This is a genomic window from Anaerosinus sp. (genome assembly GCF_965318445.1).
In genome coordinates this window covers 1-57,671 of sequence record NZ_CBDNNH010000001.1, presented here as the reverse complement: position 1 = coordinate 57,671, position 57,671 = coordinate 1, and the positions used below count along the sequence as shown (strand labels likewise).

The following is a 57,671-nucleotide window of genomic DNA, read 5'->3' as shown; positions in this document are numbered from 1 at the left end:
GGCTCGACCCATACCTTTGCTCTTTTCGCCCAAGATCAATACACTTTGTCTGAGCAGTGGAAAGTATATACGGGCGTGCGTTTTGATCAATATAAAAAAGAAGGGGGCTACTCTTATCTTGCTTCAGGCAATAGCAGGCAGGATTTCCCTAGTAAATCATTTAGTGAAGTAAGTCCAAAAATTGCTTTTGAATACACGGCTGACGATAGAACCACTTATTTCACAAGCTATGGACATTCCTTCAACCCACCAAGCATTTACAAACTATATCGCCGTGCCGGCACTTCAATGTCAAGCGTACAAGCAAACCCAGATTTAGAGCCAGAAACTTCAAATACATTTGAACTTGGCATGAAACGAGACTTAGACGATAATACTTCCTTGGGAGTTACACTCTTCCATGTAAAAACTAAAGATAAAATTGCCTTAGCTACAAAAAATGGTGTCAAGGCTTATTATAATCTTGATAACGCCACAGCTAAAGGTGTTGAACTTGAATTAAAACACAAACTAAATGACAATTGGTCTTCTTATTTTAATTACACTTACGAACGCGGCGAAAACGAATCAAACGACCAAACCACCCGCAATTGGGATATTCCAAGACATTTATTACATGCGGGAGTAGATTATACCTACGGTAAAGCGAATTGGGGACTTGACGCGCAATATGTCAGTGAAAGACAAAGCCCCGATGCTGATACAGGGGAATATGGTTCAGAAGATGCCTTCTTCCTAATGAATACTTATCTAAACTACAAAGCAACAGATCAAATCAACTTACAGTTTGGAATTCAAAATTTATTAGACCGTAAATTCTATGCAAGCGAAGCAACAAGCGGAAGAACCTATACGTTGAGCGTCAACTATTCCTTCTAAATATAAAAGCATAGTGATGTTTAAAATGAAAAGGTTTATCGGCTATCTAATTGGACTCGTTCTTTTTTATGCTCCGTTTGCACTTTATCAAAAATTTATATTTTATCTATTGGGTAAAAAAAATTATGCAGATATTCATGATTTTTGTTTGCGTATTCCCCTTGAACATATTTGGCGCGGTCGAATTTTTGACCAGTTTACAATAGAAACAATTACAATGTTTTTATTCATCTCTTCCGCATTTCTCCTTGGGCCATTTTTTTGCGGTCGTCTATGTATTGCAGGTGCGCTAGGCGAATATTTAAGCCATCTTATCCCTCATAAATTTCAAATCAATTGGACGCGCTATATTGATCCAGTACCAGTCCGGTATGGAATATTCATTGGTTTTCTATTATCCCCATTTATTGGTGGGTATTTAGCTTGTGCATATTGTAATTATCGCTTAATAGAGGCAGGTATTTTTTACGTCTTTATGGGGGAAAGAACCGTTTTATCCTCTTCTGTTCTTTTCACTGCTGTTCTCTGGCTCGGTTTGTTTGGCTTATTTACCAGAGGAGGACGTGGCTTCTGTAATTTTATTTGTCCTGTCGGCGCAGCACAAAATCTCATTCATTGGCTCGGCTCTAAATTTCCTTTTGTATTGCGTCTTAAAATTAACCATTCACATTGCATTCAATGCGGTAAATGCATAGATCAATGTCCAATGGGCGCACTCCAGGTACAAAAAAATATGCTCCATCACCATGCGCATCATTGTATTACCTGTAAACAATGTATAGAAAGTTGCCCTGTAAAGGCAATTTCCTATACTACAGAAAAAAAGAGTCTTAAACATCAGGAAGTGAATTTATGCAACAAAAAATAAGTAAGTATGCCATCACACCAATCTTTGCGAGTCTCACTATTTTTTCAGGCAGTTGCACTGGAACTTGCGGGAGTTGCACTGGTGCCTGTATCAGTGGGATTGTGCTGGCAGGCACAATCTGTGGAAACTATTGTTTGGAGCGCAATAAACATTCGAATGAGAATTCTAATGCATTTGGAGAGCGTTTAAAATGAGCTACAAAAAGCAAGCCTTTATTTTTCTTTGCAGCATACTCATTGCAATTTGTGCTGGCTACTATGCAACAAGTCAGCGCGCTGAAACGTTTCACTTCAAAGTAATCATGCCTAAGCATTCACAAACAGAAACAATAAACCTGGCAACATTAGGATTTCCTAAAAAGGTATTGCAAGGTGGGCAAATCCGTATAATTAGCGATAGACAATCCTTTCAAAATAATAGCGCTGCCCCATTACATTTAAAAATTACCATGACAGGGTTGCCCGCCGATTTAAAAATCTATACCAAGAGCGAAGGTTGGCAACGCTTTGATTCCCCTTTAGAAATCATCATTGAACCTAACCAAAGAATACTGCTCGGGATCGAAACAAATCTTTCGCGAAAGAATTCTTTCCTGCCATTCATCGGCAATATTGATTTAACGATAGAGGAATTGAATCAACAAAAACGTCTTCATATTCACAAGTTTGAACTTGTAAACTTATAAAACTGCGCACAGAATGAACTGTTTCATCCTGTGCGCAGTTTTTCTTTAATCCTCTATTAATAATTCCGATATTGCCATAACTGATAAAAAAGGTGCTTGCGCGTAAGCAACTCTGTAAAATTGCCATGTTCAACAATCCGTCCATCTGCCAAGACGAAAATTTCGTCCATTTTTTCTAATCCGGCAAATTGATGTGTAATTAGAATTAAGGATTGTTCTTTGGTGTTGCTTAGCACCGTATCCATAAAAACCTCTGCGGTTTTGGCATCCAGATTGACCGTCGGCTCATCTAGTAAAAGAATCGGAGCTGGCTTTAGCAGTGCTCTAGCTAAGATTAAGCGTTGCCTTTCGCCGCCCGATAGCTTCTGCCCATTTTGCCCCACGATAAAATCCAGTCCCTCCGCTAGGGAGCTTACAAAATCAAATAATCCGACTTTTTTCAGCACTTCAACCATCTCTAGTTCCGTTGCCTCAGGTTTGACGATGAGAAAATTCTCACGCAAAGTCGTATGAAAAATATGCGATTCCTGCGTAACTACACAAAAATATTTACGCACATCTTCCGCTTCCATTTCCCGATACGAAACTGCCCCCAACGTAATTTCACCCTGCTCATACTCCCAAAATTTTAAGAGTAAATTTGCCAAGGTACTTTTCCCCGAACCACTTTCGCCAACAATCGCAATCTTTTTCCCTGCAGGAATCATGACAGATAGATTTTTTAGCACCGGTACTTCCTGCTGATACTGAAAAGATACCTCTTTTACCACTAAATCAAGCGATTTTGTAGGTAAATGCTTTTCTATCGGCGATTTTGGTTCATGCGCTGCATCCGCAACAGAAAAAATTGATTTTGCCGCCGCCAATGTAGACGCTCCGTATTGCCAAACAGCCGGCAACGGAACTGCCGCTTCAAAACTACTTTGCACCGTGAGTAAAAGGACAACGAGCCAAACACCACTTAACTCACCCTCAGCAACGCTATAACAAAACACTAAAAGTACGAAGAAGTATGCGAAATTTACGACTGTCGTAGCAATCGCATGATTTAAAGCCGTAATTTTTGCCTCCTTAACTTGTAACTTCGCCAAGTGATTTTGCATTTCTTCAAGATTGATCAAATAAGACTCTACTTTGTTCGCAATCGTAAGTTCTGCAATTCCTTCAATTCCATCTAAAAGTAGACTTTTTTGCCGAGCTTCCACAGGAGATAACGATTGCATATGCAAACGCTTATACTGTCGAACACACATCGGCACTACCAAGCCAATCAGCAAAAAGGCAAGAGCAAAAATAAAAAATGCCGGCGGTGCAAAGTAAAGTAGGATTCCACCTACTGCAATCAAAACTAAAAATGCTGTAATTAGAGGGGAAATAACTCTTAAATAAAAGTCCTGTAACCGTTCAATAGAGGTAGTAAGCAAATGAAACAATGCACCAGTTTGCCATATCTGCAATTTTGCCGGTGCCTGTACTTCTAATCTTTGATAACACCAAACCCGAAGCTGTGTAATGATGCGAAAAGTTGCATCGTGTGCAAAACACCGTTCTGCATACCGAAGCACTGCTCGTAAAATTCCAAAAAAACGCACGCCAACAATCGCTAAAGATAATTCATAAATAAATGGATGTAAGGCTGCTGTTGCAATCAAATAGCCCGCACATGCCATAAGCATCGCTGAGCTCATCACTGTAGCCCAAGCAAAAAATAGCGATAAAGCAATATGCCATCGTACAGGATAAATAAGGCGTAATAATCGAAGAAATGTCTTCATGGTAAAGCCCCCTTATAGGCTTGATATAAAGCTGCATATGTACCATTGCGCGCAATAAGCTCCTCATGACTCCCCATTTCACAAATTCTTCCCTGTTCCATAACCACGATTTTATCCGCTTTTTGTGCAAGCTTTAATTTATGGGCGATAAAAAGCAGTGTCCGATTCGTTCCCAGTGCATCAAGTGACTCCTCAAGTTCCATTTCTGTCTTCACATCAATTCCCGCTGTCGGTTCATCAAGAATAACGAGTGGCACATCCTGCAAAAAGGCTCTAGCTAATGCAAGTCGCCGTTTTTGTCCACCACTTAAACTTTGTCCACCATCGCCGATTCTTGTCTCATACTCTTGTGGTAACTGCATAATAAAGTCATGTGCTTTTGCTAGTTTCGCAGCTTGCTTAATCTCTTCTAGCGATGCGCGCTTTGCCAGGGCGATATTTTCGCCAATCGTCGCTTGAAAGATATGTGGATTTTGTCCAACGTAAGCGATATGGCTAAACCAGCTTCGCTTCGTTAAATTCTGTAGATTTCGCCCATTGATAAGGACTTCTCCAGTTTGCGGCGTAATAAAGCCTAAGATTGCCCGAATCAGCGTCGTCTTGCCGGCTCCACTTGTACCCACAATCGCAATTCGCTGATTCGCGGGAATGTCAAGTGAAACGTCATCTAACGCAAATGCAGACTTATTCTCATAAGCAAATTTTACTTGCTGAAACTCTATCGCAACATTTTGCGCACAAAAATTTTGTCCACGCTCTGCCCGCATTACAAAACCCTCGCCAAGTCTTTGATAAATGTGCTGGGCTGCTGTAACCGCCGTAATCGCACTATGAAAAGCACTCCCAAATTGGCGAAGTGGCTGGTAAAACTCTGGCGCAATAAGTAGTAGAAAAAACGCCAGTAAAAAATCTATTTCTCCGGAAAGAAGTCTTAGTCCAACCGTTACCGCAACAAGTGCAACGCTCAAAGTTGCAACCATTTCTAAAACAAGCGCGGATAAAAAAGCCACCCTAAGCACAGACATAGTTGCCGTACGAAAGTTTTCCGAACTTCGCCGTACCAACACTTCTTGATCTTTGCTCCGTCCGAACAATTTTAAAACAGTGAGACCCTTCATTACCTCAAAGAAATGCTGACTGAGATGCGACAACGTTTTCCACTGACGCTGATTCGCTTTTTCTGCCCTTTTACCGATAAGAATCATAAAAATCGGAATAAGCGGTGCAGTTATACAAAATAAAAATAGCGTAGATAAATCAAGTGGTAGAACAACACTGATAATGACAATAGGCGCAATTGCAACTGTAATCAACTGTGGTAAAAATTTGCTAAAGTATTCATCAACTGATTCAACACTTTCTGTCAGTAGATGAAGTAATGCACCATTTTCTTCGCCATTTAAGGTAACTGTGCCCGCTATAAAAATTCTTTGAGAAAGTTCTTTGCGTAAGCGGCTTTTTACCCTCACTGCAATTTTTTTTGCCAGCACATCAATACTCCAAATACATAGTGGCCTTAAACATAGAAAGAGAAGCAGCACCATAAACTGCGGTACTGCTTCTTCTACCGACCGACTCTTCAAAAACACCCCATCTACAATCCACGCGGTAAAATACGCTCCGCCAACAATACAGATAGAATGTAAAAATTGTAGTAAAGCAAGAAAAAATCCTCTTTGGTATTGATCTCTCACTTCTTTTGTCAATCGTACATCTAACATATCAATACTCCAAATTTTTCGCCGTCACACGTTTCCGAAATACCCAATATGTCCAAGCCTGATATACAAGAACAATTGGTACGAAAACTATCGCAGCAATCGTCATAATAGATAGAGTATACTGCGTAGATGCTGCATTGTAAATCGTTAGACTCCAATCAGGATTTAAACTAGACACCATTAAGCGTGGGAATAACCCTACGAAAAAAGCTACCGTCGTACAAATAATCGCCAACGCACCACAAGTAAATCCAAGTCCGTACTTTTTCATCCACGCCAAGCCGTAGCCAATCACAAAGACTACTGCCGCAATCGTCAAGATGCTTCCTGCTGCCATACTGGAAAATAAATCTGTATTTGTATACGTCATCATCATACACGCTACAAATAAAAGAATTGCCAATGCACCACACTTTAAAGCAACATTACGCGAGCGTAAAACAAGATATGCTTCCGTCTTAAGCGTAAGGAACATCGCCCCGTGGAATAAGAAAACGAAGACAAAGGTAAGTCCACCTAAAATTGTATAAGGCGATAATAAATCAAAAAAACTACCTACATAAATCATCTTTTCGTTTATCATAATGCCTTGCAAAAGATTTGTTACTGCTACACCCCATAAAAATGCCGGAACTACACTGCCGAAAAAAATCAACCAATCCCAAGTGTTGCGCCATACAGGGCTTTCATCTTTACTACGGAATTCAAATGCTACACCACGACCAATCAATGCCAATAGCATTAGGAACAATGCCAAGTAAAAGCTGCTAAACATCGTTGCATATACATGTGGAAATGCCGCAAACAATGCACCACCAGCCGTAATCATCCAAACTTCATTTCCATCCCAAACCGGACCAATCGTATTGATAATCATCCGACGCTCAATATCATCTTTCCCTAGGAACGGCAACAACATCCCCACACCATAATCAAACCCTTCAAGGAGAAAAAATCCAGCAAATAAAACCGTAATTAAAATAAACCATACAACGGTTAAATCCATAAGGAGCCGCCCCCTTTCTGATTTTCAGAAATTTTTTCAGGTCCTTTTTTTATAAATTTCATCGTTAAATACGCTGCTGCAACAAATAAAACGGAATAAATTAACGTAAACCCAATTAAGGAAATAGCAACTTCAGTTCCTGTAATATTTTGCGAAATTGCTTGATCTACTTTCTGTAAGCCGACAACCATCCATGGCTGCCTGCCACCCTCCGTAATATACCAACCTGTCGAGTTTGCAATATACGGCAATGGAAGCATACATAACAGCGCTCTTAATACAATCGGATACCGCTCTAATCTTCCAGAGAAAAACAAGAACCCACTTAAAAAGAGAATTCCCAACAAAATCATTCCCGCTGCAATCATGATTCTAAAACTCCAAAACATTCCGGCTACATCAGGAATATAGTTCCCAGCACCATAAGTTTGTTCAGCTTTGGCCTGCAACGCTTTTAACCCCTGCACCTCTCCATCAAAAGAATTATAAACCATGAAAGTCAGCATCCCTGGAATGGCAAGTTGCTGCCTGTTCTCCTGATTCACTTCATCTATTGTTGTATATATCGTAAATGGTGCCGGATTTTCCGTCTCCCAAAGTGCTTCCACCGATGCCAATTTCATTGGATGATAATGCCCTAAATATTGTGCTTGTAAATGTCCACTGCCCATCACAGCTAATAAACCAACAATTGACCATACTACACTGAATTTAAAAGAAGTCTTAAATACATCTAAATATGTTCTTTTTAATAAATGATATGCACTAATGGATGCAACAAAAACACCTGCCGTTGCAAGCCCTGATAATACGGTATGTAAAAACTGTCCTGCTAGATACGGATTTGTCAAAAGTGCTACGAAATCCGTCATCTCTGCCCGCCCGTTTTGCAATGCATATCCTACAGGATTCTGCATGAATGAATTTGCAACTAAAATCCAAAATGAAGATAAATTACTGCCGATTGCAACGAGCCAAATACAAGCCAGATGCACTTTCTTAGATAGTCTGTCCCAACCAAAAATCCACAAGCCTAAAAATGTAGATTCAAGAAAAAATGCAGTCAATGCTTCTAGTGCCAGCGGCGCACCAAAAATATCCCCCATGAACCTTGAATACTCTGCCCAATTCATACCAAAGTGAAACTCTTGTACAATCCCTGTCACAACGCCCATCGCGAAATTAACCAAAAATAACTTGCCCCAAAACTTCGTCATGCGCCGATATACATCTTTACCTGTCGCCACATAAAAAGTTTCTAACAAAGCGATAAAAAGCGATAGCCCCAATGTAAGCGGTACAAACAAGAAATGATATACTGTCGTAATTGCAAACTGCCATCTGGATAGCAAAATTGCCTCCATACCTCTCACCTCAAATTCCTTATATTTATTTAAGTATAATCTTTCCATTTAAGTTAGTCAATAAAGGTTATTATTTAATACACTTTCAAATATTTGAATTATTTGACATAAAAGATATTTTTATTATATACTTAAAATATTATATTATAGCCTTTTGTTATATTTTATATACTTACATTTTGATTCTTATTCTTTCAATAAATTTAGGAGAAATTATAAATAATTTCTCCTATTTATTTTATTTTCATATTTTATAAGGATATTCTTCTAACGGGCAAAATAATTATTCCTGTAATCTGTGAAAATAAATTATATCGCCTAATTTTATCCGATGACTAATCCTCTCATCTAGCGAAATCAGCGATTCACACAAAATCAAAGCTTTTGGTTCGCACCTTTACAGACTCCAACCTTCTATATGTTGGAGTTATACCCAACAGGACACAGGCGAGCAGATTAGTTCCTGGATAAGGTCGGCTAGGCTTCAGAGGGAGTAAAGCTCCATTTGAAGCAAGTCTACTTTATTAAAAAGCGGGGGAACCACTATTGGGGTGAATGTCTGTAATAATACAGCTAGGGGAGTTATCTTTCTTTCCGAATCCGTCAGCTAACCTCGTCGGCGCAAAAAAAGAAGGAGGAGTTCTATTGAAAAAAATCAAGGTAGGTATTTGGGGCTTTGGGAAAACAGGTAAATTAATAGCAGATGAATTTTTAAAAGATTCACGTTTTGTACTCTCATGGGTAGTGAGAAAAAACAAAATAAAACACTCAAAATTTGCCAGCAGCGATTTAGGTTATGAAACTAATATAGGAAAAATAATCCCTATTTCAGATGTATCCGATAACTTTTTCTTAAAAAACCCTGTAGACATCTTGGTTGATTTTTCTCACAATTACGGCGTCCATTCTTACAAAAATGCTGCAAAATCAGGAATCGCTATAATTTCTGGTGTCTCTAACTATCAGCCAGAAGAGCTATCTTTATTAAAATCACTTTCAGAAATTACACCCGTACTTTATTCTCCCAATATTACACTTGGCGTTACTTTTTTAATGGTAGCCTCACATGTGCTAAAAAAAATTATTCCTAATGCAGATATTGAAATTATTGAAGAACATTTTAAAGGAAAGACCGAAGTCTCCGGAACTGCAAAAAAAATTGCCCAAACTTTAGAATTAGATGAATCTCAGCATATAAACTCGATTCGAGTTGGTGGTATCGTCGGTCGACACGAAGTTATTTTCGGCATGCCAAATCAAACAATTCGATTATCACACTCAAGTATAAGTCGTGCCGCTTTTGGACAAGGGGCTATCTTTGCAGCAAAGCATCTAATTGGCAAAATGCCAGGCTTATATTCAATGGAAAGTATTATTGCTGATATGGTTCGCAAACACTGCCCCACTTATTAAGAAAGTAATAAGTTTATTTAATGATGAATAAAAATAGGAGTGGTTATATTATGTTTAAAACAAATGAATATTTCGAGGGGAACGTAGTCTCTATTGCATTTAAAAATCAGGAAGGGTCTGCAACTGTAGGCGTTATGGAAATTGGCGAATATGAATTCGGCACTTCTTCTACAGAATACATGACTGTAATTAGCGGTAGTATTTTGGCAAAACTTCCTGGAGAAACAGAATTTAAAGAATATCTACCTAAGCAAACTTTCATCGTTGAAGCAAACAAAAAATTCCAAGTGAAAATCATTGAGCAAACAGCATATTTATGCTTCTATAAATAATTCAATTACTAAACACCGTCTATAATAATTTTATAGACGGCGTTTATTTTAATATTTTCACTATGATAAATTACACTTAAAAGATAATAGTTATCATTTAATAACTTTTATGAAAAACTATGGGTATTTATAAAAATTAAAGTAAATGTGAGAAAATAGGCTAAAAATCATCCTATATCCGCCTTTAGCAGAATTTTAAACTCTTAGTTAATTTGCTATAATGAAGCACATCAAGCAAGCAAAGCTTGAATATTAGTAAAAATTAATGAAATTAAAATACTTAATACAAACGGAGGATTTATATTATGAAAAAATTTGTATGCTCAATCTGCGGATATGTTCATGAAGGAACTGAACCACCAGCACAATGTCCTTTATGCAAAGCTCCTGCTTCTAAATTCGTTGAACAATCTGGTGAATTAGTATTTGCTGATGAACATCGCATCGGTGTTGCACAAGGCGTTGATGAAAAAATTCTTGAAGGGCTACGCCAAAACTTTAATGGCGAATGTGCCGAAGTTGGAATGTACTTAGCAATGAGCCGCGTTGCGGATCGTGAAGGATATCCTGAAATCGCAGAAGCTTTCAAACGCTATGCTTTTGAAGAAGCTGAACATGCAGCAAAGTTTGCTGAACTTTTAGGCGAAGTAGTAACTTCCAGCACAAAGAAAAACCTTGAATTACGCGTTGCAGCAGAGCATGGCGCATGCGCTGGTAAAATGGATATCGCTAAAATGGCAAAAGCACAAAATCTTGATGCAATCCATGATACAGTTCATGAAATGGCAAAAGACGAAGCGCGTCATGGCTGTGGATTCGCTGGATTATTAAACCGCTATTTTAATAAATAAAAATTACATATATATTATCTAATTCCAGATATACTTTTAAGAACGCGATAAAAATGGCATCATTACGAATGTAATGATGCCATTTTTATTCCTCGTCTTTGATTCGATCAAACATGGAGATTGTATCAATTAAATGATTATTAAAAATTTGTTTTGCTACTTTTAATAGTTCCAAAATCATCGGATCCCTTAAAGTATATGTAACCTTATTTCCCTCTTTTGTCCCATGAACAATGGATTTATTTCTGAGAATCGCTAGTTGTTGTGAAACCGCTGAACCCTCTGAACCGATAAGTGTTTGCAATTCATTAACATTCTTATCCCCTTCTGCTAAAAGTTCAAGAATACGAATTCTCAGCGGATGTGCCAATGCTTTAAAAAAATCAGCTTTAAATCGCTGCACTTCTAAATTCAAATTATTCCCCCCGATTCAAAACTTGTTCATATTTATCTAACGCCAATAAAATTCCTTGTATTAAAGCTTGCGGGCGTGGCGGGCAACCTGGAACATATACATAGACAGGAACAAATTTATCTACGCCTGCTCCATTCGCGTACGTTTCTCCAAAAACACCACCACCACATGCACAAGCACCAATTGCTAAAACAATCTTCGGCTTCGGTGTTGCATCATAGGTAATCTTCAATGCATCTTCAAGATTACGAGTAACACCACCCGTTACCATCAGCATATCCGCATGACGCGGTGACGGTACAAAACTCACACCGAACCGTGCAATATCGTAAATCGGATTACTAAGTGTCGACATTTCAAAATCACATCCATTGCATGACCCTGTATCTACGTGACGAATATGAAGCGAACCTCCCAATACCTGTCTAATCCGCTTTTTTAATTTAAATCCCAATTCTTCTTCATTCATTTAAGCAATATCCCTCCTTTATGAAGTCTTACTTTATTGCCAAATCATATAAATCTTCTTTATTTCTTACTGCGAGATAACAATCTGTCGTCTGCTCAATTGATCCATCTGAACAATGTCTTACACAGTTTCCACAAAAAACACATTTTCCATGAAAGAGTTGAACTTTCCCATCTGCTTGAATTGATAATGCACCAGATGGGCAAAATTCAACACAGGATTTTAATACTGTGCTTAATGGATCATTAATTTTTATACGACCACGATATTTTTTCGGAGGTGTATCTAATGGTTGTTTTTGCGTTACTGTTCCGGTCTTCCATATTTTCATTATTATATCTATCATAGACTCTTCCCCTTCTTTCTTACCTTGCTATCTGTCGCAACAGGAATAACAAAGTTCAAAGCTCTTATTAATTAATGGAAAATCCGGTATGATGTTATTTTGAACAGACAAGGCAACTGCAGGCCAGTTACTATACGACGCCGAACGAATTCGATAACGATAAATTACATTTTCCGGTCCAAGCATAATCCAGTGGCAATTCTCACCACGTGATGATTCTGTCCAACCAAACGTTGTTGTATATGGTTTTATTGTCGGAATACCTGTACAAATATCACCTACCGGTAAAGAGGTAAGCACTTGATGGATAATAGATAGCGATGCATCTACTTCTCTAATTCTAATTTTTATTCTTCTTAGTACATCACCTTTTGTCTTCACCGGAACGTCAAACTGAACTTTGCCATATGCCGCATATGGCAAGTCACGTCGGCAATCAATATCTCTGCCTGAAGCTCTCGCTGCAACCCCTACTACTTCCAAATCCGTAACTTGTTTTAAATTTAAGCACCCGGTTCTCTCCATGCGATTAACTGCAATTTCATGACTGAGCAAGATATTCACGAGTTCATGAAAATCTTCTTTTAATTCTACAAGTTCTTTCGTTATCATTGTAACTTCATCTGCTGTAACGTCTTGCTTCATCCCACCCAATGCAATCGCACCACGTAAATAACGGTGACCGGATAATCGTTCATTTAATTGTAATAGCTGCTCACGCATTCTAGCACCTTGGCTATTTCCAACAGCAAAACCATAACCTGCACAAATATTGCCGACATCCCCCACATGATTGTACAGCCTCTCTAATTCAAGAAACAAAGTTCTTAAATATGCAGCGCGTTTGGGTATTTTTACCTTCGCTGCATTTTCTATCGCCTGGGCAAATGCCACACTGTGCGAAACATTACAAACACAACAAATTCGTTCTACTAGAAACATCGCCTGATCGATCGTCTTACCTTCTAAAGTTTTTTCTATCCCACGATGTGTATAAAATAATTTTGCATCCAAATGAAGAATCGTATCACCAACGGCTCCAAAACGAAAATGTCCCGGTTCAATAATGCCCGCGTGAATCGGCCCCACAGGAATCTCAGTAATATCTTCGCTCGTATATTCAACAAAGGTATTTCGATCCTGCGTTCTAGGCACCATCAAATCATATTTATAATCTTTGCGCAATGGATAAAAGTCTTCTGGCCAATCCCCATGCAAAATTAACGGACTACGATCAGGATGTCCTAGCGCTCTAAGCCCTAATAAATCATTCACTTCACGTTCATACCAGTTAAGTGCCGGCATATGTGACGCCATGGAGGGAAATGTGGGGTCACTTTCATCAATAAAAATTTTTATTGTAATAAAATGCTTAATTTCATCAATAGCAAATACATAGTATAGAGCAAAAACGCCATTGATTCCACGCTCATCATTTCCTACCATCGTAAATAGACGCGCATTTTTCTCTTCATATATAAATCGGCAAACTTCTACTAAATCCTGTTTTTTGATATTTAAAATCGTATCCAGCTCATTTTCTTGGGTAGAAATAATCTGAGACTGTAGCTGCTGCATTAACTTTTTAACAAATCTTCTTTTATAATCTGCAAGCATTATTTTCCCCCTCCTTCAAGTACACTTGCTGCGATACAGATAGAATCTTGAATAAATTCAGGTACATAAATTCCACATAATACAATAAATATAAATGGAATTAACATCGCACATTTCATCCATACATCGGTTGTCTTACTTCCTATTCGCGTTGGAATTTCACCAAAAGCCATACGAACTACATAATATGTCATTCCTGCGAAAATAAGCACTACCAATCCCGCCAAAGCACAAGATGCCCAAAGCTTTTCTGCTTCAACACCTGCCATCATAATCGTAAATTCACTAATAAAAATACTAAACGGCGGTGCGCCTGCTACTGCCAATGCTGCGAATAAGAAAATTCCACCTGTCCAAGGCATTGCTCGAATGACACCAGAAATCCGTTCAATATATTTAGAGTGATACTTTTGCGCAATATTTCCGGCTGACATAAAAAGTAGTGATTTCCCCATTGAATGATTAAACATGTGTAAGAACGCACCATACAAACCAAGTGGACCACCAATTCCTACCGCTAAGGTAATAATCCCCATATGTTCTACGCTAGAAAAGGCCAGCATACGCTTTAAATCATGCTGCACCATAATAAACGGCACGGTAACACTAATCGACAATAACCCAAAAACAATTAAATACTCTCCTGCATTCCCCTGAAGCGCAATATTGGCAATTGAAAAAACACGAAATAATCCATATAACGCTGTATTTAATAAAACGCCCGATAAAACAGCGCTGACTGGCGCAGGTGCCTGACTATGCGCATCTGGAAGCCAAAAATGCATTGGCGCCAGCCCCGCTTTCGTTCCAAAACCAATGAGAATAAAAATAAAACCGATTTCTACCCATTTAGGATTTAACGTATGAGCAACTCTCATCAGCTCTGTCCATTGCAAAGCCGCAGATTGCTCCTCACCAATACTGTGAAGCCCTGACAAATAAATAAATACAATGCCAAGTAAAGCAAAGCCGATACCAACAACACCCATAATCAAATATTTCCAAGCCGCTTCTAATGAATGCTGAGTGCCATAAAAAGCAACAAGCATTGCTGAAACAAGTGTTGTAAGCTCAATTCCTACCCAAAGCAACCCTAAATTATCAACTGCGCTGACAATTAACATTGTTAAAATAAAGAAGTGAAAGAAAAAATAATATTTCCCTAATTGGCTTTCTGTAATCACTTTTTCCTTTAACTCATAACGCATATATCCCACGGAATAAATGGCTGCCGCGCAGCCGACTAAAGAAATCAGAATGATATTAAATGCACCCAAAGCATCAATATAAATAAGACTTGCATAAATGCTAATAACTTCACCATTAAAAACATGATTGCCAATACATAATGCAATCACCAGTGTAGCAATAGACCCGATCACCTGAAATATATCAGCAACTTTCGTACTTCTGACCAACCCCGATATAATTCCAGTAATAAATGGCACGATAAATAAAGCGATTGCTAACATATATTATCCCCTTAAATCCTGCATTTTTTCTGTATTTAAACTGTGGAATACAGAATGAATTCTAAATGATAAACTTGCAATAATCACCACAGCAACAAATAAGTCAAAGAAAATCCCTAATTCTACTGCGAGCGGCATCCCGTAACTAATTGCCTGTGTAAGTAAAAACAGTCCATTTTCAATAACGATAACACCTATTCCCTGCATTAAAACCTGTTTGTTATTAATAATCGTAAAAGTTCCTAAAAATACAAGAATAATTGCAGTTCCTAAAAAATGAACACCATGTTCTGCTCCAGGGAGACTTAACTGTGATGCAATATATTCACCCGTTACAATTAAGACAAGCGCAATAAAAATAGATGTTAATTTATTCATCGTTCGCTCAACATTTCGCTGTGCTTTCGTCTTTTGGACAGTATAGTACAAAATATATGGAATAATTAAAGTCTTAACGATTAGAGTGAGTAATGCCGCAATCAATAAATGCACCATACCCGTCTTATGCCACATTAAAAGAGCAATTGCTGCTAGTCCAGCCGATTGAATCGCAATAATTACAACAGCTCCCATCGACTTTTTTGTCCGAAATAAAAATAACGTACTCAGTAATAATACTGAATTCACAATACTATCTAAAACGAGATTTCCCATCTCTCTATCCCCCTATCTCGCAATTTGTACGACAATTGCCAAAATAGATAAAGCCATCGATGATACCAATAACTTAGGTATCATAAACAACCGTACTTTCGCATAAGCCGTCTCAATCGCTGCCAGCAAAACGCCAACAACAATTACTTTTACAATATAAAAAAACAATCCTATCAAAATACTTGACAGCGTATATTCAATAGAAATCCCCCATGGAACAAACAAATTAATAAACATAGTAAACAATAACGTCTGTTTGACCATAACCGCCCAATGCATTAAGCCCAAATAACGGCCTGAATATTCAAGCATCATCGCTTCATGTAGCATCGTAAGCTCCAAATGCGTATCTGGATTGTCATAAGGAATTCGTCCCGTTTCCGCTATCACAACAATCAAAAAAGCAACACAAGATAGCCAATGACCATAATCAAAAAAATCTAAAGATTGATCATTTAAGCAAGCAACAATTTCACCAACATTCGTTGTCCCAACATTAATCAATACTGCAATTACAGACAACAATAATGCCGGTTCGGTAATCGCAGACATTACCATTTCACGGCTTGCCCCCATGCCACCAAACGCACTTCCAGAATCAAGCCCTGTAAGGGCAATAAAAAACCGAACAACGGCAAATAAATACACAATGACAATAATGTCTCCAATCATACCTAACGGCGCTTTGATAAACACGGTTGGAATGATTAAGCTAACAATAAGTAATACGCCTAAACAAATATATGGCGTACCACGCGTAAGCCAAGAAGAATCTTTTGCAATCACAGCATCTTTACGAAGGTATTTAAAAATATCGCGATACGGCTGCACAATATCTGCACCTACTCGATTTTGCAGCCTAGCTTTTGTCTTCTTAATAATCCCCTGCACTAACGGAGCTAAAAACAATACTAAAACCATCTGTAAAATTATTACACAAATCTTTTCTAGCATATTACACCTACCCAATCCACAGCAACGTGATGATTAAAGCGGCTACCATATAAGATAAATAAGCTTGTAAATTGCCGTTTTGAATCATCTTAATTTTCTTAAATACCTTGACTAAAATCCCTACACTTGGTTTGTAAACATTATCTGCCAATCTTGCACTAATATCCAATTGATGTCCAATTTTTTTTGGATAATATTCATACACTTGATCAATTTCCACCTGCCGTGTAAGCCCCATGATTCTTTTATAAATCAATAAAATCGGATGAGAAAATGAAGTCCCCGTATATTGCATTTGCACTTGATGAATCGTTCCACAGTTCCATGTATCTTCGATTTCATATTCGCTTTTTCCATATTTTATTACTAGAGCCAACATAATCAGTGCAATAATTGTGATAACAGCTATCCCAAGGAGTCCTATAGATAATACTTGAAAATGATCATCCTTAAATGGAATAAATAACACCATTTGCCAACCTAATACAAGGTCATTAAAATACGTATGTACTACAGCATTAATTATTGGCAAAACAATCCCGGGGAACATGCCCAAGAATAATGAAATCCCTGCTAATAACCCCATACCAACGCGCATACCTACCCCTACTTCTTTTGCCTCAGCTGCACTTTTACTCCGAGGCTTCGCCAAGAATCCCATGCCAAAGTTTTTTACTACAGCCACTACGCAAAATGCACCACTTAGACCTAAAATTGCAATAACTATAGAAGCAAATAATTTTACCCAAGCACCTGTACTGTCAAAAACCATATGCAAGAGCGATTGTAGCAATCCCCACTCGCTAATAAATCCGCAAAATGGAGGCAAAGACGCAAGTGACATGCCACCAATCAAAACAAAAGCACTTGTCCACGGCATACGATGAATTAAACCGCCCAATTGATTTACATTACAAGTTCCAGCCTTTTCTGCTACTGCACCTGCTCCCATAAACATCAGGGCTTTAAATACCGAATGATTTAGCACATGGTAAAGTGATGCAAGCATCGCAAGTGCCGCAAGAAGCATTTGTTCTTGACTTTGAAAGAACAATGTCGCACCAACACCAACAAAAATGATCCCTAAATTTTCGGCACTACTATAAGCCAAAAAACGTTTCATATCATTTTGGATAACCGCTAATAAAATACAAAAAATAGCTGTGATTGCACCAATCATCATCATGAGTACTCCCCACCAAGACGGACCAGTACCTAAAAAATCAAAAGTTACTCTAATTAATGCATATACCGCTGTTTTGATCATCGCCGAAGACATCAGTGCAACTGCACTGCTCGGCGTTACCGGATATGCCCTTGGCAACCACACCTGCAATGGAAATACGCCCATTTTTGTACCAAAGCCCAATAAACACATCACAAAAATTGCATTTTTCGTAAAGGAAGGTAAACTTTCTCCAATCTGATGATAATCAGCAAAATTTACACTGCCCGTATAATAATATAAAGTTAAAAATGAAAACGTTAAGAAAACACTGCCAATATGCGTCATCACGACATACATATAGCCACCTGATCGAACTTTTGCTTGTTCATGATCAAACATTACTAAAAGAAAAGAAGTCAGTGCCATGAATTCCCAAAAAATCATGAAGGTCAATGAATTATCTACACCGACTACACCAACTAACGATAAAATAAAAATATTCACCAAACCACCAAGCCAGCCAGCGCGCTTGCTTTTAAAATACTTTTGGGCATAGCCAAATGCGTAAAATGGTATAATCGTCGACATAACACCAATGACCAATAAAAAAAAGGCCGATAACGCATCAAAATGAAAATTCATCCCTATGGAACCAACAATACGCCATCCATCAATATCAATCGGCACTCCGCTACGCAAAACCTTCATTGATAACGCAGTGGTTAAAACACCGCCAAAAAAAGTGCAGGCATTCGCAATCGTATTCGCTAATTGTTGATAACGATTAAATACAAAAGGAAAAATCCCGCCCATCACAAAACAAACTACACTCATTTGAAAAATTGTCAAATAAAAATCCTGCAACGCCATACATCCTCCGAATATTAATACTATTGAATATCTGATTATTCAAATATACTAGATAAGATAAAAATACACAAAGAGCATATTTTTGATTAAATCAATGAAAAGCATTAAAACATTGCATTGGATTAAACTATTATCCCCATGCTCGCTTTTTCTTCATATTTCAAAAACAATCAAAGATTCATCTTTGATTGTTTTAAAAAAAGCTATCAAACCAGAAAATTCTCATTTCTAAATTTGATAGCCAAAATTTAATTCTTATTTTATCTAACCCGACGGCTTGCCAAATCAAACGCCCCAAGCGCTTTTAATTCTGCCTTATCAAGTTTATTTTCGATACGTGTCAACGTGTTTTCCACTCTAAAATTACATTCTAGTTGTGCTTGCCGAGCGTCAAACAAAGTACCGAATTTATTGTGCATCGTATCTTCAATCCGTAATACGTCTTCCTTTAATCCAGTGACATCTTCTTTTAATTCTGCTACGTCTGTTTTTAAATCTGCTATATCTGATCTTATTCCTGAAATCTCACCATTTAATTGCTTAAACCCTTCAAGCATAATCTGCTTAAGCTCTTTTAATTCCTCGATGATAATCCCTCTTTTCTTAAAATCTGATAATGTAGACTTATTATAATACAAGTTTTTGCATTTAGAAAGATTTTTTTGTTTACTCTTTCATTAATATCACTTTTCCTGCTTCCCGTGTCTTTTGCATATCAATTATCCGCTGATTTCGACTACCGCGAAAAGGTAATCTCAAATCACGCTCTGCTAGAATAAATTTTCCATCAATCAACACATCAGTAGCCGCTAAGAGTTCATCCACCGCTTCATCATGCATTGCATCTAATTCCTCTAATGTATATCCAGTATAGACCGTAACATCCAATTTTCGCGCATGAACCAATTTAGCTAATAAAGCCAATGGTTTTGCTTGGCAAAATGGTTCACCACCACTGAATGTTACTCCCCTAAGCAAGGGGTTATCCACAATTTTTGTTAATAAGCTGTGGATAGCTACAGTTTCACCACCAGAAAAATCGTGTGTATGTGGATTATGACATCCCTCACACCGATGTGGACAACCTTGAGTAAATATTGTAAACCGTAAACCTTTTCCATCAACAATAGACTCTTCAACAACTCCCGCTATTTTAAGCTCGTTTAAATCCATGCTTTACTCTATCCTTTTCTTCTGCCCGTTTTGCATTATTCCAACGGTCAATCGTACCTACTAGATATCCTGTAATACGACGAATCCGTTCAAACTTTCCAGTTCCTACATCTTCTCTCCGACCGCATTTCGGACATTCATCATCAATAATTCCATTATATCCGCAGACTGGATCGCGATCAACAGGGTGATTAACCGATCCATACCCAATTCCATGTTCCTTCATACAACGAATTACTGTCTCAAAAGCATCAATATTTTTACAAGTATCTCCATCTAATTCCACATAACTGATATGCCCCGCATTCGTATAAGCATGATACGGTGCCTCAATTTCAATTTTTTCATAAGCCCTTAATTGGTAATATACCGGCACATGGAAAGAATTTGTATAATATGCACGATCAGTTACACCTGGAATTTCGCCATAAATCTGTCGATCAATTTTTACGAAGCGCCCGCTAAGACCTTCCGCCGGCGTTGCAAGTAAAGTAAAGTTTAGTCCTGTTTCATTTGATATATCGTCCATACGTTTTCTCATATAAGAAACAATCTCAAGCCCTAGTTTTTGGCTTTCGGCGCTTTCGCCGTGATGTTTTCCGACTAAAGCTTTTAACGTTTCAGCCAAGCCGATAAAACCAACACTCAACGTACCATGTTTTAGCACTTCGGCAATACTGTCATCTGGGCCTATAGAATCCGAATCAATCCAAATCCCCTGTCCCATTAAGAATGGATAGTTTCTTCCTTTTTTACTGCACTGAATTCTAAAACGATGCAATAATTGACGAATTACTAACTCAATACAATTATCCAGCCCTGTATAAAAATCTTTAATACTCCCCTTTGCTTCAATTGCCAAACGAGGTAAATTAATTGTTGTAAAGCTTAAGTTTCCACGTCCACAAGTTACTTCACGGGATTTATCATGCACATTTCCCATTACACGAGTTCTGCATCCCATATAAGCAATCTCTGTATTATAATCGCCTTCTTTATAATATTGAAAATTAAATGGTGCATCAATAAAGCTAAAGTTCGGGAATAACCGTTTTGCCGAAGTCCGCATTGCCAACTTAAATAAATCGTAGTTTGGATCACCTTCGTTGTAATTTACGCCTTCTTTTACTTTAAAGATCTGCACTGGGAAGATCGGAGTTTCGCCTCCGCCTAATCCTGCTTCAGTTGCAAGTAAAAGATTTCTTATCACCATACGAGCTTCCGGAGACGTATCTGTTCCATAATTAATTGAGCTAAAAGGAACCTGCGCACCTGCACGTGAATTCATCGTATTCAAATTGTGAATAAAAGCTTCCATGGCTTGGAATGTAGCACGATCTGTTGTACAAAGACCTGCACTTAATGCATAGTCATGCATCTTTGCTGCCTGTTGTGCAGAAATTACTATTCCACCATCTTTTTGCTGATAAGCCGGTAAAAACTCAACTAATGCAGCTTTATATAGCTCTGCTTGTCCCATCGTGATTTGCAACTCAATTGATCTACTAATCACTTTAGTAAGCGCGATTGCCTCCGCTTTCTCCATATCAAATTTAATCGTCAAATAATGTACCATAGCTTTAAAGTATTCTTTACGAAAAGTCTTAGCAACTCCCGGCGCCATTGAGTAATCAAAGTTAGGAACCGCTTGTCCGCCATGCATCTCATTTTGATTGGCCTGAATCGCAATACAAGCCAAAGCAGAATAACTTTGTATGCTGTTGGGTTCTCTTAAGTATCCATGTCCAGTCGAAAAACCGCCTTTAAATAACTTAATTAAATCAATCTGGCAGCAAGTTTCCGTCAACATATAGAAATCTTTATCGTGAATATGAATATCTCCATTAATATGAGCAGCCGCAATATCTTTGGGAAGAATATAATGATCAATAAAATATTTTGATCCTTCCGACCCATATTTTAGCATCGTTCCCATCGCTGTATCCGCATCAATATTTGCATTTTCACGTTTAATGTCCGCGTCCTTAGAGGTTTTAAACGTTAATTCGTTATATATATCCATCAAATCAGCTTCCGATTGACGAATTTTCGCATGCTCTGCTCTATATAGTATGTAAGCTTTTGCCGTACTCGCAAATTTATCCATAATTAACGTACGTTCTACAACGTCTTGGATTTGTTCAACACAAGGAATTTCCGCTTTATCTAAAGATTGAATAACTTTATTTGTTAACCTCGCCAATACCTCTGGTGTCATCGTTTCATCGGTAGATTCCAGATTCGCCTTACGAATTGCATCAGAAATCTTTTCTGCATTAAAAAATACAATATCACCATTACGTTTTTTTATCTTCTCAATCACAGCACATCTTCTCTTCTCTTTAGATTCACCCGTATAGAGCGTTAATAAGATTTTACTATATATCGTAACCAAGGTCAATACAAAACACTATATATAGTAAAAAAGAACGAGGAACAGGCATTCTATTTATACCAATTCCCCGCTTATGTCGAAATAAATTATAACATATTATTTATAAAAAACAACGCGAAAAAAGACGCATTTTGTAGTAGGAATTTCTCATAAAATAGCATTATATCAGCTTCTTTTCCTCTGACGCACGTATGCATATTTTTAGATTTTCTCGTTCTTGTTTATTTTTTGGCAATGCAAATAAATAAAGAATACGATACTTCTCGTCCCTCTATGATCTTCTTCCCTGCGTATGCGTTTTTGAAGCGAATTTGTTTAAAATTATTTTTACACAGAATTTGTTCTAGTGCCAAGCGATCAAATCCATTATGTCCTTCAAACCCAACTTCACTTTGATGAAAGGCTCCATCTTCACTATCTAAATCAATAATTACAAGCAATCCACCATCATCTAGTAAAGAATAAAACCGTGAGATAATCCCATCTGTATCTACAACATGATGTAGTGCCATAGACGTAAAAATGCAGTCAAATTTTATTTTTTTATCAAAAAATACATTTTCTTTCGATAAGTCCGCACAATGAGCAACACAATGAGATAAGCCTAGTTCCTCAATCTTTTGCTTAACAATATCAATCATTGCATCTGCATTGTCAATACAATGTAATCTTTCAAACCGATGCTGGAGATTACATGAAATCAGCCCAGTTCCACAACCAAATTCCAATCCGCATTGAAACTTTTTTTCTGGCAATTCGTTCATAATTACCCCAGATAATGTAGATGCCCGCTTAATTCGACGCGCATCATCCCATTCATTAGCCAATTGATTAAAATTCATCGTTTCTTCTCCAATACTCAATAAAGTAAGAATCGCCTTAAGTGAAGTTTTACTTGTAGCAAAATTCTCGTCATCGAATAGCCTTAATTAGACAAAAAAGGTATAGTTACAATAGCGTAACTATACCCATATTAATTTTAAATTAATAGTTTTTAGCAAGCAATTGGAAATATGCTTGTGGGTGATCACATACTGGGCACATGTCAGGAGCTTCTTTTCCTACATGAATATGTCCACAGTTTGCACATTGCCATACTACTTCGCCTTCTTTTGTGAATACTGTTTCACCTTCAACATTCGCAAGTAATGCACGATATCTTTCTTCATGTTCTTTTTCAATTTTTGCTACTGCCTCAAAAAGGTAAGCAATTTTTGTAAATCCTTCTTCTTTTGCAACTTTAGCAAACTCAGGATACATATCTGTCCATTCCTCTTTTTCGCCTTCTGCAGCAATCTTTAAATTTTCCATTGTGGATCCAATGCCGCCTGTAGCTAATTTAAACCAAATTTTTGCATGTTCTTTTTCATTTCCTGCAGTTTCTTCAAAAAGATTTGCAATCTGAACAAAGCCTTCTTTTTTAGCTTTCGATGCAAAGTAAGTATATTTGTTTCTTGCTTGTGATTCTCCGGCAAATGCTGCCCATAAGTTTGCTTCAGTTTTTGATCCTTTTAATTCCATAATTATACCCTCTCCTCATATATAAATTATTTTCAAATAAGCTAATTAATAATTATTATCCGTTGATATTTATTATAGTGATTTTTCCTTCATTCGTCAAGGAATATTTTAGGGTTTTGGTTCTTTGGGGAATTATGTATAAGAGTCCTCAATCATCACTTATAAACAGATTTCTACAGAATGTTTCCAAACCCTTCTTATATAAAGACAATTTTAAATTTCTTTTGCCGACAAAGGACCACGAGATAAGGCAATTTTCCCTGTACGAGCAATTTCAATGATTTCATAATCACTAAGCACTTCACAAAGTGCATCAATTTTGCTTTGTTCTCCCGTAAGTTCAATTACCATTGTTTCACGATTTACATCAACAATTTTTGCTCGAAAAATATCAACAATATTAATAATATCAGCACGAGTTACCGGATTTGCTTTAACCTTAATCATTACTAATTCACGGTGAATAGAATCGACCGTAGTCAAATTAACAATTTTGATTACATCAATTAATTTATTTAGCTGATTAACAACTTGTTCTAATTCTATTTCATTGTCAGCTTCCACAACTAAGTTAATTCTCGTTATACCTTCCTCCTCCGTATAGCCGGCAGCAATACTTTCTATATTAAACGCCCTACGGCTAATTAATCCTGATACATGCGTCAATACTCCCGGACGGTCTTCAACTAAAACTGCTAATGTATATTTCATTTTATCTGCGCCCCCAATACCATTTGATCCAATCTGCCCCCAGCTGGAACCATCGGTAATACATCTTCCGCCTCTGGCAGCAAAACATCAATTAAAGCCGGTCCTTCTACATCAAAAGCCCTTTGCAAAGTTGTCTTCAGCTCTTTTGCTTCTGTTACCCTATAACCAGCCACACCCATTGCTTCTGCCAGCTTTACAAAATCAGTTTTTCCATTAAGCTTTGACTGTGAATAGCGTTCGCCATAAAACATTCTTTGCCATTGCGTTACCATTCCAAGCACGTGATTATCCATAACGACAACTTTTACATCAATTCCATAATCGGCAGCCGTCGCAAACTCTTGGCAGTTCATCATAATGCTTCCATCACCAGTAATTAATACTACCTTTTTTTTCGGCTTGCCTATCTTTGCTCCAATTGCAGCCGGAAGTCCATACCCCATCGTTCCAAGACCTCCAGAAGTTAGAAATGTTCTCGGTTTTAAAAACTCGTAAAATTGTGCCGCCCACATCTGATGTTGACCAACATCAGTAACAATAATCGTATCTTCATTAGCAATCTGGCTAACGGTCTCAATCACTTGCTGGGGCATAATACATTTTGCCGTACGATCGTAATCAAGCGGTTGCTCTTTCTTCCAGGTTAAAACTTTATCTCGCCAAAGCGAAAATTGCGCTTGCCAATCATTTTCAAGCACCATCACCTTTTCTTTAAATAAAAGCATTGACCAGCGCAAATCACCAACTACGCGATAATCTACTAATACGTTTTTATTAATTTCAGCGGCATCGATATCAAAATGTATAATCTTTGCTTCAGGCGCAAATTCTTTTACAACGCCAGTAACACGATCATCAAATCTAACACCAATTCCGATTAATACATCCGATTCCATCGTTGCCATATTTGCAGCATATGTACCGTGCATGCCAAGCATACCTAAGTTTCCATCATAGCTATCCGGTACACAGCCAAGACCCATTAGGCTAGACACAACTGGAATTTGTGTTTTTTCTATAAATTCATTTAATAATGGAGATGTATCGGATAAAGTCACTCCACCGCCTAAAAACACCACAGGTCTCTCCGCTGTTTTCAAAGCTTCTACTACTTCATCAATTTCATTTTCAGTTCCAATAAAATTTCCTGTATAACCTTTTAATTGAACAGAAACTGGATAGATATAATCTAATTCCTTTGCAAAAACATCTTTTGCAATATCAATGACTACTGGGCCCGGCCTTCCAGTCCGCGCAATATAAAAAGCTTCCTTTAACACTCGCGGTAAATCTTCCACCTTTTTTATCAGATAATTATGTTTTGTAATCGGCGTAGTAATTCCGCAAATATCTGCTTCTTGGAAAGAATCTTTTCCGATTAAAGAAACATTTACCTGCCCGGTAATACACACTAAAGGAATGGAATCCATATAAGCAGTAGCAATCCCCGTGATTAAATTTGTTCCCCCTGGGCCAGACGTAGCAAAACATACTCCAACTTTTCCTGTAGCTCTCGCATATCCATCGGCAGCATGAACTGCCCCCTGCTCATGCTTTGTCAATACATGAGGAAACTGCATCTTATACAACGCATCATATAGCGTCAGTACAGCTCCTCCGGGATATCCAAATACTACTTCTATATTCTCATTCTTTAAGCTTGTGATTACAGCTTCAGCACCATTCATTCGCATATGACAAACCCCTTTACACTATAAGGATATTTCATTTTATTATAATACGAAGTGTACACTTTTTTCAATAACTGTACACTGTATTCAAACAAAATTATTTTATTTTAATAGCATCTTCTCTACTATATGCTTGCATTAAAACACAAATAACCTTAGTAAAAACATTTCGCTTTACTAAGGTTATTTGTTTATCCAATGAATAATTCGTTCATCTAAGAAAATAAGCCCTTCATAAAAAACAAAAATTTTAGCACATAGCTTTCAAGCCCTTATCTTTAATCATTGAAAGCTAACGTCCTACCAGCGTCAAAGCTTACTTTATCTATGATATTTTTCTACTAATTCTGCTACTGTAGCTGCTAACGCATCGTTAAAATCCTTTTTCTTTGCTCGCCATTGCCAGTTTTGACCGCAAGTTCCTGGCATATTCATTCGCGCATCACTGTCAAGACTTAATAAATCTTGCATTGGAATCATCGCTACGCAGGCATTTGTCCCATATGCATATCGTATCAAGGCCCAACATAATTCAATTGGATCATTTGTATCCGTATTAAGATATTCCCCAATTGCAATTTGTACTTTCTTTGCTAAATCTTCTTTGTACCAGCCTACCGTTGTATTATTATCATGTGTTCCCGTATAAACTATACAGTTTTGCTCACAAATAAACCCTATTTTCCCCTCTTCATCTGGCAGTAGCTCAAAATGTAAAACCTTCATTCCTGGCAAAGCAAATTCATCTTTTAAATCAATGACGTCATCCGTGATGATTCCTAAATCCTCAGCGATAATCGGCAATTTCCCAAAATATTTTTCCAAAGTAATAAAAAACTTTCTTCCGGGCCCTTTTACCCATTTCCCATCAATCGCAGTCTTAGCATTACCATCTACCTGCCAATACGCTTCAAATCCGCGAAAATGATCAACACGAATAATGTCTACTAATTCTAAAATTATTTTAAATCGATTGCGCCACCATGTATAATCATCCTTCGCCATTTCCTCCCAGTGATAATGTGGATTACCCCAAAGCTGACCCGTTTCACTAAAATAATCCGGAGGAACACCAGCAACTTTCTCTGGCTTGCCCTCTTCATCTAATGCAAATAAATGTTGATTTGCCCATACGTCCGCACTATCATGCGCAATAAAAATCGGCATATCACCAATAATTTGTACACCATGTTGTTTCGCATAAAACTTTATTGATGCCCATTGCTTAAAAAATACAAATTGCAAAAATTTATGATAGCTTATTTCCCGCCCTAATAATTTTTTATATTTCTCTAATTCCTTAGGCAATCTTTTTCTTACAGGCAGAGGCCAGGCATTCCATTCTTCTCCCGAAAAATGTTCCTTTAAGGCACTAAATAAAGCATAATCCTCTAACCAACACACATGTTTTTTGCAAAAATTTTCAAATTCAATGTCACTTTTCACTCTATTAAAAGCAATTTTTAAGCGACTTTCTTTAAATTCCCAAACTGCTTCAAAATCGACTTTATCTTTGTTTAAATAGGTTGGCGGCTTTACTTCATTTACCATTAAAAGCCCCTCCCCAACTAATTTTCCCAGCGAGATAAGCATCGGATTTCCGGCAAAGGCCGATGAAGATTGATATGGCGAAGCACCATACCCAACTGGATTGAGCGGCAGTATCTGCCACAAATGTTGTTTAGCCTTTACAAGAAAATTGATGAATTCATAGGCTCCCTTTCCTAAATCGCCAATTCCATATTTAGATGGTAAAGATGTCGGATGCATCAAAACACCACAGCCCCGACCTAATTTAGTTTCAGCTATTTGCTTATAGATAGCGCCAGAAAGTGGGGCAAGTTCTACTTCAATCTTTCCATCCCGAACACGAACTATATCTTTGTTTTCTAAAACATCCGCTAACTTTCCTTGGCAAAGACCTCTTACATTCACCTTTATGATTTGCTTTTCTTTACTTCTGTTAAACAAAATAACAAACGTAGCATCCTCGCATGGAGCCCCGAAAACATCTTTCCCTCCAAGCACGCGGCGTACGTAGCCATAAACATGTTCCTGACTGATTACCGGAATCCATTCCCCTGTCTTTAACACTTGATTTTTATTTCTTACAGAAATAATTTTTTTATACCAACTCTGAATATCCTTATCCTCTCTTCCCCAAGGATAAGGTGCTCGATTATGGGGATCTTTAAAGCCTTGCATCCCTACTTCATCTCCATAATAGATCGTTGGAACGCCTGGGAATGTCATCTGCCACAACGATATCATTTTTAACCGCTTTACAGCTAATTGATATTGCGACTTATCTAAACGATATCTGGCCTGTTTAACAGCAGGCATTCCATCATAATACGGCGCTTCCCCTAAAAGCGTCAGTACACGCTGTACATCATGACTGCCGATCAAATTCATCATGGCATAAAAATTGTGTTTTGGATAATTTTCATATAAACTCATGAGCAATCGATTGGTTTGATCAGCATCTGCATATCCTAGGAAAAAATCCAATAAAATTTTACGAAATGGATAATTCATCGCCGAATCAATTTCTTGCCCGCAAAGATATTCGCGACTTACATTATAGCTTACTTTATTCGAAGCATCTTCCCATACCTCACCAATCAAAACCGCCTCTGCATCGGTTTTCTTTAACTCACGATAAAACGTTTGAACAAAATCTGGCGGCAGTTCATCTACGACATCAAGCCGCCACCCACTTATCCCTTTATTCAGCCAAAAATGCAAGACACTCTCTTTATTACTAATAATAAAATCCATATATGATGGAGTTGTTTCCTTTACATTTGGTAATGTTTCAAAGCCCCACCAGCTTTCATATTCATTCGGATGCTTATGAAAATTGTACCACCCATAATAAGGGGAATCCGAAGATTGATATGCACCTAAACTATCATATTCTCCATAGCGATTGAAATATTTACTATTGCTTCCTGTATGACTAAACACACCATCTAAGATAATACGAAACCCTTCACTTCGCGCATAACTACAAAAATCCCCAAATTCTTCATTCGTCCCAAGCATTGGATCTATTTGATGATAATCCCCCGTATCATAGCGATGGTTACTCTCAGCCTTAAAAATTGGGTTTAAATAAATTACATTAATACCTAACTCTTTTAGATATGGTAACTTTGCTTTAATTCCTGCAATATTTCCACCAAAAAAATCATAAGCAAGAATTTCTTTCGTATCTGGATCTTTAAAATAACACGGTGCATTCTCCCAACTTGCATGAACAACCGCGTTCTTCTTATACGTATGTACGAATCCATCTTTATGTCCATTATAAAATCTATCTGGAAAAATTTGATACATCACAGAAGATTTAAACCAATCTGGAGTTTTTGCGTCCTCATTATATACCGTAATTTGAAAAGACGGTGGCTGCTGCTCATAAACAGCACCTTCACCACCTAAATTTTGTGCATTATTTCCATAGAAAATTGTTTTCTCTGTGTTTACAATGACGAAATAATACCAAAGTAAGCATCCTTTTGATGGCATAGCAATCGTACATTGGAATTTTAAATCATCGCCGAGAATATCGGCCTTCCGCATCTTAACTAAAGTTTCTCCGGTATTATCTTGCCATAAACGCAAAATGACATTGGTCGGTTTGTAAATTTCAGGGATATGAATGCTTATCTTTAATTCACTATTGGCCTTAACCGCACCAAAAATATTACGAAAACCAGACATCTGAGAATTATGAATAATCTTAGCATGTTCCTGCATACAATCACCTTCACGATTTAAATTAAACTTTTAAAAGAAAAGCTTAGCATATTACTCTAAGCATAACATGCTAAGCTTCTAAAAGCATTATAAACAAGGCTATCTCAGTGGGATAATTTCATCTCTGGACAGCTCGTAATTCACTGAATTATACTATCCTTACTTCCTTCTTAATCGGCTACATTAAGCATTGGTTTAATTACTAAAACAATAAAAATTTGTATGATTATTTTTTTAAACGATCATAAAGATCTTTATATTGTTTTGCTGATTGTCTCCAGCTGAAATCAGTTTCCATTGCATTTTTTACAATACCTTCCCAAATATTCGCTGCTTCATAAGATCCTAATGCACGTTTAATCGTAAATAACAACTCATGCGCATTATAATTCGTAAAACTAAATCCGTTTCCTGTCCCTGTATATTTATTATATGGTTCTACTGTATCTTTCAGTCCACCAGTTTCACGCACAACAGGGATAGTGCCATAATGCAATGCAATCAACTGCCCAATTCCACAAGGTTCATATTGCGATGGCATAATAAAGATATCTGCACCTGCATAAATCTTGTGTGCAAGTTCATCACTAAAAGTAATATTGGCAGACACTTTTTTAGGGTACTTCCAAGCCATTGCCTTAAAGAAGTCTTCATACTGTTTTTCCCCTGTACCTAAAACTACAAGTTGAATATCTTCCTGCATCAACACCTCTTCCATAATATGATTTACTAAATCAATGCCCTTAGGCCCTACCAATCGACTGATAATTGCGAGCATCGGTACATCGCGACGTACTGGGAGTCCTAATTCTTCTTGCAATTTTAATTTGTTTTCAATTTTTCCTGTCACTGCATTATCTATATTATACGGAATAAAAATCTTGTCATCTGTAGCTGGATTGTATATGTCGTAGTCAATACCATTTACAATTCCCGATAAACATTCAGCTCGACTGCGTAATAGTCCATCTAAATTTTCTCCATAGTATTCATATTGAATTTCTTGGGCATATGTATTACTTACAGTAGTAACATAATCAGCATATACGATACCACCTTTCATAAAATTGACTGCTTCATAAAATTCTATACTGCCATTATTATATACATCCCAATTTAGGTTCAACACCTCACTAATAATATCTTTTCCAAATACACCTTGGTAGCGTAAATTATGAATCGTATAAACGGTGCGAATATCTTTATACATATCATTTTGTGCATGCTGTGTTTTGAGTACGACATTGAGCATACCAGTATGCCAATCATTACAATGAATGATATCTGGAACAAAATCAAGCTGCGGTAACATATCTAAAATTCCTCTGCAAAAAAACGCAAACCTTTCCGCATCATCCTCATAACCGTATAATCCATCGCGTTTAAAATACTTCTCGTTATCAATAAAGTATGTAGGAACGCCCTCATATTCTAAATATTCAACTCCGCAATACTGTTCTCGCCAACCGATAAATACTGTACCTGTCTTTAAGAGCCTCATTTTATCCTTATATTTTTGCGGAATGGATTGATATTTTGGAATTACAACTCTTACATCAACACCTTGTGCCCGTAATTCTTTTGGTAAAGACCCCGCAACATCAGCTAACCCACCTGTTTTTACAAAAGGAACTGCCTCTGAAGCCACAAAAAGAACTTTCACCATATCCTATCACCCTACCTCTTTATTATTTTGTTTCACCTGTAGATATATCGTTGCCAAAGGTGGAATCGTCAACAATATGGAATGATCCTTTCCATGCCAAGCAATTGACTGGCTTGCAAAATCCCCCTCATTGATTACATTGGATCCACCATAGGCTTCACAATCGCTATTAAATACTTCGACATACACAGCCTCTTTAGGAACTCCTAATCGGTATCCTTCGTGTACTACCGGAGTAAAATTACAAACAACAATGGTAAAATCGTCGTTATCCTTTCCTTTACGTATAAAGGAAATAATACTTTGCGTATAATCATTACAATCAATCCATTCAAAGCCTTGCCAATCACAATCAATTTGCCAAAATTCAGGATTGTCTTGATAGAATCTGTTTAACTCTTTCATATAGCCATGTACTTTATTGTGCATTGGATAATCAAGTAAATGCCAATCTAAACTATCATCATATTTCCATTCAATAAATTGTCCAAAATCACAGCCCATAAATAAAAGTTTTTTCCCTGGATGCGCCATCCAGTATCCATAAAACGCACGTAAGTTCGCAAACTTTTGCCAATAGTCACCCGGCATTTTATCAAGCAATGATTTTTTTCCATGCACAACTTCATCATGCGATAATGGTAAAACAAAATTTTCTGAAAACGCATACATAAACGAAAAGGTTACTAAATTATGATGCCATTTTCTATGTATAGGATCCATCTCCATATACTTTAGCATATCATTCATCCAACCCATGTTCCATTTAAAATTAAATCCCATACCGCCCATATATACTGGTTTTGAAATCAATGGCCATGAGGTTGATTCCTCAGCAATCATCAATGCTTCTGGATGAAATTCGAAGATTGCTTGATTCAACTTGCGCAAAAATTCCATTGCTTCAATATTTCCCGCCCCGCCATATTTATTAGGCTGCCATTCACCATATTTTCGCCCATAATTTAAATAGAGCATATTGGCCACAGCGTCAATTCTAAGACCATCAATATGGTATAAATCAAACCAAAACATCGCATTAGAAATCAGAAAACTTTGAACTTCCGTACGCCCATAATCAAAATTCGTCGTTCCCCATTCATGATTTTCTGCTAATTGCTCATTTCCTGACTCATAGAGTGTTTCCCCATCAAAATGCCTAAGACCGTGCGCATCTCGACAAAAATGACCTGGCACCCAATCTAAAATAACACCGATATTATTTTGATGACATAAATCTACAAGATACATAAAATCACAAGGTTCACCGTAACGACTAGTAACAGCATAATATCCCGTTGCCTGATACCCCCATGATCCATCAAAAGGATACTCATTCAACGGCATAATTTCAATATGTGTATAATTCATTTCCTTTACATACTCTACTAAGCGTTTAGCAATTTCACGGTAATTAAGGAATTTTCCTTCTACATCACGCTTCCATGAACCAAGATGCACTTCATAAATAAGTATCGGTTTTTCATAAACAGAGCCTTTTTTCTTTTCCTCCATCCACTTCGCATCATTCCATTGATATTTAGTGATATCATAAACGACTGATGCTGTATTGGGACGCACTTCGCAAAAATATCCATAGGGGTCGGCTTTTAGTAAGATCTCCCCACTTGATGTCTGAATTGCATATTTATAAGTTCCATTCGCAGGAAAACCTTCAATAAAAATTGACCATACACTTCCATCCTCTTGTCTATGCATAGGATGTTGATTACACTGCCAATCATTAAAACTCCCAACAACACTTACGAATTGCGCGTGAGGCGCCCATACAGTGAACTTAACTCCTTTTTTACCTAGAATCTCCGTAAAATGTGCGCCAAAAATTTGATAACTATGATAATTCGTGCCTTGATGATATAAATATAAATCATATTCGCTAAATGTTGATATTTCCATAATAAACCTCCCTGCAAAATATATGCCCGTCGGCTCTCAATCATGTTGCTCAACAAATTTATGATTATGAACCATTTTTCACAATCTACAAATAAGGCTATTTTATTTTGAGCTATAAAATTCCTTTTATATAAAATATTAAACAATTTTAGTAGAATAAAGGCGCTGTAAAGCTCCTTTATTCTACTAAATTGCGATTATTTTATTTTAACTGGCTTAATGTCCCATATTTCCTCTGCATATTCTTTTATTGTTCGATCGCTAGAAAAAATTCCTGAATGGGCAATATTAACAATACTAGAAGTTAGCCAAGCTTCTCTATCACGATACTTTTCTCCACTATAGCGACGCGCTTTACTATACGCATCAAAATCCTTTAATACAAAAAATTCATCATTATTATATAGCAAGAAGTCATATAAAGCTCTAAAAGATTCACCGGAATTCGGGAAAAATCCATTAATTAATTGTTCTAAGACTGTCTTTACCTGAATATTACTATTGTAAATATCCCAAGCTGAATACTGTCCATTTTCATAATAAGCCAAGACTTCTTCTGCTTTTAAGCCAAAAATTATGCAGTGATCATCGCCAACTGCATTGCGAATTTCTACGTTCGCACCATCGAGTGTACCTAAAGTAATCGCACCATTCATCATAAATTTCATATTGCCTGTGCCTGATGCTTCCTTGCTTGCCGTTGAAATTTGCTCGCTTATATCGGCTGCTGGAAATAGCAATTCTCCAAGAGACACACTATAATTTTCAAGAAAAAGTACCTTTAACTTATCATTCACACGCTTATCATTATTAATCATATCACTAAGTTTGCTAATTAACTTTATCGTTAGTTTAGCAATATGATAGCTAGGAGCTGCTTTACCTGCGAAAATAACTGTGCGTGGAATCGTCAGCGTATTTGGATCTTCAAGCATTCTGCTATAAACCGCCATCACGTTCAATATATTCATAATTTGACGTTTATATGAGTGAATTCTCTTAATTTGCACATCAAAAATCGAACTTGTATCTACGGTGACTTTGTATCTGTTTTTTATATATTTTGCAAGAACTTCCTTACGACCTCGTTTAATTTTATCGATTTCTGCTTTAAACCCTTTATCGTCTTTAAACCTTAACAAATTAATGAGCCGTCCCGGATCTTTTTCCCATTCAGGACCTATGGACTGATTAATCAGCTCGGCAAGTTTTGGATTTGCTTTAATTAACCAACGTCTATGCGTAATTCCGTTCGTCTTATTATTGAATTTTCCAGGGTAATAATCATGGAAATCGCGCATTGTATGGCTTTTTAATATATCCGAATGAATTTGAGCTACCCCATTTACACTAAAGCTACCCACAACAGCAAGACGTGCCATATGTACTTGGCCATCCCACAAAATTGAAAGCTCGCGCATCTTATCATCACTATGATATCTTTCCCATGCTTCCTTCGTGAAGCGGCGGTTAATTTCCTCTACAATCAAATAAATGCGCGGCAATAAGCTTTTAAACATATCAATTGACCATTTTTCTAGGGCCTCCGGTAAAATCGTATGGTTTGTATACGCAACAGTTCTTCGCGTGATATACCACGCTTTTTCCCACGTCATCCCTTCTTCATCCATCAATATCCTCATAAGTTCAGGGATCGCCAAAGCTGGATGTGTATCATTAATATGAATAACGATTTTCTCGTGAAAATCATTTAAATCTGCCCCGCTTCGCTTATAATGGCGAACGATACTTTGTATCCCTGCTGAAACGAAGAAATATTCTTGTACAAGACGAAGCTCTTTGCCCTCATAGGAGCTATCATCCGGATAAAGAATTTTTGTAATTCTCTGCACCATATGCTTATATCGCAATTTTTCTTTATAAGCATCATAACTTATTTCTTCAAAATCACTATTTAGCACAACTTCGGCATTCCATAAACGAAGTGTATTTACCGTATTATTTTTATACCCGACAATTGGAACATCATACGGAACTGCACTGACTTTATAATAGTTCTCATGCACACATTCTAATTTCCCGTCTACATCCTTCATATAAGCATTGCCTTTGAACCGTACCTCAACAGCTTTATCCGCTTTTCTAAACTCCCAAACAAAGCCATTTTGAAGCCATCCATCTGGCAGTTCAACTTGGTTATTTTCCACAATTTTTTGTGTAAACAAGCCATTTTTATAGCGAATCCCACAACCATGCCCTGGGAGCCCCAATGATGCAATCGAATCAATAAAACATGCAGCAAGCCTACCAAGCCCACCATTTCCAAGCCCTGCATCGGGCTCTTCGTGTAAAATTCCCTCTAAGTCAAGGCCAAGCTCTTGCATAGCTTCAGCACAGACCTTCTTTATATCAGCATTAATGAGATTACAATCTAGTAATTTCCCAAGTAAAAATTCAATCGAAAAATAATATACTTGCTTTTCTTGACGGTCTAAGTATGCTTTGTTAGTCTTTATCCAGTTTTCACTAATAACTTCTCTTACTACACCAGCAAAAGTCTGATAGACTTCATTTTTTGTTAACTCTTCTACAGGCTTGCCCCACATCGCATGGGCTTTATGGATAAAACGAGTTTTAATTGTCTGTTTATTTCTAAACATAAAAAACCTCCTCTTCAATCATGGGCGTTTTTACCTTTTAAAGCAATCCTTAGCACAACTCTATTATACACAAAATCCTATTAAACAGTGTTTATTTTTAGAAATCTCTACCTAATCAAAATAAGAAACTGAAAGCCGTCCCATAGTATTGAGACGGCTGCATTTTAAATCACTACACCCTTTTCTACAATTAAAGGGTAGTTCGGCGCACCTTTGAGCCATTTTCCTTCTGTAATTACAACATTTTTATCACAAATCACATTTTCAATTAAAGCATTATCTTCAAACTGACATTTTTGCATAACAATACTATTTTTGATATGTACGCCTTTGCCCACTTTTACGCCGCGAAATAAAATGCTGTTTTCTACCGTTCCTTCAATCACACACCCATTCGCAACCATAGAATTTGTTACTACTGCATCTTCCTTATATTTTGCTGGAGCTTCATCTTTCACTTTTGTATGAACTAAGAATCCATCTTTTAAAAACAACGCTTCCCAATTTTCATATTTTAATAACTCCATACTAGCTGTATAATAACTTGCAATGGAATTTACCCTTGTCGCATATCCTTTATGTTCATAGGCAAATACATTATATTTTTCAAGATTCTTCATAATTCCATCAACAATAAAATTTGTACCACCACGCGCATAAACATTCGTGATAATATCAATAAAAATTTTCTTTTCCATTAAAAAAACGCCCATAGCCACTTTAGCACCGCTTTTTGTCATTGGAAACACGGCCATATCCACAACCGCACCATTTTCTGCTGTTTCAATTACAGTCCCTGCAACTTGACTATCTTCTTGGCGAAGATTATATACCATTGTGATATCAGCATTTGTATTTTGATGAAATTGCAATGTTTTGGAGTAATCCATATTGCAAACTACTTCTGTACCGGCAATTAGTACATACTTCTGTGAACTATTTATAATATAATCCAAATGCGCGTGCAAACATTGAATATCCCCACATCTAAACCCATTTGAATTTTCTACTGGAGGTAAATAATATAAACCTTCTTGCTTACGCGCTAAATCCCAATTCTTCCCCGAACGTAAATGATCCATCACCGAACGAGATTTGCTCGGAAGCAATATTCCAACATTATTGATTTTTGAATTTACCATATTAGATAAAGTAAAATCAATTAACCGATATCTTCCTGCAAATGGAACAGCAGCTAAAGGACGATTATTGGTTATTTCTTGAATTGAATTTTCATTTTCTTGTAAATTTATAATTCCCATTACCGTTTTCAAAGTATTTGCCTCCTTAATCGCATTACAAAATATGAATTAGCCGACTTGTTTTGCTGCATCACTTTGCACGACTTCCCCCTCTGGTACAACGGTAATAGAACCATCTGTAGCTTTCACTACAGCACCCTTGCCAATTTCACAATTTTGACCGACAACAGCTTTATCTACACAAGCACCCTCTTTAATATGAGTAAATGGTAAAACTACCGAATTGATTACTTTAGCTCCCTTTGCAATTTTCACCCCAGAGAAAATAACAGAGTTTTCTACCTCGCCATAGACAACTGCCCCCTCACTAATCAGCGATTTTTTCACCTTCGCTTCTGGAGAAACATAATGTGGAGGCATTGCTGGATTTACGGAATAAACCTTCCAAGAGGAATCATGTAAGTTTAATTCTGGTTCGTCCTCTAATAAATCCATATTTGCTTCCCATAGACTAGAAATCGTTCCGACGTCCTTCCAATATCCATTAAACGCATAAGAATACATTCTCGCTCCAGCAGACAACATCTTCGGAATAATATTTTTACCAAAATCATGACTAGAAACATTATCCCTTGCATCTTCTTCTAAATAACGTTTCAGAAACTTCCAATTAAATATGTAAATTCCCATTGACGCAAGATTACTCTCTGGTTTTTCTGGTTTTTCTTGGAATTCAATAATTTTATTTTCTTCATCCGTATTCATAATGCCAAACCTTGAAGCTTCTTCCCAAGGTACTTCAATAACACCAATCGTAGCTTCTGCTTTTTTCAGTTTATGATATTCAAGCATCCAAGAATAATCCATCTTATAAATATGATCTCCAGATAGTATCAGCACATATTCTGGATCGATCATTTCGATGAAGTTAAGGTTTTGATAAATCGCATCAGCAGTTCCTTTATACCATTCCGCTCCCTTTTCACGCGCATACGGAGGCAATATGTATACACCACCATTTTTTCTATCTAAATCCCATGCTTCACCCGTCCCTAAATAACTATGTAAAGCTAGCGGTTGATACTGCGTCAAAATCCCTACCGTATTAATATCTGAGTTACGACAATTGCTTAACGGGAAATCAATAATACGATATTTCCCACCAAATGGTACTGCTGGTTTTGCTATCTTTTTTGTTAAAGCCCCTAATCTACTGCCTTGTCCGCCTGCCAATATCATCGCTAAACATTCTGTCTTTTGCATAAACCTACTCCCCCCGGCTAATGAAATTCTACTAAATAATTTATCAAAAGCTGTTTGTAATTAAAAAACCACAAACAATCCTGTGGCCAAAATTCGTTAAATCCACATAGTCAAATATATATGCACAAATTCCAAAAACATGACTACAAATTCTCAAGGCCGTAGATTTATTTTTTTATCAAAAAGCCCTGAATAAGCAAAAAGTTTATATTGAAAACGGAAAAACAACAAAATGATAAAACTTACTGTTAATATCGCCCATACCTAAGAGATTTTTATATTTTAATTATAGCATATCTCTGACTTTTTACCTAGCATTTTCCAAAAAATTTTCCATTTGGATAAATAGATAAAAAAACAAGGCGACCCTATGCCGCCTTGTTTTAAATACTCCAATTTCTTAGTGATTCCATATAACGATCTGCCAATGTCCGTACCGATACCTCATAAAAAGCGGCATCTTCTGATGTAACCGTTACAACATTCCGATCATCATAATAAATCGCGAGATCTCTTCCCATTTCGCGAATTTCATATTTATCTTTTGAATAGTTCTCTAAATTTTTTATATCGTATAATCGCCCTGCAACTAAATAAGCCCTATACAATGGACCTGTAGCACCAACACCTGTATGAATAACCGGTAGCGACCAATCTCCATCCACAACTTGAGCCGCATTTGCATCAATTTGTTTTACTGTTGGCGTTACATGCGCCTCGGCTAAATACTGCTTCATTAATTCAATCCGCGCGGAAGCTTCCGGATGGTCAGAAAATAAATCATTTCGTTGTTTTGGATTTAACTCATATAATTTCGTGAGCCCCATCAACATTCCATATTGATTATAACCAGCTTTTACCGATTGCTGATAACCAAGTAAATCAGCTTGACGCTCATCACTCCGGCTGTAGCCAGCGGAGATAGCCGACAGCGCAATAGACTGCAATGGCTTACCTTTATCGCCAAAAATACCGCCAAAGATAAGCGAGATGCCTAAATTTTTCTCCAGTTGCCCCATCGAATGTCGTTTGACGACATGTCCTATCTCATGCCCAATAATGCCTGCAAGTTCATCATCTGTCGGCATTAGTTTTATTAGCCCACTATATACGTAAATAAAACCGCCTGGCGCCGCCATCGCATTGACTTCATCAACATCAAGCACCTTAAAAGTATATGGTAAATCTGGTCTGTCACAGACAGCGACTATATTTTTTCCTATGCGGTCAATACGTGCTTGCACCTCAGCATCATCTAGCAATGGGTATTTTTCCTCAATCTGCCTAGCAACCTCTTTACCCATTTCGATTTCCTGCTGCGTTCCAATAAGTCCAGCGCTAGCTTGTGACAAAATAAATAACTGTATAACAAACAAGCTGACAAAAGCGCTGAAAATACGCTTGGCATTCAACAAATTACTCATCCTCTCGCATTGCTAACCATACATATTTAAATATATATTTTCTTGCTGTAATATACATAATAATTCTGTATAAAAAAGATATTCCCTGCCGGATTTTTAAAAATAACAAAATTTTCAAAATCCAGCAGGGAATATAATGTATTATGTCTTTAAGTTTCCAGACAACATAAGTCCACGAGCAAATTTACTATATTCTTCTCGTTCGAGGGAAAATCTGTTGATTAACATATCACCCAATTGCAAAAGGCTCTCTTCTCTTCCAGATATCAATTCAATCTCCACCTCTAAGATAGGGCACTCTTTGCCATCTGCATAAATTTTCCCTTTATCTAATGCAATTTCAATTTTACTTTCATTAAAGGTTACCGTTATCGCCTGACGAGTAAAATCAGTCTGTAAAACAGCATACAAATTACCCTGTCTTAGTATTGCCTCGGTCACTTCATCCACTGGAAGTCGAGGAAAAACATTCAAATCCGGACGCCCACTTTCTACTGGCACATTATATTCTATCCGTTTATGTATACCATTCGTTACTGAACCTCCGCCCTTTATTGTAGATATCCATTGATTATTTTCTCTTCGCACCCGATAAGCCACCCTATTTTTGCTTAGCAACTTATCAACAGTATCATAATATATCGCTGATAAATCAAATTGCTCAATACTTATACAATTTTTTAGTTGTTTTACATAGTTTGCAATTGCATTCCACTCGTTTGGGTCCGCAACTTTTAACTTTAGCTCAATTTCACTATTTTTTATACTCATTTTCTAAAATCCCCAAAATCACTAAAGATTCATACTTGCCATTCCAAATAATCGTTTCACGAATCAACCCTTCACGAACAAACCCCTCAGATTCATATAAATGTAACGCTCTTTCATTGTAATCTTTACAATCTAACCATGCACGATGGTATCTTAAATCCTCAAATGCCCACGATTTTAACAATTTCATCGTTTCTCTACCATAACCTTTTCCCTTCACCGCCATGATAATTCGCCTAAATTCAATTTCTTTGAATGGATTATCCAGTCCTGCAATCATCAAAAAACCAACTTTTTCGCTTCCATCAGCGGTCTCAACGATGATATGAATCTCATCCTTTGTATGAAGAGAAGCAGCATGTATCTCACGTGAATACGGAATAATATAGGTCACATTCTCTACATCATTTTCTGTTTCCATAATATAATCCAAATCGACTTCTTCTGCTTGGCGAAATCTTAATTTTTTTGATTGTTTTATTATTTTATTCATGAAATATCCTCCATCATTTTAATAGGTTTTACTGTTAACCATTGCTGAACTTTTTGCTCTGTTGGTAACATATTGATATTAAACCAAGTATAATAAAATTTTTCCATTGATTGCACAACATAACCATCCTGCTTATGATCCGCAACATCGTAACTATCCATCATAATCAATATATCATCATGTGTCTGCTCTGTATTCATCGTATCATATCCAATAATTACTCGCCAATGTCCACCCCAATTTATACTCTCCACCATAATCGAAGTGTTATTTTTCTATTTCCTAATGAAAGTTCCATCATCAACTATCCTTTCTTTTCTCTATATTATAACAATTAAGAAGTAAATACCAAATGTATATTTTGAAAAACTTAACATGGATTTTATATTAATATGTAGTATAATAGCAGATAATAGTTTTAGGAGGTTTTATATGAACGAGTTTCTACATATAAATTGGGAGCATATTATTGAAATCCTTTGGCTTCCCGTCTGCATTCAGATTATTGCCCTTATTATCGGTCTGGCAATCAATCGTTTTGTCAATATGAAAATCCATAGTCGTTTGAATGATAGTCCACAAAATTTACATCTTGTCCTCTCCCATGCATTAAAAGGAGTTCCGATTTCCTTATGCTCGGGTATAGGATTGTACTGGACCTTGACTTCACTTGACAATATGACACCAAAGCTACAAGATTTTCTTTCCAATATTTTATTAGGCATTATTTTCTTTACGATAACACGTGTACTGGCAAGAATCGCTGTTGGAGTTATCGATATGCATACGCAAGCCAATGATAGTAATATGCCCAAGACAACATTATTAACCAACATCGTTGAAATTTCTATTTACGTAATGGGTGCACTGATTCTGCTTCAATCTTATGGAATCTCTATTACGCCGATTATCACTGCATTAGGTATTGGGGGTATGGCATTAGCTCTTGGTCTACAAGATATGCTCGCAAATATCTTTGCTGGGATTCACCTTATTTTATCAAAACAAATTCGACTCGGGGACTACATCCGCCTCAGCAACGGACAAGAAGGCCGAGTTCAAGATATCTCTTGGCGGTTTACTACAATTGAAGCCTCGACAAAGAATGTAATTGTCATTCCAAATCAGCAGATTGCCTCCGCAATTTTAACAAACTATAGTATGCCTGCACAAGATATTGCCATCGTTGTTCCTGTGGGAGTCAGCTATGATAGCAATTTAGATGAAGTAGAAAGAATCACTTTAGATGTAGCCAAAAAGACAATGGAAAAGTTTGAGCCAACGCTTGAGAACTATCATCCACTGGTTCGATTTCATACCTTTGCTGATTCCAGCATTAATTTTAATGTAATTTTGCATTCTGGAAGCTTTGTAAATCAACATGTACTAAAACATGAATTCATTAAAGCCCTGACCGCCAGATATCGTCAAGACGGAATAAATATTCCATTCCCAATTCGAACGATTCAAATGGAAAGTAAAGAATAACCCCCATATTTTCCGATATAACACGGCTGTTCTGAAAATAAAACAGCCGTGTTTTTTATTTTTAACTAATAAAATGCTAATAAAAAATAGGCGGAAAATTCCCGCCTATTTTTTATTAGTATATTGTCACTCATTTATTTCCCATTATTTTTTAGCGCTTGTTTTCCATAGACCATGCAAATTACAATATGCATATACATTTACATCAATTTCTCCACCAATATCAAAAATTGCTTCTGGCGCTTGACCTGGATCTAAAATTACGCGCTGTACTTTATCCCCGCTTGCAACAGTAATCCATTTAATATAGTGGCTTTCAATCATAGGATGCGTAACGGAACCAACTTTTACAGAAATCTTTCCGCCTTCTAAAAATTCTACCACCGGCAAATGTTTTTCACCAGATGCATCCACTGTATTCGGTACTAAAAGTTCCATTTCTTTATTGCAGCAAATCAATTTGGCATCAGCAATAGTTGTTGATTTTGCAAAGGATTCCCCCTTTGTAATTACCTGTCTTGTACCAAAATCCAATACTTCTAATACATACCCACAATCTAAGCATCTATAAAATTTCAATTCTTTTGTCATCACTTTTCCTCCTATTATTTAACTTAAATTTTTATTGGCTGATTTATACTAGTGCTTTATATCCCCACTACATTTATCAACCTAACTTCCTTCATTGCTCTGGCACTTGCTTATCTTTACTAAAAATTAGCCTTTACCAAAAAAGAGAATCATTAATCAATTTTAAATACTAATTAATAACTATTATTAATAATTAGACAAAAATTTTTAAATTCCTGCTTTAACCTAAATTTTTTTTAATTTATTATCTTTTAATTCTATTAGCCTCAAATTAAGAATTCAAATTTCTATGAGAACAAAAAATAGGCAGAAACATTTCTGCCTATTTACTATTTATGTATTCTACTTTACTACGATTACTGGACATTTAGCACGCTCAACAACATGTTGACTTACACTACCTAGAAGTACACCTTTGACTAAGCCTAATCCACGCGACCCAATTACAATAAGATCACTATCCATTTTTTCTGCAAATTCTAAAATAGCCACAGCTGGCGAACCAGTTTCCGTATATCCTTCAACTTGGATTGAATCTTTTGGAACTTTTTCAATTGCTCTATCTAGAATTACATTTCCAGCCTTCGTCACAGCTTCCAAAATAGCTTCCGATAAGCAGGCGTTAATTGCTAACTGATTGATATTGGCTACATAAAGAAAATCCAATTTTGCTTGATTAATTTCTGCCAAATAAATTGCCTGTTCTACGGTTCTTTCCGAAATTTCCGAACCATCAATCGGCACTAAAATACGTTTAAATCCCATCATATGCTCCTCCTTTTTAATCAATCAATCCATTTTATTGTTTTCTTTTACTACCATTACAGGACAAGATGCATATTCAACTAAATGTTGACTAACACTACCAAGCAAAGCCCCTTTTACCATGCTAAGCCCACGGCTACCTACGATAATCATATCAGCCTTATTTTCTTCAGCATACTCTAAAATTGCCGACGTAGGAATACCACCAACAACCTGACGTTTTGCTTTTATCCCTTCCGGCATACGGCTAAAAATGCGATCAAGTACAGCTTCCCCTACTTTAAACACGGAGTCAAGTACTTCTTGTGGAAAACAAGTATTATTTGCCAAGCGATATCCGCCAACCGCTGCATTCACATTTGCAATATATAAAAAGTCAATCTCAGCTCCACTTTTTGCCGCTAGACAAAAAGCATAATCTACTGCCTTACAAGCGCTATTTGAACCATCTACTGGTACTAAGATGCGTTTCATTTCTTTCATCATTACTCCCCCCGCATATCATATTTTATCTACCTTTATACAGATACTATTTCGTCATTCGTTAATTTATTCCTGTTTTCTTCAAAAAAAACCTCTTTTTTTGTAAAAATCAGTACGGTCCTATAAACAAGGTTGTTTTCAGTAGAATCTGAACTTCCATTAAAAGCAGACACATACTCTAAGGACTGACGAGGCATCAAACATCGTTAACCTCAAACAAGTAGAATAGCAATAAAAATTAAAGTAAAAATCTTGACATTGAGAATAAATCAGTGCTAGAATTGATGAAAACATTTATTGGGCACATTGCTTAAAAGCTCGTTCTTGAATCTATTCAAGAATGAGTTATTTTTATCCGGGAGGTTTATATTATGTCAACCGAACAAACATCTCTTGAATCAATTGTTGCCAATACATCTATTTCCGATGTCTACCGAGCTGCAAAACAACTAGATGGAGTAATCAAAAAAACTGAACTAATTTATAGTCCTTTTTTTAGCAAAGCCTGCGAAAACGAAGTTTTTATTAAACCCGAGAATTTACAAAACACCGGCTCTTTCAAATTGCGCGGTGCTTACAATAAAATCAGTCAATTATCCGAAATAGAAAAAGCAAAAGGAGTAATTACCGCATCCGCTGGTAATCATGCGCAAGGCGTAGCCTATGCGGCACAGCAGCTTGGTGTAAAGGCAGTTATTACAATGCCTGCAACAACACCAATTATTAAAGTGGAAGCAACACGCAGCTACGGTGCTGAAGTCGTACTATCTGGCGATAGCTATGATGATGCTTATGCAAAATCACTAGAATTGCAAAAAGAACACGGCTATGTTTTTATCCACCCATTCAACGATGTTGAAGTATTGCTTGGGCAAGGAACAACCGCTATCGAAATTTATCATCAATTAAAAGATGTAGATGTGATCCTTGTCCCAATTGGCGGTGGTGGCTTTGCCAGTGGTGTTGCACTTGCCAGTAAGGCAATCAATCCCCATGTAAAGATCATCGGAGTTGAGCCTGAAGGGGCAGCTTGTATGAAATATTCCCTTTCACGCGGCAAGGTATCCTCATTAAAAGAAGTAGATACCGTCGCTGAAGGAACTGCTGTAAAAACTCCTGGCGAATTGACTTTTGCTTTCATTCAAAAGTACGTAGATGAAGTTATTACCGTATCAGAATTTGATATAATGTCCGCACTTCTTTCCTTAATTGAAAAGCATAAATTAATTGCAGAAGGCGCAGGGGTCCTCTCTTTAGCTGCTTTGAATAAGCTTAGTTTTAAAAACAAGAAAGTTGTTCCAATCGTAAGTGGAGGAAACATTGACATCTCAACAATTTCTGCTTTAATTGATAAAGCCTTAATTGCGCGCGGACGCGTATTCTGCTTTACTGTAAATTTACCAGATAAACCAGGTCAATTATTAAAAGTTGCCGACATTCTTGCTCAAGCAAATGCCAACGTTATAAAGCTTGATCATAATCAAGCAAAAGTTACTGATAGCTTTAAAAAAGTGCAACTTGAAGTAACCGTCGAAACACAAGGACAAGATCACGTCGATCGCGTAGTATCCGCCTTAGAAAAAAACGGATTTACTATAGAAAAAGTATATTAAAGTATTTATAAAGAAGGCATCCATGCTTAAATTAAGCATGGATGCCTTCTCTTATCCAAAATAATCTTATATCTTAAATTTGTTTACAGCGTTTTGTAAATCCTGTGCGAGATTTGCCAAAGACATACTTGCCGTTGACATTTCTTCCATGGAAGCAGCCTGTTCTTCTGTTGCTGCAGATACATTCTGCGCTTCCGAACTCGTATTTTTACTGATTTCATCTACACTTTCTATAGAATGTGTAATGTTTGCGCTTGCTGCATCTATATCAATCATCGCTGCATGCGCCAATCCAACCTGCGTATTTACTTCTTGAATCATCGTTTCAATTTCAGCAAAAATTTCACCAGTCTTATTGACTACGCTACTACCGAGTTGTACTTCTTGATTGCCTTCCTGCATTGCTTGAACAGCATCTTCCGTATCTGCCTGAATATGCGAGATCAAATCGGCAATATGTTTTGCTGCTTCTTGTGATTGTTCGGCTAATTTCCGAACTTCTTCAGCTACTACAGCAAAGCCACGACCTTGTTCACCTGCACGTGCTGCCTCAATTGCTGCATTTAGAGCCAACAAATTGGTCTGTCCTGCAATTCCTGAAATCGTATCAACAATCTGTCCAACCTCTTGTGACCTATCACCAAGAGTTGCCACGACCTTAGAGGATTCTTCCATTTTTCGATTAATGCTATTCATTTGCCCAATTGCCTCATTTACAGCTTGTGCACCATGACTTGCCTTTTGTGTCGTTGATGTTGCTGTCTCCGCAACCCGCTGTGCAGTTTTTCCTAATGATTGAAGCTGGTCCCCCATACCCATAACAACTTCTTTTGTTCTTCCTAATGCTGTAGTTTGTTCATCTGCACCTTGTGCCACGTTAGTTATTGAAATTGCCACTTGATTAGATGCTTGTGCAGATTGAGATGCACTTGCAGTCAGTTCCTCACTTGCAGCAGCCACTTGCTCAGCCGAATCACTTACTTTTTTCATCAGCTCACGTAATTTATCTCGCGTTAAAATAATGGCATCTGCAACTCTTCCAATCTCATCTTTTAATATTACTTTGCGAGGTTTTTCCCTAAAATCCCCATCCGCTAAAGCTTCACATGCAGCAATCATTTTATCTAATGCACCAACAATATAGCGAACAATATATAAAATTAGACCGCCTAAAAGTATGATAACAATAATACTTGCAATCGTTAAAATAACCGCCATCTCTTTAATGCCACCAAACAACGCATCATAATCAGTCGAAGTCACCAACGTCCATCCTGTTTGCCCAATGGGAACAGCTTGACACATTCTATCCTTACCTTCTACAGGGATAATCCTTTCAACATTTTTTTCTTTTTGTATTTGTTCAAAAAATCCCGCCAAAGATCCATTTTCTATCGTCTGTAGCCGATCCTTTGCCTTATAAACAGGATGGCTGATAAAACTACCTTTGTTATCTAAAACAAATACATAACCAATATCACCATTTTTCATTGAGCTTGTTACATTTAAAATACCCTCTACTTGCACATCTATTGCGATTACACCAATCTTTTTCCCATTTACTACAATCGGACATCCTACATCAGCCATCAGTTTATGGTTACTCGCCGATTCATAAACATCCGTATAGGTTATTCCTGTAGAAGCGAATATCTTTTTATACCAATCTCTAGTCCTTACATCATAATCTGCTGGTGGATTCCACCCATCCGTATCTACATACTCATTTGTATCAAATGCAACTAAAATATTTGAAATTTCAGAATTTGATTTTTTTGCTTCATTAATTAAAATAGCTATCTCTTGTTTACTCGGTTGTTTACCAGCAATAATCGCTGCTAGAGATGAAGCAACAGCTTCCTGCTTTACTAAAACTTCATTAATTTTCCTGCTATAAGACTCCGCCGTAAATTTATTTCCTCTCAAAAGTTCAGACCTCAATAAATTTTCTGCCGTATGATACGCGTAATAACTCAAAAAAGATGTCAACACAATCACTGGTAAAAGAATAAAAACTAACATTCTGTTACGTAAATTCATACTGCTCACACTCCAACTCTCTTCTAAAATATCTTCATATATGTATTTTAGTATATATTTTACATCAAAACAACATATTTATTTTAATTAATGGAATTAAAGTAGCATGCAGTACACTATAAACGCACCTTTGTTCTCATTTAGGAGCATTATCTATTTTATTCTCTATCTTTCTTGCTAAAAATTTCTTTTTTTGCACAAATTCTTGTGTGTATCTACCTAGAACTTTATAAACTAGCTCTTCTTTTGGTGCATATTGACGCATCTTAGCAAGATGCGCTTCGATCGTTACCGAATCTCCCCGCACAATCGGACCTGTTAAGGCATTGATCGTCCCCTTCGATTCAATATTCGCTAAAGTTCCTTTCATAATTGGCATAAGTGCCGCAATTGCAGCCTCTTCTTTAATACCGAACTTTTCAAACAATTGCGTTGCAACATGCATTAACGTCACCGTATAATTTGAAGCAATACATGCTGCGGCATGATATAATGCGCGATATTGACTTGGCACAAAAAAAGATTTCCCACCTATAGATTCTACAATTCGTTCAGCAAGGGCAACCGCTTTTTCATCTCCATCCAACGCAAAGTAGGTTTGCGGTAGTATATTTACCGCCATATCTATATCAGCAAAAGCTTGCAACGGATGCATAGAACCAGTTACCCATCCATTTTCCTTTAATACCATCAATGATTCGCTACTTTGGGATCCACATACATGAAATACGTATTGCTGACTCGCTTTCAGTCCCGTTTCAGCAATTTTCTTTGCCATTTCTTTGATTACTCTATCTGGAGTAGTAATAAAAATAACATCGGTATCTTGTATTACTTTTTTCAAATCCGTAGCCGCCGTACTTTTAACCCTTTGCGCCAATTTTTCAGCTGAATCAACATTTCGACTCATAATATAAGAAATTTTATACCCCTTTAAACTTAAAAGAATCGCCATTGCAGAACCCACTTTTCCTGCACCAATAAATGCAATCTTCATAGTCTTCCCTCCTATACAAATACAAAACTCACAATTAATTTACACAACTATTTTTATGATGCTATAATACCATATAACAACAAATAATTCATTTCCTATATATAAAGAATGGAGGCTTCATGATGAAACGTGCAGATGAAGTAGATTACAAAATTATCGGCCATGAAATGCAATTCGTTGAAGTAGAGCTTGATCCTGGCGAAAGCATCGTCGCTGAAGCAGGTGCAATGATGTACAAGGACAGTTGTATCCAAATGGATACGATTTTCGGTGATGGTTCAGCAAAAGAAAGTGATAGCTTTTTTGGTAGGCTACTCGGTGCTGGAAAAAGAGTCTTAACTGGAGAAAGTATGTTTATCACTGTGTTTACTCATCGAGGTAAGGGAAAAGCCAAAGTTTCTTTCTCTGCACCTTATCCTGGGAATATTATTCCAGTATCATTAGAAAAGCTAGGCGGCACACTTATTTGTCAAAAAGACAGCTTTCTTTGTGCGGCTAAAGGGGTCTCCATTGGCATACATTTTCAAAGAAAAATTATGACGGGATTATTTGGCGGAGAAGGGTTTATTATGCAAAAACTCGAAGGGGATGGCATGGCATTCATCCATGCCGGCGGTACGCTTGTCGAAAAAGAACTAAGAACAGATGAAGAACTTCATGTGGATACAGGATGCCTAGTTGCTTTTGAACCTACCGTTAATTTTGATATCATCCGTGCTGGAAATATCAAAACCTCCTTCTTAGGCGGCGAAGGTTTTTTTCTTGCCCACCTAAAAGGTCCAGGGAAAGTATGGCTGCAATCTCTTCCATTTTCTCGTTTAGTCGGCAGAATTCAAGCAGCAATGCCACCTACACCCTTAAATGCCGGTGATGGCTCCTTTGGCAGTAATGCAGCAAAAGTCGTAACCGGCGGCGCAATCTTAGGCGGAATCGGCTCTCTATTTGGTAACAATGACGATGATTAACATACATAAAAATATCCTTTTGCAAAAATATAGACAAAAGGATATTTGCAAAAAGCATACAGTCTTTCTTCTGTATGCTTTTTGCATAAAAATAAACGATGATGATTCAAGAGGGCTCTTAAGTCTTTATGAAGAAAAGCAAGTAATCCATAGACTTACGATATCTTTACTTCCGACGAAAAGAACGGAGATATTATAAGCAGAGACCGAAAATTTTTGACTTTTGTAAGTCATTTATTTCACAAAATAGCTCCGTTAGCCATCGGATAAATATTTCCCGAAAATACTCTATCCCGCGTCTATCTTTTCATCACTTATCCATAATTTTATTTTCATACCAGCTCATCAAGGCGGAAAATTTTTCATCAAAACAAGTAAGGTACGCTTCATCCCCTACACCACGCATTCGTGCACTATCAATCGCCAGTTGCCATAAGCCACCCAAGAATTCATATAGAGAATTTCTACTCCCAATTAACACCCCTCTTGCCGCCATTTCACAGAGTTGATTATTGCTTGATGTAATTTGATTATCGCGTAAAAATCGTTTTACCAATTCATCTGCCTGCCCCAGTTTAGCAGCGATTCCACGAACAAAAGCAACTGGTACAAACGTTTGACTAAACGGCTGTACGCAAGAGACTTGCCTTTTAACCGTACCTATCTGCTCAAGCTCTGTATTTTTATAACTGAAGAAACAATCAAGGTCTTCTTCTATCGCTCCATACTCTAACCTTTTAAAATATTCTCCCAATCTTACGGGGATGAAAAATTGACAATTTTCGCGCCGACGAAGAAACAAGCCTCTCTGTGCATAATCCAAAAGTACATCTTGTATTGAGCGAAAGGATTGATCCATCGAGCCACTAAGCCCGGCTAATGCAAGCCCACTTCGCGTATAATAATAATATTTCGCCGAACGAAACCAACCTTGTTTCGTTTTTATTGGAGAATTTGCAAATAAAAAAAGTTCAGCGAAATCCAGCTTGGACAATACCGTAAACGCATAAGGAATTTCTTGCGGCATGAAATTCAAATGCGTTTTTATTGCGGTAATAAAAGCGAAAAAATCTGCACGACCAGAAAAATCTTGTGGCGAATATTTTTCTATAAATTTACGTTTTGCCATCCATTCATCATCCGCAATAAAATTTGCTGGTAAAGAATAATGCAAAGGATGAATACTTTGGTCAATTAACAACGCCTGTTCTTCAACAATCGTGCGAAATAATTTAAACACCTCTTGCAAAGTGCGATCCGCTTCATGAATTGCAACAATTGGCGCTAATGCTATAGACAAACAGTTATAAGAAGCATCTAAAAAAATTCGTGCAGTAAATTTCTTTTCCACACCGATTAGCTCTTTTTTATCACAATAAAGTGGCATAAATCCCTGTTTTATTAATTGTTCAAAAAGATATTTCACAATCATTTTATTGCTCTTATTCCCTAAGCAAACCAAAGGATAAGCAAATTCCATTCCAATCCGATTGATTAGATTCTTCTTACTTTCCATCGGGGCGATAAAGCGCCGATACAACAATTCTCGTACATCCATTCTTAGCTCCTTTCCGCTTGTCAGCTGATTTTATCCTTGGGCCTGCAAATCTATGACACCCTTCAACTACGCTTAATATTCTTAGTTTTACCTATCAGGAATTTTTGCAATAAAATATCTCCCATATCAAAAAACTTACTGCTAACTTATACACAGCAATCCCATCATAATCATACCCTTGAAAAATCTGAATTTCAATAGAAAAATACCCATATCTACTGACAATAAGGAATTCTGCTGATTTATCTCATGAAAATCAGACTAAATCATTCGGAGCTTTTTAAAAATTATCTTAAACCCCTTGAAAACAGATCTTAACCACCTATAATTTACCTATTCATTCCTATGTTTCGACAATAAAATTTAAATACCTTTTGACATAAAATTTATTCTTTTCTTGAAGAAAGTAATCTTTTTGCAAATTTTTTATAAATCGTTTCCAAAATATATCTTTTTGTTTTATACTATAATATAGATTTATCTATAGGAGGAATTGCATGACTATTGATATGAATAAACAACCGAATTCAGATAAATTAAATCTGCTACCTGATGAAATTAGTAACCAACTTGCTGATACATTTAAAATTCTCGGTGATTCAACTAGAATCAAATTACTAAATCTGTTGACCCAACAAGAAATGCGCGTAGGTGATATCGCGACAACGTTAGAAATGGGACAATCTGCAATTTCTCACCAATTGCGTGTTCTTCGAAGTGCTAGACTTGTTAAATATCGCAAGGAGGGTAAAGAGGCCTGGTACTCTCTCGATGATGATCATGTTGTTAGTTTAATGAATGAAGGGTTAGAACATATATCCCACCGTTAAAAGGATGTGAACAAATCGCATGCATAAATTGCATTTTATTGCTAGGAAAAAACAATATTGCATCTTATTACTCGCCTTTTTATTTCTATTAGTAACAGTCCCCGCTTATGCAGCTCCAACACTGCGTGTAAACGCTAAAGGCAATGATGTAACAATACTCCAACAAAAATTAATTGCTCTTAGCTATTCGATTAAAGACCCCCGTGGAAAATTTGCAGCTGATACACATTACGCTGTTAAAAATTTTCAGCGCGATCATAAACTAAAATCAAATGGAGTCGTCGATGATTCCACTTGGAAAGCGATTGAGTGGGCGTTGAAAACTAGAAAAATAGATAAGCTTCCAAACGTTGTCACGCCATTACCTAATCTCCCCGATTCCAATCCAGTAATTGAGGGATCAAGAAATAACGCTAATGCAATAATTTCTACAGCAAAACAATACATCGGCGTTCCTTATAAATTTGGTGGAACAACACCAAAAGGCTTTGATTGTTCTGGCTATCTTCAATATGTTTTCGCCGAACATAAAATAAACCTACCAAGAACAGCAGATGATCAATATAAAATAGGCAAACAAGTCAATAAGAAAAGTCTCCAAGTGGGTGATTTAGTTTTCTTTACGACCTATGAATCTGGAGTCTCACACTGTGGACTGTATATAGGCAATGGACAGTTTATTCATACTTCTTCCAGTAAAGGCGTACGCATTGATAAGCTAAATGATCCCTATTGGCAGCCACGCTACATTGGTGCAAAATGTATTTTAAAATAAAAAAGTCCGATTTTAAAAATCGGACTTTTCTTCTTTTTCATATAAAATACGAATGGCATTCACTACGCAAAGCATCGCTACACCACTATCTGCAAACACTGCCAGCCACATAGACGCAAAACCTGCTAACCCTAAAATCATAATTAAAATTTTAACACCTAAAGCAAATACAACATTTTGTTTTGCAATTTTTCCGGTCTTATGAGCAATTTCAATCGCATGATGGATTCCACTTAATCTAGAATTCATAAAGACAATATCCGCCGCCTCAATTGCAGCATCAGCACCGCTTCCCATCGCGGCTCCTACATCCGCTCCAGCAAGTACAGGTGCATCGTTGATTCCATCACCAACAAACATCACTCTATCATATTTTTCTCTTAATTCACTTAAACGATTAAGCTTTTCTTCCGGCAATAACTTGGCATAATACCCATCTACACCTACTGCTTTGGCAATCTTTTCGGCACTCTTTTCCTGATCCCCCGTCAAAATAAAGGTGTGTAACATTTTTTTCTTTAACTGCTTTATCGTGTAAATAGCATCCGATTTCATTTTATCTGCAATAAACAAACAACCTATCACCCTTTTATCTAAAGCAATGAATACCTCTGTACCAATACCTTGGCCTTGATATTCAGGCACATCAATCTGCATTCCCACTAGAAAGCTTCTGCTTCCACATAAAACTTGCCCTTTTACAGTATCCCCTTTGATTCCCTTTCCCGAAAGTTCTTCAACATTTTGAATCTCTTCAAAAGTTAAATTTCTTGCCTTTGCTTCAGCGACAATACTAACTCCAATTGGATGCGTAGATGCTGCTTCTAAAGATGCACATAATGCTAAGACCTCGTTTTCCTTGAAAGTCCCAGACACAGCAATCTCGCGTACAGCAAACTTTCCTTCCGTAATTGTGCCCGTTTTATCCATCACAATTGCTTTACACCGCTTTAGGCTTTCCAAAACCGAACCACCCTTAAACAAAATCCCACGTTTGGCTCCCGCACCAATACCAGCAAAAAAAGTCAATGGAACACTTAATACTAAAGCACAAGGACAACTAATAACTAAAAACGTCAACGCAGTGTAAATCCAATGCTCCCAATTTCCTGTAAAAAGAGAAGGAACGATTGCCGTAAAAATTGCAATCATTACCACGATTGGTGTATAAACTCTTGCAAATTTCGTAATAAAACGATCAACTTTGGGCTTATTTGCAGCTGCATGCTCTACAGAATCTAAAATACGTGTAACCATTGAATCTGCCAACGTATTTTTCACTCTAATTTGAAGTAATCCCGACGTATTAATACACCCCGATATAACTTCATCACCAATAGCTACTTTTACTGGGATCGGCTCTCCTGTAACAGGTGCCGTATCTATACGACTTTCGCCTTGCTGAACAACTCCATCCAAAGGGATGCGCTCGCCAGCTTTTACTAAAAGAATATCATCTATCTGCGCTGCATTCGCCTCAATTATTTCCTCTTTTCCACCGGATAACCTAGTTACTACATCTGGTCTTAAATCAACCGCTTGCATAATCTGCCGTCTGCTTTTCTCTACTGCACATTCTTCAAAAAACTCACCAATGCGATAAAATAGCATAACGCCTACTGCTTCTGGATACTCTTGGATAGCAAAAGCACCTAAAGTCGCAATACTCATTAAAAAATTTTCGTCAAACACATGCCCACGAAGTAAATTTTTACCCGCAGTTAAAACAATTTTACCACCTAAAATTACATATGCTAAAATAAATAAAGTAATCTTATAAGATTCTTCTAATGTTCCCCATAAAAAAGCCACTAGAAAAATGCTTCCACCAAAAATAAGTTCCCATAAAGCGCGCTGCTTTATCCACGACTTTTCTTCTGGCTTTGCTTTTATACCCGTGATTTTATCAGTTACTTGAATATCTGATTCTATCGATTGACAAATCTTCTGAATTCTCTCTAACTCTACTATATCGTTCGTAAATTCAATCTCCATTTGCTTCGTCGCAAATGTAATTATGGCACGTTTAATTTCGGGCATACGATTTAGTTTTGCCTCTATTTTAGCAGCGCAATTTGCACAATCTAAATTTTTTAATAAATATATACTTGTCATAAGTCACCTCCAATATTATTCATATAATCATTCATATGATTATATATTCATATATATTAATATCATATTGATATATAAATGTCAACCTCAATATTATTACTCTTTTAATTTATCTTATGAAAAAAAATGATTCTTGCTTATGCAAGAATCATTTTTTTTCGATGACTAGCCTATTCTTCTAATAAAAAACAATCCAACCAAAATCAAAGGCCTTAACCCATAGCCTTTTATAGCAAGCGAATAATATTAAAATTACAGTCACACTCGGCTGCAATGCGCCCACTTTGTTTAATTGTTTCCACAAGTTTTTCTTGTGTAAGAGCTTTACTAGATTTTGCACCTGCCGCATGCATAATCCGCTCCTCTTTTATTGTTCCATCAATATCATTTGCTCCAAATCCAAGCGCCAATTGCGCAATTGGCAAAGTTAACATGACCCAATACGCTTTAATATTTTTAAAATTATCAAGCATCAGCCTTGAAATTGCCATTGTTTTTAAATCATCCCAAACATTCGTGCGAGAAATTTCTGACTCTAGTTCTGTATTCTCTGGGTGAAAAGGAAAACAGATAAACGTTTGAAACCCATTCGTTCTATCTTGCAAATCACGCAATCTAATTAAATGATCAATTCTTTCTTCAATCGTCTCTATATGACCATACAACATACTTGCATTCGTTTTAATTCCTAATTCGTGAGCAGTCTGTGCAACTTCCATCCATTCCTCTGCCGTCGCTTTTTTAGGACATAATGCATCGCGTACCCTATCAGATAAGATTTCAGCACCACCGCCTGGCATTGCTTCAATTCCTGCATCAATTAACTCTTTCAGTACTTGGCGAATCGATTTACCAGATATTTTTGCAAAATGAGTAATTTCAACACCTGTAAAACCTTTCAAATGTAATTTAGGAAACCGTTCCTTAATAGAACGAATAATATCTACATAATACTCAAAAGGCCAATCCGGATGGAGTCCACTTACAATATGTAGATTTCGCAAGTCAGGATCCTTTGCTGATTTTTCAATCATATCAAGAACCTCTTTTTTCGTTAAGGCATATGCCCCGCTGCTATCTGAATCGCGTCCAAATGCACAAAACTTGCAACGTGCAGCACATATATTCGTTAAATTCACATGACGATTCACATTATAATAAACATAATCTCCACTTATGCGTTTTCTCACTGTATCTGCCAAATAGCCCAACCAAGCTAAATCATTACATTTATATAAAGCAATTCCATCTTCACGGGATAATCTAATTCCTTGTAATACTTTTTTCTCAATTTCTTGTAAAGTTTCAGTCACCTAAAGCACTCCTTTGTATACAATGAACAATCTTCCTCAACTATATCATTCTACATGATTTAACATTTATACACAACCTTTACGGAAATGAATAAAAATTTTATTAACATTAAGATAAAGTTAGAAATAAAATTTCGAAAATAAGCATAATTTTTTATTAAAATTACTATACTTTGGGACTACATTAATAATTAATACTAAAATTTTATAAATAATGCAATTATAGAATTTTAATTTAAGGAGGAAAATTCAAATGAAAAATCTATTAAAATTCATTTTAGTAAGTTTGCTTATCGGAGGAATAATAATTATAATTACTGCTGCAATTAGCTTTTCTAATGATACTTCTGATGAAGATTACACAGAGGATTTCATTAACACAGATACAACGAACGAAGAAGATAATCCAATCTCGACCAAAGAAGTATTCATCATAGGTAGAAATAATAATAATTCTCTAGACGATGATATGGTTGATATTAACGTTGAAAAATAAACTTGCATCCCCTTTTAATAAACATTTCACCCATTTCAATCTTAATAACGAAAAAGCACTCACCAAAGTGAGTGCTAAACAAAACTGGCATCTACCTAACCTCCCAGGACGTTTCCATCCAAGTACTTTCGGCGTGTATAGGCTTAACTACTGTGTTCGGTATGGGAACAGGT

Annotated in this window: 49 protein-coding genes, 1 rRNA gene and 1 riboswitch (1 of these 51 running past the window's edge); of the genes, 12 read left to right on the top strand and 38 right to left on the bottom strand. The window is 36.9% G+C overall.

Features of this window, described 5'->3' with window-relative positions:
* The 3 genes from ACWZFG_RS00250 to ACWZFG_RS00240 form a co-directional block, all read left to right on the top strand.
* Positions 1 to 879 carry the 3' end of a TonB-dependent receptor gene (locus ACWZFG_RS00250; protein ID WP_455576879.1) on the top strand. The gene continues 1,272 nt to the left of window position 1, outside the view, so only the last 879 of its 2,151 coding nucleotides appear in the window; its start codon lies off the left edge, out of view; its stop codon occupies positions 877 to 879.
* Between the two features lie 25 nt (positions 880 to 904).
* A complete protein-coding gene (locus ACWZFG_RS00245) occupies positions 905 to 1,747 on the top strand; it encodes a 4Fe-4S binding protein (protein ID WP_455576878.1) in 843 nt (280 codons plus the stop codon).
* A gap of 190 nt (positions 1,748 to 1,937) precedes the next feature.
* Positions 1,938 to 2,432 carry a hypothetical protein gene (locus ACWZFG_RS00240; RefSeq protein ID WP_177503501.1) on the top strand — a complete coding sequence of 165 codons (495 nt, stop codon included), beginning with the start codon at positions 1,938 to 1,940 and terminating at the stop codon, positions 2,430 to 2,432.
* A 56-nt stretch (positions 2,433 to 2,488) separates the two neighbouring features.
* On the opposite strand, the gene cydC is transcribed toward ACWZFG_RS00240, so the two are convergent.
* Genes cydC through ACWZFG_RS00220 form a run of 4 tightly spaced genes read right to left on the bottom strand, consistent with a single transcriptional unit; the run spans position 2,489 to position 8,298 of the window.
* Positions 2,489 to 4,207 carry a thiol reductant ABC exporter subunit CydC gene (gene cydC / locus ACWZFG_RS00235; protein ID WP_455576877.1) on the bottom strand — a complete coding sequence of 573 codons (1,719 nt, stop codon included), beginning with the start codon at positions 4,205 to 4,207 and terminating at the stop codon, positions 2,489 to 2,491.
* Entirely contained in the window at positions 4,204 to 5,928 is a 1,725-nt protein-coding gene (gene cydD / locus ACWZFG_RS00230; protein WP_455576876.1) for a thiol reductant ABC exporter subunit CydD, read from the bottom strand. The genes cydC and cydD overlap by 4 nt, the downstream gene beginning before the upstream one ends.
* Before the next feature lies 1 nt (position 5,929).
* Positions 5,930 to 6,934, bottom strand: a complete 1,005-nt coding sequence (cydB, locus tag ACWZFG_RS00225; RefSeq protein ID WP_455576875.1) for a cytochrome d ubiquinol oxidase subunit II — start codon at positions 6,932 to 6,934, stop codon at positions 5,930 to 5,932.
* Positions 6,925 to 8,298, bottom strand: a complete 1,374-nt coding sequence (locus tag ACWZFG_RS00220; RefSeq protein WP_455576874.1) for a cytochrome ubiquinol oxidase subunit I — start codon at positions 8,296 to 8,298, stop codon at positions 6,925 to 6,927. Before ACWZFG_RS00220 ends, cydB begins: the two co-directional genes overlap by 10 nt.
* Before the next feature lie 503 nt (positions 8,299 to 8,801).
* Positions 8,802 to 8,934, top strand: a riboswitch (cyclic di-AMP (ydaO/yuaA leader).
* A gap of 9 nt (positions 8,935 to 8,943) precedes the next feature.
* On the opposite strand from ACWZFG_RS00220, the gene ACWZFG_RS00215 reads away from it, so the two are divergent.
* From ACWZFG_RS00215 to ACWZFG_RS00205, 3 genes are all read left to right on the top strand, one after another.
* The gene (locus ACWZFG_RS00215) at positions 8,944 to 9,711 is read left to right on the top strand and encodes a 4-hydroxy-tetrahydrodipicolinate reductase (protein WP_418626851.1); all 768 of its coding nucleotides are present in this window, start codon (positions 8,944 to 8,946) and stop codon (positions 9,709 to 9,711) included.
* Positions 9,712 to 9,761: 50 nt separating this feature from the next.
* Entirely contained in the window at positions 9,762 to 10,043 is a 282-nt protein-coding gene (gene ppnP / locus ACWZFG_RS00210; RefSeq protein WP_177503489.1) for a pyrimidine/purine nucleoside phosphorylase, read from the top strand.
* Between the two features lie 305 nt (positions 10,044 to 10,348).
* Positions 10,349 to 10,894, top strand: a complete 546-nt coding sequence (locus ACWZFG_RS00205; protein ID WP_455576873.1) for an NADH peroxidase — start codon at positions 10,349 to 10,351, stop codon at positions 10,892 to 10,894.
* A gap of 85 nt (positions 10,895 to 10,979) precedes the next feature.
* Here ACWZFG_RS00205 and ACWZFG_RS00200 read toward each other — a convergent pair whose 3' ends face one another.
* The 25 genes from ACWZFG_RS00200 to ACWZFG_RS00080 all read right to left on the bottom strand — a co-directional run bounded on the left by ACWZFG_RS00200 (position 10,980) and on the right by ACWZFG_RS00080 (position 41,726).
* A complete protein-coding gene (locus ACWZFG_RS00200; RefSeq protein ID WP_147667352.1) occupies positions 10,980 to 11,309 on the bottom strand; it encodes an ArsR/SmtB family transcription factor in 330 nt (109 codons plus the stop codon).
* 1 nt (position 11,310) lies between these two features.
* Entirely contained in the window at positions 11,311 to 11,778 is a 468-nt protein-coding gene (locus ACWZFG_RS00195; RefSeq protein WP_177503487.1) for an NADH-quinone oxidoreductase subunit B family protein, read from the bottom strand.
* Positions 11,779 to 11,806: 28 nt separating this feature from the next.
* Positions 11,807 to 12,124 carry a 4Fe-4S dicluster domain-containing protein gene (locus tag ACWZFG_RS00190; protein WP_418626850.1) on the bottom strand — a complete coding sequence of 106 codons (318 nt, stop codon included), beginning with the start codon at positions 12,122 to 12,124 and terminating at the stop codon, positions 11,807 to 11,809.
* Positions 12,125 to 12,151: 27 nt separating this feature from the next.
* Positions 12,152 to 13,741: a hydrogenase large subunit gene (locus ACWZFG_RS00185; protein ID WP_455576872.1), complete on the bottom strand. Its 1,590-nt coding sequence runs from the start codon at positions 13,739 to 13,741 to the stop codon at positions 12,152 to 12,154.
* Positions 13,741 to 15,213: a hydrogenase 4 subunit F gene (locus tag ACWZFG_RS00180; protein WP_177503481.1), complete on the bottom strand. Its 1,473-nt coding sequence runs from the start codon at positions 15,211 to 15,213 to the stop codon at positions 13,741 to 13,743. The genes ACWZFG_RS00185 and ACWZFG_RS00180 overlap by 1 nt, the downstream gene beginning before the upstream one ends.
* A 3-nt stretch (positions 15,214 to 15,216) precedes the next feature.
* Positions 15,217 to 15,867, bottom strand: a complete 651-nt coding sequence (locus ACWZFG_RS00175; protein WP_147667359.1) for a hydrogenase — start codon at positions 15,865 to 15,867, stop codon at positions 15,217 to 15,219.
* Positions 15,868 to 15,879: 12 nt separating this feature from the next.
* Positions 15,880 to 16,821 carry a respiratory chain complex I subunit 1 family protein gene (locus tag ACWZFG_RS00170; protein WP_418626848.1) on the bottom strand — a complete coding sequence of 314 codons (942 nt, stop codon included), beginning with the start codon at positions 16,819 to 16,821 and terminating at the stop codon, positions 15,880 to 15,882.
* Between the two features lie 7 nt (positions 16,822 to 16,828).
* Positions 16,829 to 18,859, bottom strand: a complete 2,031-nt coding sequence (locus ACWZFG_RS00165) for a proton-conducting transporter transmembrane domain-containing protein (RefSeq protein ID WP_455576871.1) — start codon at positions 18,857 to 18,859, stop codon at positions 16,829 to 16,831.
* A 260-nt stretch (positions 18,860 to 19,119) separates the two neighbouring features.
* Positions 19,120 to 19,416, bottom strand: a complete 297-nt coding sequence (locus ACWZFG_RS00160; RefSeq protein ID WP_177503475.1) for a hypothetical protein — start codon at positions 19,414 to 19,416, stop codon at positions 19,120 to 19,122.
* Positions 19,417 to 19,525: 109 nt separating this feature from the next.
* Positions 19,526 to 20,032, bottom strand: a complete 507-nt coding sequence (nrdG, locus tag ACWZFG_RS00155) for an anaerobic ribonucleoside-triphosphate reductase activating protein (RefSeq protein ID WP_177503473.1) — start codon at positions 20,030 to 20,032, stop codon at positions 19,526 to 19,528.
* A complete protein-coding gene (locus ACWZFG_RS00150; protein WP_177503471.1) occupies positions 20,013 to 22,355 on the bottom strand; it encodes an anaerobic ribonucleoside triphosphate reductase in 2,343 nt (780 codons plus the stop codon). Before ACWZFG_RS00150 ends, nrdG begins: the two co-directional genes overlap by 20 nt.
* Before the next feature lie 293 nt (positions 22,356 to 22,648).
* Entirely contained in the window at positions 22,649 to 23,269 is a 621-nt protein-coding gene (locus ACWZFG_RS00145; protein ID WP_455576870.1) for a class I SAM-dependent methyltransferase, read from the bottom strand.
* 142 nt (positions 23,270 to 23,411) lie between these two features.
* Positions 23,412 to 23,948 (bottom strand): rubrerythrin, encoded by a 537-nt coding sequence (gene rbr / locus ACWZFG_RS00140; protein ID WP_455576869.1) that lies wholly within the window; start codon positions 23,946 to 23,948, stop codon positions 23,412 to 23,414.
* Positions 23,949 to 24,161: 213 nt separating this feature from the next.
* A complete protein-coding gene (gene ilvN / locus ACWZFG_RS00135; RefSeq protein ID WP_147667376.1) occupies positions 24,162 to 24,659 on the bottom strand; it encodes an acetolactate synthase small subunit in 498 nt (165 codons plus the stop codon).
* Entirely contained in the window at positions 24,656 to 26,353 is a 1,698-nt protein-coding gene (gene ilvB / locus ACWZFG_RS00130) for a biosynthetic-type acetolactate synthase large subunit (protein WP_455576868.1), read from the bottom strand. The genes ilvN and ilvB overlap by 4 nt, the downstream gene beginning before the upstream one ends.
* 318 nt (positions 26,354 to 26,671) lie before the next feature.
* Positions 26,672 to 30,112 (bottom strand): 4-alpha-glucanotransferase, encoded by a 3,441-nt coding sequence (gene malQ / locus ACWZFG_RS00125; protein ID WP_455576867.1) that lies wholly within the window; start codon positions 30,110 to 30,112, stop codon positions 26,672 to 26,674.
* A 226-nt stretch (positions 30,113 to 30,338) separates the two neighbouring features.
* Positions 30,339 to 31,778, bottom strand: a complete 1,440-nt coding sequence (gene glgA / locus ACWZFG_RS00120) for a glycogen synthase GlgA (RefSeq protein ID WP_418627114.1) — start codon at positions 31,776 to 31,778, stop codon at positions 30,339 to 30,341.
* Positions 31,779 to 31,784: 6 nt separating this feature from the next.
* Positions 31,785 to 33,695, bottom strand: coding sequence for a 1,4-alpha-glucan branching protein GlgB (gene glgB / locus ACWZFG_RS00115; protein WP_177503463.1), 1,911 nt, complete (start codon positions 33,693 to 33,695; stop codon positions 31,785 to 31,787).
* A 197-nt stretch (positions 33,696 to 33,892) separates the two neighbouring features.
* Complete coding sequence (locus ACWZFG_RS00110) at positions 33,893 to 36,316, bottom strand: glycogen/starch/alpha-glucan phosphorylase (protein ID WP_418627115.1); 2,424 nt, start codon at positions 36,314 to 36,316, stop codon at positions 33,893 to 33,895.
* Between the two features lie 164 nt (positions 36,317 to 36,480).
* Positions 36,481 to 37,590, bottom strand: coding sequence for a glucose-1-phosphate adenylyltransferase subunit GlgD (gene glgD / locus ACWZFG_RS00105; protein WP_177503459.1), 1,110 nt, complete (start codon positions 37,588 to 37,590; stop codon positions 36,481 to 36,483).
* A gap of 36 nt (positions 37,591 to 37,626) precedes the next feature.
* The gene (locus ACWZFG_RS00100) at positions 37,627 to 38,781 is read right to left on the bottom strand and encodes a glucose-1-phosphate adenylyltransferase (RefSeq protein WP_177503457.1); all 1,155 of its coding nucleotides are present in this window, start codon (positions 38,779 to 38,781) and stop codon (positions 37,627 to 37,629) included.
* 383 nt (positions 38,782 to 39,164) lie between these two features.
* The gene (locus tag ACWZFG_RS00095; RefSeq protein WP_418627116.1) at positions 39,165 to 40,196 is read right to left on the bottom strand and encodes a M48 family metallopeptidase; all 1,032 of its coding nucleotides are present in this window, start codon (positions 40,194 to 40,196) and stop codon (positions 39,165 to 39,167) included.
* A 150-nt stretch (positions 40,197 to 40,346) separates the two neighbouring features.
* Positions 40,347 to 40,976, bottom strand: a complete 630-nt coding sequence (locus ACWZFG_RS00090; protein WP_455576866.1) for a CYTH domain-containing protein — start codon at positions 40,974 to 40,976, stop codon at positions 40,347 to 40,349.
* A complete protein-coding gene (locus ACWZFG_RS00085; RefSeq protein ID WP_177503451.1) occupies positions 40,960 to 41,469 on the bottom strand; it encodes a GNAT family N-acetyltransferase in 510 nt (169 codons plus the stop codon). Before ACWZFG_RS00085 ends, ACWZFG_RS00090 begins: the two co-directional genes overlap by 17 nt.
* Positions 41,466 to 41,726 carry a hypothetical protein gene (locus tag ACWZFG_RS00080; protein WP_455576865.1) on the bottom strand — a complete coding sequence of 87 codons (261 nt, stop codon included), beginning with the start codon at positions 41,724 to 41,726 and terminating at the stop codon, positions 41,466 to 41,468. Before ACWZFG_RS00080 ends, ACWZFG_RS00085 begins: the two co-directional genes overlap by 4 nt.
* Before the next feature lie 175 nt (positions 41,727 to 41,901).
* On the opposite strand from ACWZFG_RS00080, the gene ACWZFG_RS00075 reads away from it, so the two are divergent.
* Positions 41,902 to 42,957: a mechanosensitive ion channel family protein gene (locus ACWZFG_RS00075; protein WP_177503449.1), complete on the top strand. Its 1,056-nt coding sequence runs from the start codon at positions 41,902 to 41,904 to the stop codon at positions 42,955 to 42,957.
* Between the two features lie 144 nt (positions 42,958 to 43,101).
* Here ACWZFG_RS00075 and ACWZFG_RS00070 read toward each other — a convergent pair whose 3' ends face one another.
* The 3 genes from ACWZFG_RS00070 to ACWZFG_RS00060 form a co-directional block, all read right to left on the bottom strand.
* Positions 43,102 to 43,548 (bottom strand): desulfoferrodoxin family protein, encoded by a 447-nt coding sequence (locus ACWZFG_RS00070; RefSeq protein WP_418627119.1) that lies wholly within the window; start codon positions 43,546 to 43,548, stop codon positions 43,102 to 43,104.
* Between the two features lie 342 nt (positions 43,549 to 43,890).
* The gene (locus ACWZFG_RS00065) at positions 43,891 to 44,316 is read right to left on the bottom strand and encodes a universal stress protein (RefSeq protein ID WP_177503445.1); all 426 of its coding nucleotides are present in this window, start codon (positions 44,314 to 44,316) and stop codon (positions 43,891 to 43,893) included.
* A gap of 21 nt (positions 44,317 to 44,337) precedes the next feature.
* On the bottom strand, positions 44,338 to 44,796 hold the full coding sequence (locus tag ACWZFG_RS00060) for a universal stress protein (RefSeq protein WP_418627120.1): 459 nt from the start codon (positions 44,794 to 44,796) through the stop codon (positions 44,338 to 44,340).
* A 371-nt stretch (positions 44,797 to 45,167) separates the two neighbouring features.
* Here ACWZFG_RS00060 and ilvA point away from each other — a divergent pair, with 371 nt between their 5' ends.
* The gene (gene ilvA / locus ACWZFG_RS00055; RefSeq protein ID WP_177503441.1) at positions 45,168 to 46,409 is read left to right on the top strand and encodes a threonine ammonia-lyase; all 1,242 of its coding nucleotides are present in this window, start codon (positions 45,168 to 45,170) and stop codon (positions 46,407 to 46,409) included.
* A 66-nt stretch (positions 46,410 to 46,475) separates the two neighbouring features.
* On the opposite strand, the gene ACWZFG_RS00050 is transcribed toward ilvA, so the two are convergent.
* Entirely contained in the window at positions 46,476 to 48,449 is a 1,974-nt protein-coding gene (locus tag ACWZFG_RS00050) for a methyl-accepting chemotaxis protein (protein ID WP_177503439.1), read from the bottom strand.
* A gap of 136 nt (positions 48,450 to 48,585) precedes the next feature.
* The gene (locus tag ACWZFG_RS00045; protein ID WP_455576864.1) at positions 48,586 to 49,446 is read right to left on the bottom strand and encodes a Rossmann-like and DUF2520 domain-containing protein; all 861 of its coding nucleotides are present in this window, start codon (positions 49,444 to 49,446) and stop codon (positions 48,586 to 48,588) included.
* A gap of 122 nt (positions 49,447 to 49,568) precedes the next feature.
* Between ACWZFG_RS00045 and ACWZFG_RS00040 the strand changes: the two genes are divergently transcribed.
* Positions 49,569 to 50,411: a TIGR00266 family protein gene (locus ACWZFG_RS00040; RefSeq protein ID WP_418627122.1), complete on the top strand. Its 843-nt coding sequence runs from the start codon at positions 49,569 to 49,571 to the stop codon at positions 50,409 to 50,411.
* Positions 50,412 to 50,721: 310 nt separating this feature from the next.
* Here ACWZFG_RS00040 and ACWZFG_RS00035 read toward each other — a convergent pair whose 3' ends face one another.
* Positions 50,722 to 51,969 (bottom strand): hypothetical protein, encoded by a 1,248-nt coding sequence (locus ACWZFG_RS00035; protein ID WP_455576863.1) that lies wholly within the window; start codon positions 51,967 to 51,969, stop codon positions 50,722 to 50,724.
* Positions 51,970 to 52,478: 509 nt separating this feature from the next.
* Here ACWZFG_RS00035 and ACWZFG_RS00030 point away from each other — a divergent pair.
* A complete protein-coding gene (locus ACWZFG_RS00030; RefSeq protein ID WP_418627124.1) occupies positions 52,479 to 52,799 on the top strand; it encodes an ArsR/SmtB family transcription factor in 321 nt (106 codons plus the stop codon).
* A 19-nt stretch (positions 52,800 to 52,818) separates the two neighbouring features.
* On the top strand, positions 52,819 to 53,574 hold the full coding sequence (locus tag ACWZFG_RS00025; protein WP_177503427.1) for a C40 family peptidase: 756 nt from the start codon (positions 52,819 to 52,821) through the stop codon (positions 53,572 to 53,574).
* 12 nt (positions 53,575 to 53,586) lie between these two features.
* On the opposite strand, the gene ACWZFG_RS00020 is transcribed toward ACWZFG_RS00025, so the two are convergent.
* Both ACWZFG_RS00020 and mqnE read right to left on the bottom strand, forming a co-directional pair.
* Positions 53,587 to 55,689, bottom strand: coding sequence for a heavy metal translocating P-type ATPase (locus ACWZFG_RS00020; RefSeq protein WP_177503425.1), 2,103 nt, complete (start codon positions 55,687 to 55,689; stop codon positions 53,587 to 53,589).
* Between the two features lie 227 nt (positions 55,690 to 55,916).
* Positions 55,917 to 57,002 carry an aminofutalosine synthase MqnE gene (mqnE, locus tag ACWZFG_RS00015; RefSeq protein ID WP_455576862.1) on the bottom strand — a complete coding sequence of 362 codons (1,086 nt, stop codon included), beginning with the start codon at positions 57,000 to 57,002 and terminating at the stop codon, positions 55,917 to 55,919.
* 253 nt (positions 57,003 to 57,255) lie between these two features.
* Between mqnE and ACWZFG_RS00010 the strand changes: the two genes are divergently transcribed.
* Positions 57,256 to 57,498: a hypothetical protein gene (locus tag ACWZFG_RS00010; protein ID WP_455576861.1), complete on the top strand. Its 243-nt coding sequence runs from the start codon at positions 57,256 to 57,258 to the stop codon at positions 57,496 to 57,498.
* Positions 57,499 to 57,580: 82 nt separating this feature from the next.
* Here ACWZFG_RS00010 and rrf read toward each other — a convergent pair.
* Positions 57,581 to 57,671: ribosomal RNA gene (gene rrf, locus ACWZFG_RS00005) — 5S ribosomal RNA — on the bottom strand; the annotation flags it as partial.

Bases quoted from the DNA above. Each gene is read 5' to 3' on its own strand.
- ACWZFG_RS00245 (WP_455576878.1), top strand. From the start codon at position 905: ATGAAAAGGTTTATCGGCTATCTAATTGGACTCGTTCTTTTTTATGCT.
- ACWZFG_RS00240 (WP_177503501.1), top strand. From the start codon at position 1,938: ATGAGCTACAAAAAGCAAGCCTTTATTTTTCTTTGCAGCATACTCATT.
- cydC (WP_455576877.1), bottom strand. From the start codon at position 4,207: ATGAAGACATTTCTTCGATTATTACGCCTTATTTATCCTGTACGATGG.
- cydD (WP_455576876.1), bottom strand. From the start codon at position 5,928: ATGTTAGATGTACGATTGACAAAAGAAGTGAGAGATCAATACCAAAGA.
- cydB (WP_455576875.1), bottom strand. From the start codon at position 6,934: ATGGATTTAACCGTTGTATGGTTTATTTTAATTACGGTTTTATTTGCT.
- ACWZFG_RS00220 (WP_455576874.1), bottom strand. From the start codon at position 8,298: ATGGAGGCAATTTTGCTATCCAGATGGCAGTTTGCAATTACGACAGTA.
- ppnP (WP_177503489.1), top strand. From the start codon at position 9,762: ATGTTTAAAACAAATGAATATTTCGAGGGGAACGTAGTCTCTATTGCA.
- ACWZFG_RS00205 (WP_455576873.1), top strand. From the start codon at position 10,349: ATGAAAAAATTTGTATGCTCAATCTGCGGATATGTTCATGAAGGAACT.
- ACWZFG_RS00195 (WP_177503487.1), bottom strand. From the start codon at position 11,778: ATGAATGAAGAAGAATTGGGATTTAAATTAAAAAAGCGGATTAGACAG.
- ACWZFG_RS00190 (WP_418626850.1), bottom strand. From the start codon at position 12,124: ATGATAGATATAATAATGAAAATATGGAAGACCGGAACAGTAACGCAA.
- ACWZFG_RS00185 (WP_455576872.1), bottom strand. From the start codon at position 13,741: ATGCTTGCAGATTATAAAAGAAGATTTGTTAAAAAGTTAATGCAGCAG.
- ACWZFG_RS00180 (WP_177503481.1), bottom strand. From the start codon at position 15,213: ATGTTAGCAATCGCTTTATTTATCGTGCCATTTATTACTGGAATTATA.
- ACWZFG_RS00175 (WP_147667359.1), bottom strand. From the start codon at position 15,867: ATGGGAAATCTCGTTTTAGATAGTATTGTGAATTCAGTATTATTACTG.
- ACWZFG_RS00170 (WP_418626848.1), bottom strand. From the start codon at position 16,821: ATGCTAGAAAAGATTTGTGTAATAATTTTACAGATGGTTTTAGTATTG.
- ACWZFG_RS00165 (WP_455576871.1), bottom strand. From the start codon at position 18,859: ATGGCGTTGCAGGATTTTTATTTGACAATTTTTCAAATGAGTGTAGTT.
- ACWZFG_RS00160 (WP_177503475.1), bottom strand. From the start codon at position 19,416: ATGCTTGAAGGGTTTAAGCAATTAAATGGTGAGATTTCAGGAATAAGA.
- nrdG (WP_177503473.1), bottom strand. From the start codon at position 20,032: ATGGATTTAAACGAGCTTAAAATAGCGGGAGTTGTTGAAGAGTCTATT.
- ACWZFG_RS00145 (WP_455576870.1), bottom strand. From the start codon at position 23,269: ATGAATTTTAATCAATTGGCTAATGAATGGGATGATGCGCGTCGAATT.
- rbr (WP_455576869.1), bottom strand. From the start codon at position 23,948: ATGGAATTAAAAGGATCAAAAACTGAAGCAAACTTATGGGCAGCATTT.
- ilvN (WP_147667376.1), bottom strand. From the start codon at position 24,659: ATGAAATATACATTAGCAGTTTTAGTTGAAGACCGTCCGGGAGTATTG.
- ilvB (WP_455576868.1), bottom strand. From the start codon at position 26,353: ATGCGAATGAATGGTGCTGAAGCTGTAATCACAAGCTTAAAGAATGAG.
- malQ (WP_455576867.1), bottom strand. From the start codon at position 30,112: ATGCAGGAACATGCTAAGATTATTCATAATTCTCAGATGTCTGGTTTT.
- glgA (WP_418627114.1), bottom strand. From the start codon at position 31,778: ATGGTGAAAGTTCTTTTTGTGGCTTCAGAGGCAGTTCCTTTTGTAAAA.
- glgB (WP_177503463.1), bottom strand. From the start codon at position 33,695: ATGGAAATATCAACATTTAGCGAATATGATTTATATTTATATCATCAA.
- ACWZFG_RS00110 (WP_418627115.1), bottom strand. From the start codon at position 36,316: ATGTTTAGAAATAAACAGACAATTAAAACTCGTTTTATCCATAAAGCC.
- ACWZFG_RS00100 (WP_177503457.1), bottom strand. From the start codon at position 38,781: ATGCAAAAGACAGAATGTTTAGCGATGATATTGGCAGGCGGACAAGGC.
- ACWZFG_RS00090 (WP_455576866.1), bottom strand. From the start codon at position 40,976: ATGAGTATAAAAAATAGTGAAATTGAGCTAAAGTTAAAAGTTGCGGAC.
- ACWZFG_RS00085 (WP_177503451.1), bottom strand. From the start codon at position 41,469: ATGAATAAAATAATAAAACAATCAAAAAAATTAAGATTTCGCCAAGCA.
- ACWZFG_RS00080 (WP_455576865.1), bottom strand. From the start codon at position 41,726: ATGGTGGAGAGTATAAATTGGGGTGGACATTGGCGAGTAATTATTGGA.
- ACWZFG_RS00075 (WP_177503449.1), top strand. From the start codon at position 41,902: ATGAACGAGTTTCTACATATAAATTGGGAGCATATTATTGAAATCCTT.
- ACWZFG_RS00070 (WP_418627119.1), bottom strand. From the start codon at position 43,548: ATGACAAAAGAATTGAAATTTTATAGATGCTTAGATTGTGGGTATGTA.
- ACWZFG_RS00065 (WP_177503445.1), bottom strand. From the start codon at position 44,316: ATGATGGGATTTAAACGTATTTTAGTGCCGATTGATGGTTCGGAAATT.
- ACWZFG_RS00060 (WP_418627120.1), bottom strand. From the start codon at position 44,796: ATGAAAGAAATGAAACGCATCTTAGTACCAGTAGATGGTTCAAATAGC.
- ilvA (WP_177503441.1), top strand. From the start codon at position 45,168: ATGTCAACCGAACAAACATCTCTTGAATCAATTGTTGCCAATACATCT.
- ACWZFG_RS00050 (WP_177503439.1), bottom strand. From the start codon at position 48,449: ATGAATTTACGTAACAGAATGTTAGTTTTTATTCTTTTACCAGTGATT.
- ACWZFG_RS00045 (WP_455576864.1), bottom strand. From the start codon at position 49,446: ATGAAGATTGCATTTATTGGTGCAGGAAAAGTGGGTTCTGCAATGGCG.
- ACWZFG_RS00040 (WP_418627122.1), top strand. From the start codon at position 49,569: ATGAAACGTGCAGATGAAGTAGATTACAAAATTATCGGCCATGAAATG.
- ACWZFG_RS00035 (WP_455576863.1), bottom strand. From the start codon at position 51,969: ATGGATGTACGAGAATTGTTGTATCGGCGCTTTATCGCCCCGATGGAA.
- ACWZFG_RS00030 (WP_418627124.1), top strand. From the start codon at position 52,479: ATGAATAAACAACCGAATTCAGATAAATTAAATCTGCTACCTGATGAA.
- ACWZFG_RS00025 (WP_177503427.1), top strand. From the start codon at position 52,819: ATGCATAAATTGCATTTTATTGCTAGGAAAAAACAATATTGCATCTTA.
- ACWZFG_RS00020 (WP_177503425.1), bottom strand. From the start codon at position 55,689: ATGACAAGTATATATTTATTAAAAAATTTAGATTGTGCAAATTGCGCT.
- ACWZFG_RS00010 (WP_455576861.1), top strand. From the start codon at position 57,256: ATGAAAAATCTATTAAAATTCATTTTAGTAAGTTTGCTTATCGGAGGA.